Annotated in this window: 45 protein-coding genes and 1 tRNA gene; 20 read left to right on the top strand and 26 right to left on the bottom strand. The window is 66.7% G+C overall.

Annotated elements, in window-relative coordinates:
* The 7 genes from M529_RS39715 to M529_RS39690 all read right to left on the bottom strand — a co-directional run.
* Positions 1-1,212, bottom strand: a 1,212-nt coding sequence (locus M529_RS39715; RefSeq protein WP_021318836.1) for a flotillin family protein, incomplete at its 3' end; no start/stop codon positions are given.
* A 10-nt stretch (positions 1,213-1,222) separates the two neighbouring features.
* Positions 1,223-1,822: an OB-fold-containig protein gene (locus M529_RS39710; protein ID WP_021318835.1), complete on the bottom strand. Its 600-nt coding sequence runs from the start codon at positions 1,820-1,822 to the stop codon at positions 1,223-1,225.
* Between the two features lie 79 nt (positions 1,823-1,901).
* Positions 1,902-2,543 carry a hypothetical protein gene (locus M529_RS39705; RefSeq protein WP_021318834.1) on the bottom strand — a complete coding sequence of 214 codons (642 nt, stop codon included), beginning with the start codon at positions 2,541-2,543 and terminating at the stop codon, positions 1,902-1,904.
* Between the two features lie 74 nt (positions 2,544-2,617).
* Positions 2,618-2,773 (bottom strand): hypothetical protein, encoded by a 156-nt coding sequence (locus M529_RS50005; protein ID WP_021318833.1) that lies wholly within the window; start codon positions 2,771-2,773, stop codon positions 2,618-2,620.
* Between the two features lie 18 nt (positions 2,774-2,791).
* Entirely contained in the window at positions 2,792-3,502 is a 711-nt protein-coding gene (locus tag M529_RS39700; protein WP_021318832.1) for a hypothetical protein, read from the bottom strand.
* A gap of 4 nt (positions 3,503-3,506) precedes the next feature.
* Positions 3,507-4,718 (bottom strand): toxic anion resistance protein, encoded by a 1,212-nt coding sequence (locus tag M529_RS39695; RefSeq protein WP_021318831.1) that lies wholly within the window; start codon positions 4,716-4,718, stop codon positions 3,507-3,509.
* A 121-nt stretch (positions 4,719-4,839) separates the two neighbouring features.
* Positions 4,840-5,526, bottom strand: a complete 687-nt coding sequence (locus tag M529_RS39690) for a DUF4197 domain-containing protein (RefSeq protein ID WP_021318830.1) — start codon at positions 5,524-5,526, stop codon at positions 4,840-4,842.
* Between the two features lie 290 nt (positions 5,527-5,816).
* Between M529_RS39690 and typA the strand changes: the two genes are divergently transcribed.
* From typA to M529_RS39655, 7 genes are all read left to right on the top strand, one after another.
* Positions 5,817-7,637, top strand: coding sequence for a translational GTPase TypA (gene typA / locus M529_RS39685; protein WP_021318829.1), 1,821 nt, complete (start codon positions 5,817-5,819; stop codon positions 7,635-7,637).
* 261 nt (positions 7,638-7,898) lie between these two features.
* Positions 7,899-8,390 (top strand): helix-turn-helix domain-containing protein, encoded by a 492-nt coding sequence (locus tag M529_RS39680; RefSeq protein WP_031295141.1) that lies wholly within the window; start codon positions 7,899-7,901, stop codon positions 8,388-8,390.
* A gap of 66 nt (positions 8,391-8,456) precedes the next feature.
* A complete protein-coding gene (locus M529_RS39675) occupies positions 8,457-8,804 on the top strand; it encodes a hypothetical protein (protein ID WP_021318827.1) in 348 nt (115 codons plus the stop codon).
* 64 nt (positions 8,805-8,868) lie between these two features.
* Positions 8,869-9,288, top strand: a complete 420-nt coding sequence (locus M529_RS39670) for a hypothetical protein (protein WP_021318826.1) — start codon at positions 8,869-8,871, stop codon at positions 9,286-9,288.
* Complete coding sequence (locus tag M529_RS39665; RefSeq protein WP_021318825.1) at positions 9,266-9,727, top strand: hypothetical protein; 462 nt, start codon at positions 9,266-9,268, stop codon at positions 9,725-9,727. Before M529_RS39670 ends, M529_RS39665 begins: the two co-directional genes overlap by 23 nt.
* A gap of 97 nt (positions 9,728-9,824) precedes the next feature.
* The gene (locus M529_RS39660) at positions 9,825-11,141 is read left to right on the top strand and encodes a NupC/NupG family nucleoside CNT transporter (protein WP_021318824.1); all 1,317 of its coding nucleotides are present in this window, start codon (positions 9,825-9,827) and stop codon (positions 11,139-11,141) included.
* 59 nt (positions 11,142-11,200) lie between these two features.
* Positions 11,201-12,256 (top strand): DUF1176 domain-containing protein, encoded by a 1,056-nt coding sequence (locus M529_RS39655; protein WP_031295140.1) that lies wholly within the window; start codon positions 11,201-11,203, stop codon positions 12,254-12,256.
* An 18-nt stretch (positions 12,257-12,274) separates the two neighbouring features.
* Here the strand turns inward: M529_RS39655 and egtD are convergent, their stop codons facing one another.
* The 6 genes from egtD to gluQRS form a co-directional block, all read right to left on the bottom strand.
* Positions 12,275-13,246 carry an L-histidine N(alpha)-methyltransferase gene (gene egtD, locus M529_RS39650; RefSeq protein WP_021318822.1) on the bottom strand — a complete coding sequence of 324 codons (972 nt, stop codon included), beginning with the start codon at positions 13,244-13,246 and terminating at the stop codon, positions 12,275-12,277.
* Between the two features lies 1 nt (position 13,247).
* Positions 13,248-14,516 (bottom strand): ergothioneine biosynthesis protein EgtB, encoded by a 1,269-nt coding sequence (egtB, locus tag M529_RS39645; protein ID WP_021318821.1) that lies wholly within the window; start codon positions 14,514-14,516, stop codon positions 13,248-13,250.
* A gap of 73 nt (positions 14,517-14,589) precedes the next feature.
* Positions 14,590-15,453 (bottom strand): GGDEF domain-containing protein, encoded by an 864-nt coding sequence (locus tag M529_RS39640; RefSeq protein WP_021318820.1) that lies wholly within the window; start codon positions 15,451-15,453, stop codon positions 14,590-14,592.
* Between the two features lie 131 nt (positions 15,454-15,584).
* Positions 15,585-16,154, bottom strand: coding sequence for a cob(I)yrinic acid a,c-diamide adenosyltransferase (locus tag M529_RS39635; RefSeq protein ID WP_021318819.1), 570 nt, complete (start codon positions 16,152-16,154; stop codon positions 15,585-15,587).
* Between the two features lie 6 nt (positions 16,155-16,160).
* Complete coding sequence (locus M529_RS39630; RefSeq protein WP_021318818.1) at positions 16,161-16,394, bottom strand: twin transmembrane helix small protein; 234 nt, start codon at positions 16,392-16,394, stop codon at positions 16,161-16,163.
* A 9-nt stretch (positions 16,395-16,403) separates the two neighbouring features.
* Positions 16,404-17,306 (bottom strand): tRNA glutamyl-Q(34) synthetase GluQRS, encoded by a 903-nt coding sequence (gene gluQRS / locus M529_RS39625; protein WP_031295139.1) that lies wholly within the window; start codon positions 17,304-17,306, stop codon positions 16,404-16,406.
* Between the two features lie 93 nt (positions 17,307-17,399).
* On the opposite strand from gluQRS, the gene M529_RS39620 reads away from it, so the two are divergent.
* Positions 17,400-17,966: an HNH endonuclease gene (locus M529_RS39620; RefSeq protein WP_021318816.1), complete on the top strand. Its 567-nt coding sequence runs from the start codon at positions 17,400-17,402 to the stop codon at positions 17,964-17,966.
* Complete coding sequence (locus M529_RS39615; RefSeq protein WP_021318815.1) at positions 17,963-18,253, top strand: hypothetical protein; 291 nt, start codon at positions 17,963-17,965, stop codon at positions 18,251-18,253. The genes M529_RS39620 and M529_RS39615 overlap by 4 nt, the downstream gene beginning before the upstream one ends.
* A 2-nt stretch (positions 18,254-18,255) precedes the next feature.
* Here M529_RS39615 and M529_RS39610 read toward each other — a convergent pair whose 3' ends face one another.
* The gene (locus M529_RS39610; protein ID WP_021318814.1) at positions 18,256-18,987 is read right to left on the bottom strand and encodes a Crp/Fnr family transcriptional regulator; all 732 of its coding nucleotides are present in this window, start codon (positions 18,985-18,987) and stop codon (positions 18,256-18,258) included.
* 210 nt (positions 18,988-19,197) lie between these two features.
* On the opposite strand from M529_RS39610, the gene murA reads away from it, so the two are divergent.
* Together murA and M529_RS39600 are read left to right on the top strand one after the other, a co-directional pair.
* Complete coding sequence (gene murA / locus M529_RS39605) at positions 19,198-20,481, top strand: UDP-N-acetylglucosamine 1-carboxyvinyltransferase (RefSeq protein WP_021318813.1); 1,284 nt, start codon at positions 19,198-19,200, stop codon at positions 20,479-20,481.
* Positions 20,474-21,991 carry a PAS domain-containing protein gene (locus M529_RS39600; RefSeq protein ID WP_021318812.1) on the top strand — a complete coding sequence of 506 codons (1,518 nt, stop codon included), beginning with the start codon at positions 20,474-20,476 and terminating at the stop codon, positions 21,989-21,991. Before murA ends, M529_RS39600 begins: the two co-directional genes overlap by 8 nt.
* Here the strand turns inward: M529_RS39600 and M529_RS39595 are convergent.
* From M529_RS39595 to M529_RS39585, 3 genes are all read right to left on the bottom strand, one after another.
* A complete protein-coding gene (locus tag M529_RS39595) occupies positions 21,936-22,364 on the bottom strand; it encodes a response regulator (protein ID WP_021318811.1) in 429 nt (142 codons plus the stop codon). The two genes, M529_RS39600 and M529_RS39595, sit on opposite strands and share 56 nt — an antisense overlap.
* Positions 22,365-22,441: 77 nt before the next feature.
* Positions 22,442-22,660: a hypothetical protein gene (locus M529_RS39590; protein ID WP_021318810.1), complete on the bottom strand. Its 219-nt coding sequence runs from the start codon at positions 22,658-22,660 to the stop codon at positions 22,442-22,444.
* A 1-nt stretch (position 22,661) separates the two neighbouring features.
* Positions 22,662-23,279: a DNA-3-methyladenine glycosylase family protein gene (locus M529_RS39585; RefSeq protein ID WP_021318809.1), complete on the bottom strand. Its 618-nt coding sequence runs from the start codon at positions 23,277-23,279 to the stop codon at positions 22,662-22,664.
* Positions 23,280-23,352: 73 nt separating this feature from the next.
* On the opposite strand from M529_RS39585, the gene M529_RS39580 reads away from it, so the two are divergent.
* Complete coding sequence (locus tag M529_RS39580) at positions 23,353-23,670, top strand: 2Fe-2S iron-sulfur cluster-binding protein (RefSeq protein ID WP_021318808.1); 318 nt, start codon at positions 23,353-23,355, stop codon at positions 23,668-23,670.
* A gap of 15 nt (positions 23,671-23,685) precedes the next feature.
* Here the strand turns inward: M529_RS39580 and M529_RS39575 are convergent, their stop codons facing one another.
* A complete protein-coding gene (locus M529_RS39575; RefSeq protein ID WP_021318807.1) occupies positions 23,686-24,417 on the bottom strand; it encodes a hypothetical protein in 732 nt (243 codons plus the stop codon).
* A 34-nt stretch (positions 24,418-24,451) separates the two neighbouring features.
* A complete protein-coding gene (locus M529_RS39570; RefSeq protein ID WP_021318806.1) occupies positions 24,452-25,195 on the bottom strand; it encodes a TrmH family RNA methyltransferase in 744 nt (247 codons plus the stop codon).
* Between the two features lie 100 nt (positions 25,196-25,295).
* Between M529_RS39570 and M529_RS39565 the strand changes: the two genes are divergently transcribed.
* A tRNA-Tyr gene (locus M529_RS39565) sits at positions 25,296-25,382 on the top strand.
* 88 nt (positions 25,383-25,470) lie between these two features.
* Here the strand turns inward: M529_RS39565 and M529_RS39560 are convergent.
* Positions 25,471-26,358, bottom strand: a complete 888-nt coding sequence (locus M529_RS39560) for an alginate lyase family protein (protein ID WP_161626365.1) — start codon at positions 26,356-26,358, stop codon at positions 25,471-25,473.
* Between M529_RS39560 and M529_RS49780 the strand changes: the two genes are divergently transcribed.
* On the top strand, positions 26,348-26,602 hold the full coding sequence (locus M529_RS49780; RefSeq protein ID WP_161626364.1) for a hypothetical protein: 255 nt from the start codon (positions 26,348-26,350) through the stop codon (positions 26,600-26,602). The genes M529_RS39560 and M529_RS49780 overlap by 11 nt on opposite strands.
* Here M529_RS49780 and M529_RS39555 read toward each other — a convergent pair.
* Positions 26,589-27,611: an SMP-30/gluconolactonase/LRE family protein gene (locus M529_RS39555; RefSeq protein ID WP_021318803.1), complete on the bottom strand. Its 1,023-nt coding sequence runs from the start codon at positions 27,609-27,611 to the stop codon at positions 26,589-26,591. The genes M529_RS49780 and M529_RS39555 overlap by 14 nt on opposite strands.
* The gene (locus tag M529_RS39550) at positions 27,608-28,717 is read right to left on the bottom strand and encodes a Gfo/Idh/MocA family protein (protein ID WP_021318802.1); all 1,110 of its coding nucleotides are present in this window, start codon (positions 28,715-28,717) and stop codon (positions 27,608-27,610) included. The genes M529_RS39555 and M529_RS39550 overlap by 4 nt, the downstream gene beginning before the upstream one ends.
* 152 nt (positions 28,718-28,869) lie before the next feature.
* Here M529_RS39550 and bglX point away from each other — a divergent pair, with 152 nt between their 5' ends.
* Entirely contained in the window at positions 28,870-31,140 is a 2,271-nt protein-coding gene (gene bglX, locus M529_RS39545) for a beta-glucosidase BglX (RefSeq protein ID WP_021318801.1), read from the top strand.
* An 88-nt stretch (positions 31,141-31,228) separates the two neighbouring features.
* On the opposite strand, the gene infC is transcribed toward bglX, so the two are convergent.
* Both infC and thrS read right to left on the bottom strand, forming a co-directional pair.
* Entirely contained in the window at positions 31,229-31,762 is a 534-nt protein-coding gene (gene infC / locus M529_RS39540) for a translation initiation factor IF-3 (protein WP_021318800.1), read from the bottom strand.
* Positions 31,763-31,889: 127 nt separating this feature from the next.
* On the bottom strand, positions 31,890-33,881 hold the full coding sequence (thrS, locus tag M529_RS39535; protein WP_021318799.1) for a threonine--tRNA ligase: 1,992 nt from the start codon (positions 33,879-33,881) through the stop codon (positions 31,890-31,892).
* A gap of 162 nt (positions 33,882-34,043) precedes the next feature.
* Here thrS and M529_RS39530 point away from each other — a divergent pair, with 162 nt between their 5' ends.
* Positions 34,044-34,382 carry a YciI family protein gene (locus tag M529_RS39530; RefSeq protein ID WP_021318798.1) on the top strand — a complete coding sequence of 113 codons (339 nt, stop codon included), beginning with the start codon at positions 34,044-34,046 and terminating at the stop codon, positions 34,380-34,382.
* Positions 34,383-34,642: 260 nt separating this feature from the next.
* On the opposite strand, the gene M529_RS39525 is transcribed toward M529_RS39530, so the two are convergent.
* Positions 34,643-35,785, bottom strand: coding sequence for an aldose epimerase family protein (locus tag M529_RS39525; protein ID WP_152522625.1), 1,143 nt, complete (start codon positions 35,783-35,785; stop codon positions 34,643-34,645).
* Between the two features lie 129 nt (positions 35,786-35,914).
* Here M529_RS39525 and M529_RS39520 point away from each other — a divergent pair, with 129 nt between their 5' ends.
* The gene (locus M529_RS39520; RefSeq protein WP_031295137.1) at positions 35,915-37,219 is read left to right on the top strand and encodes a sugar MFS transporter; all 1,305 of its coding nucleotides are present in this window, start codon (positions 35,915-35,917) and stop codon (positions 37,217-37,219) included.
* A 96-nt stretch (positions 37,220-37,315) separates the two neighbouring features.
* Here the strand turns inward: M529_RS39520 and M529_RS39515 are convergent, their stop codons facing one another.
* On the bottom strand, positions 37,316-38,083 hold the full coding sequence (locus M529_RS39515) for a FadR/GntR family transcriptional regulator (RefSeq protein WP_021318795.1): 768 nt from the start codon (positions 38,081-38,083) through the stop codon (positions 37,316-37,318).
* A gap of 237 nt (positions 38,084-38,320) precedes the next feature.
* Here M529_RS39515 and araD1 point away from each other — a divergent pair, with 237 nt between their 5' ends.
* Genes araD1 through M529_RS39500 form a run of 3 tightly spaced genes read left to right on the top strand, consistent with a single transcriptional unit; the run spans position 38,321 to position 41,830 of the window.
* Complete coding sequence (gene araD1 / locus M529_RS39510; protein WP_021318794.1) at positions 38,321-39,313, top strand: AraD1 family protein; 993 nt, start codon at positions 38,321-38,323, stop codon at positions 39,311-39,313.
* 4 nt (positions 39,314-39,317) lie between these two features.
* Positions 39,318-40,244 carry a Gfo/Idh/MocA family protein gene (locus M529_RS39505; RefSeq protein WP_021318793.1) on the top strand — a complete coding sequence of 309 codons (927 nt, stop codon included), beginning with the start codon at positions 39,318-39,320 and terminating at the stop codon, positions 40,242-40,244.
* A gap of 20 nt (positions 40,245-40,264) precedes the next feature.
* Positions 40,265-41,830, top strand: a complete 1,566-nt coding sequence (locus M529_RS39500) for an alpha-N-arabinofuranosidase (protein ID WP_021318792.1) — start codon at positions 40,265-40,267, stop codon at positions 41,828-41,830.
* Positions 41,831-41,856: the final 26 nt, after the last annotated feature.

The raw sequence follows: 41,856 nt of genomic DNA, 5'->3' as shown, positions 1-41,856 counted from the left end.
GGCCCGGTCGGCCGCTGCCTGCTTTTCCGCGTCCGCCTGCACCCGCACGGATATCGCCGCGCGCTCCGCCTCGCGCGCCGCGTCGATCAGCTCGATGCGCTTGGTGCGCTCCGCCACCTCGGTCGCGCGCGACGTCGTGACCTGCTCCTCCGCCGCCACGGCCTTGGCGCGCGCCGCGTCCGCCTCGGCCTTGGCCTGGCTTTCCTCGCGGCTCTTGTTCTGCACCGCGATCTGCTGCTCCTGCCGGGCGAGCTCCAGTGCCTGTTCCTGCGCGATCTTCGCCTGCCGCACGGCGCGGTCGGCTTCGATCTGCTGGCTGTCGACCAGCTTCTTGGCCTCGATCTTGGCCTGCTCGGCCTCCTGCTGGCGCAGCGACTGCTCGCGCGCGACCTCCGCCGCCTGTTCGGCGCGGCGCATCTCCACCTCGCGCTCCTGCTCCAGCCGGGCGAACTCGGTATCGCGCGCGATCAGCAGAGACTGGCGCTGCGCCTCCAGATTCTTGGTCTCGATCTGGACGCGGGTATCCTGTTCGATGTCGTTGCGCGCCTTCTTGCGCAGCTCGATCTGCTCGGTCAGCTTGGTGAGACCCTCGGCGTCGAAGGCGTTGTTGGCGTTGAAATGCTCGATCGAGGTCTGGTCGAGGCCGGTCAGCGACACGCTTTCCAGCTCCAGTCCGTTCATGGCAAGGTCGACCGACGACACCTGCTGCACCTTCTGCACGAACTCGCTGCGCTGCTCGTGCAGCTGGTTCATCGTCATGCCGGCCGCGACCGAGCGGAGCGCGTCGACGAACTTGCCCTCGACCAGCTCCTTCAGCGCTTCCGGGTGCATGGTCCGCATGCCCAGCGTCTGCGCCGCGGTCGCGATCGACTGCGCGTCGGGCTTCACGCGGACGTAGAATTCCGCCTTCACGTCGATCCGCAGCCGGTCGAGCGTGATGAGCGCGTCGCTGTTCTTGCGCTCCACCGCGAGGCGCACGGTGTTCATGTTGACCGGCATGGTTTCATGGAAGATCGGCAGCACCAGCGCGCCGCCATTCATCACCACCTTCTCCCCGCCGAAGCCGGTTCGCACGAAGCCGATCTCCTTCGAGGCGCGCTTGTAGAGGCGGGCGATGATGACGCCCAACACCACCAGCAGGAGCAGCCCGCCGCCGGAAAGCACGGCATAGGGCAGGATGGAAAAGCTCTGCTGCACCGCAGGCAGGTTCATGACTTCGCTCCTAGAGGCTGGGGAGATAGTGGTCACCGCGGGCGATGGCGCGGAAGATGAGATCCTCGCGGCGGACGAGCAGGACGGTCTCGCCCTCCTCGAAGCTGGCGGTGGGCGCGTCCGGCTCGACCATCACATAATGGGCCTGACCGTGATGGTCCTCGACCCGCGCGCGGGCGGGAGATCCCTGGCGGGCGCGGCCGGTGACGATGCGGGCGAAGCTGCCGACCAGCGCGTCGAGCGACACGGCGCTCGTTTCGTCGCGCGGCAGCAGCGGCGCGAGGAGGCGCGCGGCAAGGCCGGTTGCGGGCAGGGCGGCGGCGGCGGCCAAGGGGACGGCGACCAGGGGGCGCAGCAATCCGCCGGCCAGGTCGAGTGCGGCCTGCTGCCCGACCAGGCCGATGATCCCGAACAGGGCGAGGAACAGCGTCAGCAGCATCAGCAGCGGCAGGTGGCCGAAGCCCAGCCAGCCCAGCAGGTCGCCGTCCATGTCGATGTCGAGATCGGCGTCGCCGCCCAGGCCCGCAGCCTGCACCAGGCCGATCAGCAGCATCAGCAGGATGGCCGACAGAAAGACGATATTTTCAGGCGCGAGAAGAAACGCCAGCACCCCGTATCCCCTGATTCGGGGCCATGCTATCCGACCAGGGGATGCAGGGACAGGATAAAGCGACCTGTCCCGCCGCGGTTCACCGCGTTGCGACGTCGCGGCTGAGATAGACCTGTGCGACGCGGCCGTCGGTCATCGTGCAGGTAAAGCGGCGGGTGGTGCCGGTCGCGGCGCGATAGCTGTCGCGCGTTTCGACTTCGCCGTCGATATTGTAGCTGCCACCGGCCACGGGTTTTGCCGCGTCCATCCGGCGGACCTCGGCATAGCCGCCGTCGGCCTGCGCTTCCTCGCGCGCGGCCCGGGCGCAGCTGTCGGCCATCGCGTCCTCCTGCGCGGGCGCTCCCGTCACGTCGGAGAAATCCTCATCGTTGCGGACGGAACGGTTGGAGGGGCCCCGGTCCGACCGCATGTCGGCGCCATAGTCGGTACCGTCCGCCGGCGGTGGCGCGTCGGCGCGGTCGTCGTTGTCGGCAGGAGCGGGGCCTGCGGCGCGATCGGCCTTCCTGTCCTTGGAGATGGAAGTCGCGACGATCGCTGCCGCGCCGAGCAGGGCGGCGATCCCGATCGCGTCACCCACGCCGAAGCCGTCACCGTCCCGATAATGGCCATGATGCCAGCCCCGGTCGTAGCGCGGCCGCGCCTGCGCCGGCGTCACGCTTCCCGCCGCCAGCGCCAGTCCCACCAGCGATCCCGTCAGCCACCGCGCCTTGCCCATGGACATATACCTCCTGCGATAGAGCGTTTCCTATGCCCGACCGGCTGTCCGGGGGCTGAACGATCGGAGAGTCCTTTGCCCTAGTCCCGCCGCCGCCACTTCCGTAGCAGTGACAGCCCCAGGAAGCCGCCCCCCAGCACTGCCGCGATGGCGCCGCCCGCCGATGCCAGCGCCCAGGCGCCGGCCGCGAGCAGGCCGGTCAGGAAATCGACGATGATGAGGGTGAGATGGATCATGGCGAAGGGAAGACGGGATCATTGCCCAAGTTCCTTCGCCTCCTGATATTTGAGCTCGAGGAAGCGATTCTGGGTCGCGAGCTTGTCCAAGTCGCCGCTTGCCAGAGTCTCGCTCATCCGCGCGATCTCGGCGTCGATCACCGCGAGTCCCTCGACCAGCTGCTTTTCGGGCACGCGGCCATTGCGCTCCTCGCGCCGCAACGGGGCGGGGATGGACTGGTAGCCGGTGACCAGCTCGGGCAGATGATCGGACAGCAGGCGGCGGATCTCCTGCGCGGCGGGCTCCTGTTCGCCCAGCCGCTCGAGCTGCGGGGCCAGCGTCTCCAGCTTCACCCCGATGCTGTCGACCAGCGTCACCGCGGGCGCAGGCAGCGCCCTGCGCTGGTTCTCCAGCCAGATTTCGGTCTGGAGCGGCAGGGCGGGCAGCGCGGTCTGGGCCAGCGCCTCCGTCCGCACGCGCCGCTCGGCCGGGATCAGCGCGACCAGCAGCAGCGCCGCGATGATCAGCCCCAGCACGATCATCACCCCGCTGGTGCCCAGCGGCATGACGAAGCCCGCCACCGCGCTGCCGATCAGGATCGCCAGCACCGCCGCCACGGCATATTTCACCTTGCGCATCAGCCCGGCATTGCGCCGCTGGCGCGCGCGCGCCGACAGGCTCTGCCCGCGCTCGCTGTGCCGGCGCAGCACCGCCTCGGCATCGGCCAGGATGCGGTCGGACCGGCTCATCGCCTCACCCCTCGATGCTGCTCAGCAGCGGGTTTTCGGTACGGGCCTGCGCGGCGGCCTGCGCCTGTCCCTCGGCACGGGCGATATAGCCCTTCGACTTCTCCACCTCGTTCGACAGCGTGTTCACCGTCGACTTCATGTTCTCCAGCGCCTTGAGTTTGAACGTATCGATGCTGTCCATCGTGTCGTAGATGTTCTGGAAGGCCCGCTGCAGCGTTTCGATCGGAATGGTGCTGGACGCCGCCTGCTCGTGGATCTGCGCGGTCTGGCTCTTCAGCAGTTCGCCGGTCCGGTCGATCATGTTGGCGGTGGTGGTGTTGAGCGCGGTGATCTGCTCCAGCACCAACCGCTGCCCCACAAGCGCTTGCGCCACCGTCACCGCTGTGCGCAGCGCGGCGACCGTTGTGGTGCTGGCGCGGTCCACGCCTTTCACCAGTTCGACATTGTTCTTCTTGACGAGGTCGAGCGCCAGATAGCCCTGCACCGTCACAGCCATCTGCGTCAGCAGATCCTGCGTCCGCTGGCGGATATAGAAGAGCGCGCTTTCCCGCAGCGCCTTGGCTTTGGTGGGATCGGTCGAATCCAGTTCGAGCGCCTTGGCCTCCAGCCGCGCGTCCAGCGTCTTGGAGATGTGGATCATCTGTTCCAGCCGGCCCATGGTCTGCCACATGTTCTGGCGTTCCACGTCGATCGCGGCATTGTCCTTGATCAGCACGTCCTTGCCGCTGGCGAGGCTGCCCAGGATCGAGTTGATGTGGCTCTGCGCGCTTTTATAGCTGTCGAAATAGTCGCGCATCTTGTTGCCGAACGGGATGATGCCGAACAGTTTCTTGGGCGCCAGCAGGCTGCCGCGCTTGCCTGGGTCGAGATCCTCGACCGTGCGGCGGAGTTCGGCGAGGTCGGCACCCACCTTGTTGTCGCTGTCCATCGCCCGGACCGGCCGGTCGAGGAAGCGGTTGCTGTGCCCCGCTGCCTCGGCGATCTCCTTGCGGCCCATATTGGTCAGCTGATCGACGCGCGCGCCGAATTCGGGCGAATTGGCGTCCTGCGCGACCAGGTCGGCGACGAAGGCGTCCACCTTCTCGTCCAGCTTCGACTTCTTTTCCTCGTCGATGGGGACCAGCCCTGCCGCCTTTTCCGGCGCGACGGCGGGCACCGGCTCGGGCGGCGTCAGGTTCAGCGTGTCGGCGGTCGCGGTGGGCGCGGTGGTGGCCATATCGTCTCCTTGAGTGCGTGAGCGCTCGGGGTGTCATATGGAGATAAGTCACCTCGGCGGCAAGCCCCGCCGATATTGCCCCGCACCGCGCCCCATTGCAATCGCCCCGCGGAGCGGCTTCCTACAGCCCCAGCAGCCCGATCAGAACGGGATCGCGCGTGCTGCGCGGGTCGGCGCGGATGGCCGCTTCCTCGCGGCCGATCGCCCGGAATATCGCGGTGCCAATCTGATCGGTGACATTGTCGGCCATCGCGGTCAGGCCGGAGCCGGACGAGGCGGAGAGCGCGGCGGACATGATCTCGAACAGGTCGGACCGCAGGGCACGCGTCATGCCGGGCAACAATGCCTCCACAACCGCGCCGCGCGCGTCGCGCGCCAGGAGGTCGGTCGCGGCGGTCGGCCCGCCCCGCAGGACGCCGACCGCATCGGCGATCGACATGGATCGCACCCTGTCCATGACGATCGGCGCGGCCCCGTCCGCCAGATCGACCGCCACATCGTTCAGTGCCATGGCGATACGATTGCGCACCGCGTTCGTGCGCAGGATCGCGCCCAGGATCGCCCCGCTTCCCGAGCCGCCGAGGTCGGGCACGGCGATGCGGGTGATCTGGTCGTCATAAAATCCGCCCGGCTCGGTCAGGCGCGCGAAGGCCCGTTGTGTCGACAGTTCCAGCAGCCGGCGCACGCCATCTTCCAGCCCGTATCGGCCCATGGTCGTGGCGCAACCGGCAAGCGCCATGAAAGGGAGGATAGCGCCCGCCGCCAGCAGGCTTCGGCGCGGTACGGAGATCGGAGTGTCTGACATCATATCGCATCGCCTCCTTCGATGGTGGGCAGAGGCGCTATGCCGGGAGCCCCATGTCGCTCAAATGAACGGCCTGACGGGCGCAATGCCCACCGGGCGGATTTGATCCCTGAGCGAATGTCCCCGGCGCCGCATGGGCGTGGTGGCCGGTCTTCACTCGCCGGTTCCGGTAGCGGACCGCCCGCGCGCAGCGCGCCACCCTTGCCGCAGCGCGTCATTTCCTGTAGGGGCGCGCGCAAACCTCCTGGACAGGCGCGGTGCCGGCCGGGAAACCCCGATCCCAAAGGCATAGTATGTCCCTGCGTAATATCGCGATCATCGCGCACGTCGATCATGGCAAGACCACCCTGGTGGACCAGCTCTTCCGCCAGTCCGGCACCTTCCGCGACAACCAGCGCGTCGAGGAGCGCGCGATGGATTCCAACGACCTCGAAAAGGAGCGCGGCATCACCATCCTGGCGAAGCCGACCTCGATCGAGTGGAACGGCACGCGCATCAACATCGTCGACACGCCCGGCCACGCCGACTTCGGCGGCGAGGTGGAGCGCATCCTGTCGATGGTCGACGGCGTCATCCTGCTGGTCGACAGCTCCGAAGGCGCGATGCCGCAGACGAAGTTCGTCACCGGCAAGGCGCTGGCCCTGGGCCTGAAGCCGATCGTCGTCGTCAACAAGGTGGACCGTCCCGACCAGCGCATCCAGGAAGTGCTGGACGAGGTGTTCGACCTGTTCGTCACGCTCGAGGCGAACGACGAACAGCTCGACTTCCCCGTGCTCTACGCCTCGGGCCGCAACGGTTATGCCAGCGAGGACCCGGATCGCCGCGAAGGCACGCTGGAGCCGCTGTTCCAGAAGATCGTCGATCACGTCCCGCCGCCGTCGCTGGACCAGGACGCGCCCTTCACATTCCTGGTGACCCTGCTCGACCGCGACAATTTCATGGGCCGCGTGCTGACCGGTCGCGTCAATTCCGGCGTGGTGAAGGTCAACCAGCCGATCCATGCGCTCGACAATGACGGCAACGTCATCGAGACGGGGCGCGCATCGAAGCTGATGTCCTTCCGCGGCCTGGAGCGCGTGCCGGTGGAAGAGGCGCGCGCGGGCGACATCATCTCGCTCGCGGGCCTGGCGGTCGCTACCGTTGCCAACACCATTGCCGACCCGTCGGTCAGCGTGCCGCTGAAGGCGCAGCCGATCGATCCGCCGACGCTGTCGATGCGGTTCGCGGTCAATGATTCGCCGATGGCCGGCCGCGAAGGCAGCAAGGTCACGTCGCGCATGATCCGCGACCGCCTGATGCGCGAGGCCGAATCCAACGTCGCGATCAAGGTCACCGAGAGCGCGGACAAGGACAGCTTCGAGGTTGCCGGCCGCGGCGAACTCCAGCTCGGCGTGCTGATCGAGACGATGCGCCGCGAGGGCTTCGAGCTCGGCATCTCGCGCCCCCGCGTACTGTTCGGCGAGGACGAGAATGGCGACCGCACCGAGCCCTATGAGACGGTCGTGATCGACGTGGACGATGAATTTTCCGGCACGGTGGTCGACAAGATGAACGTCCGCAAGGCGGAGATGACCGACATGCGCCCGTCGGGCGGCGGCAAGACCCGCATCACCTTCTCGGCGCCCTCGCGCGGCCTGATCGGCTATCATGGCGAATTCCTGTCCGACACGCGCGGCACCGGCATCATGAATCGCCTGTTCGAGAAATACGGCCCCTATAAGGGCCGGATCGAGGGCCGGAAGAACGGCGTCCTCATCTCCAACGGCGCGGGCGAGGCAGTCGCCTACGCCCTCGGCCCGCTGGAGGAGCGCGGCATCCTGTTCGTCGGCGTGGGCGAGGCGCTGTACGAGGGCATGATCATCGGCGAGAACGCCAAGCCCGAGGATCTGGAAGTCAATCCGATGAAGTCGAAGGCGCTGACCAACTTCCGCGCCAGCGGCAAGGACGACAGCATCCGCCTGACCCCGCCCAAGCGCATGACGCTGGAGCAGGCGATCGCCTATATCGACGAGGACGAGATGGTCGAGGTCACGCCCAAGAATATCCGCCTGCGCAAGACCCACCTCGACCCCAATGAGCGCAAGCGCGCCAAGCGGGTGAGCGAGGCGGCCTGACGACAGATCGGCGGGGGCCGGGCGCCTCCGTCGTTCCGACAGCGCGAATCACCGTGCAGGAAGGGGGCGGGAGCGCTCCGTCCGGGCCTTGCCGCGTGCGTAATAGCTATCCCTCATTGCGCCGATCGACAGAATAGTGCCAATTTAGGCCGCTCGCCAACCGAATCGCAACCAGCGGCTGGCAAAGCCATGGGTGCGTGGCTGGGTATTTCGGGCCGGTCGTTCGTTGATCGGGACGGGTCACGCAGGAGGACTGATGGAGTGGCGCAAACCCTTCCAGCTTTGAGCGAGGGGGAAAAGCAGTGCCTGCGCCTGGTGGCGCAGGGCTTCAATTCCAAGGAGATCGCGCGCCAGCTCCATATTTCGGAGCATACCGTCGACCAGCGCGTTCGCACCAGCCTGCGCAAGTTCGGCGTGCCCACCCGCAAGGAAGCGGCCCGCCTGTTCGCCACCGCCGACCAGGCGAAGCCCCAAAGTGGCACATATCAGCCCTTGATATATCAGCCGAACGGGCTTGCCACCGATCCCGATCCCGCGTCATCCCTTGTGCAGCCGGACGGTTGGAACAGGCAGACGGAGCGAGGGTCGCTCCTGCGCCGGGTTCTCGCCTTCGGCCCGCCGCTAGGGGGATCGACCAATGAACTAAGTGTCGACGGCCGCATATTGGCGATGATCCGCGCAGCGGTGCTGACCGGTGTCGGAGTCGTCACATTGCTGCTGCTGATTGCCGGAGCCTTCAAGGCGCTGGCCTGATCCTCCCGAAATCGCCACGCTGACAACGCACCGTCCGGACAGGGGCGCGTGCGAAGGAGATGACTTGTGCTCAACCTCGATCCCGTGAAGACCCAGGCTGTCGCCGATCAGACCCGGCACGCCTTTGCCGCGCTCGACAATGCCCTGGTCGATACCGCGCAGCTCACCAGCGCCTTCCTGGCCGCCGCGGAGGGTTCGGGCCTGACCGCGAGCGAGAGCCAGCGCATCATCCAGCGCATCCATGAAAGCGCAGGCAAGATCATCGAGGGCCGCAGCGACATGGTCCGCGCCACCGCGCTGCTGACCCGCTGCCTGGAACATAGCCGCATCGACGTCACAGCCGTGGGTTGCCCCCTCGGTATGGACGCTCCCGCCGGGGACGACTCCCCCCGTCACCTGGCCCTGGTCGCCTGACCAGCTGGAGCCGCCCGCATCCGAATGGACGCATGAACCCTCTCTCTCTCATTCGGAAAATCGGATGCTGGCGGCTCCCTTTTGGGTCCTGACCCTCTTCACCTGCGGGTTCGCTGCGCTGCTCGGCGGCAAGGACGGGCGATGGTTCGCCCTGATCTTTCTGCTGAGCGTCCTGCTGACGATGCCGGCGCAACTGCTCGGGTCCTGGCACGGCACGCAGTTCTGGCTGGCGATCGTCGACACCCTGCTGTTCGGCGCCCTGGTGTGGCTGATGCTGCGCAGCAACAGCTATTGGCCGATCTGGGCAGCCGCGAGCCAGTTCCTGACAGTGCTCACCCATGCCGTTACCCTGCTTCTCCAGTCCTTCTCCGACCGCATCTATGAAGCGCTGAGCACGGTCTGGGTGATCCCGCTGCTGCTCTTCACCATCATCGGCATCGAACTTGATCGGAAATCGCGCCATGACCGCGCTTATCCCGCCTGATCGTCCGCTGCCCAACCAGGAGGCGATCGACCTGGTGGTCGCGTTGCAGCGCTGCCTCAGCACTTTCCATGCCCGCGCCGACGAACCTGCCCTGCTGTACGGCGCGGACGAGCCGCCCGAGATGCTCACGCGCTACATCAAGGCGCGGCGGCTGCGCGGGACGATCTTCGGCCAGAACCTCTTTTCCGATCCGCCGTGGGACATATTGCTGCTCCTGTTCCAGGCGGAGCTGCAGGGACGGCAGATGACGCTCGACCAGCTGAGCGAGACGTTGCGGATATCGATGAACACGCTGCTCGGCCATGTCGGGGCGATGGAACGCCGCGGCCTTCTGATGGAACATGCCGGATCGCCCGCCGGTGGACGCCGCCGCATGCGCCCCTCCTCGTTCGCGATGGACGCCATGGCCGCCTGGCTTTCGCTCGCCTTCGGCGGCTGACGGGCAGGCCTTCACCAGCATGCCCGGTCAAGCCCACTGGCCTCCCGGCGGTGGGCCGCTATAGTCCTGCCGAATTCCACTGCCGCAAGGGCATTAAATGCATCTTCTCATCGGCATCGCCGGCATCCTGCTGATCCTCGGCATCGCCTTCTCGCTTTCTTCCAACCGACGCGCCATTCGCCCCCGCGTGGTCGGCGCCGCTTTCCTGCTGCAGGCGGGGATCGCGCTGCTGGTGCTCTATGTTCCCGCCGGGCGGCAGGTGATCGCCGGCATGTCGAGGGGCGTGGCGAACCTGCTGGGTTATGCGCAGGCGGGCACCGATTTCATCTTCGGTCCGCTGGCGCGGCCGGATGTCGGCGGCGCGAGCTTCGCCATCGCAGCGCTGCCCGTCATCATCTTCTTCGCCAGCCTGGTGTCGATCCTCTACTATCTTGGCCTGATGCAGCTGATCGTCCGCTGGGTCGGCGGGGCGATCGAGAAGGTGACGGGGGTATCCAAGGTCGAGAGCCTCTGCGCCGCAGCCAACATCTTCGTCGGGCAGAGCGAGAGCCCGCTGGTCATCCGGCCCTATCTAGCCGGGCTCACCCCGCCGCAGCTCTTCGCGGTGATGACGAGCGGCATGGCGGGCGTCGCCGGCACCATCCTTGCCGCCTATGCCTCCATGGGCATCAAGATCGACTATCTGCTGGCGGCGAGCTTCATGGCCGCGCCCGGCGGGCTGCTGATGGCCAAGATCATGATGCCCGACGAGCCGGAGCGCGAGCCCGAATTGCCGCTGGAGGACGAGATCCACCTGCCCGAGGCGCGGCACAGCGGCGCCGGCCTGGCGGCGCTCAATGCCGAGACGGTGCCCGGCGAGCCCTTGCCCGTCGCCACCCATGACGAAGAGAAGCCCGCCAACCTCATCATGGCCGCGGCGCAGGGCGCGCAGACGGGCGTCAAGCTGGCGGTTGCCGTTGGCGCGATGGTGCTGGCCTTCGTGGCGCTGGTGGCGTTGGCGAACGGGATATTGGGTGGGATCGGCGCGTGGTTCGGCTATCCCGACCTCAGCTTCCAGATGCTGCTCGGCTATGTCTTCTCGCCGGTCATGTACCTGCTCAATATCCCCTGGCAGGAGGCACAGGTGGCGGGCGGGCTGTTCGGCACGAAGGTCGTGCTGAACGAGTTCGTCGCCTATATCAACCTGGGCCAGGTGCAGGGCACGCTGTCGCCCGCCACCATCGCCATCGTCACCTTCGCGCTGTGCGGCTTCGCCAATTTCAGCTCGATCGCGATCCAGATGGCGGTGACCGGCAACCTTGCCCCCAATCAGCGGCCGATGATCGCGCGCCTTGGCCTCAAGGCGCTGGTGGCGGGCAGCCTCGCCAATCTGATGAGCGCAGCGCTGGCGGGCCTGATGCTCAGCCTGCAGTAAAGCAGGCAGGCTGCACGCGGACTCTATCGTTCCGCCTCCGGATCGGCTATGGTTAACGCATGGGGGCGAGACATTTTTGGACGGGGGCGGCGCTATGCGCCTTAACCTCCTTTTTCGGACCGGCTGCGGCGCAAGCGCCCAAGCCCGGCGTGCTGGAAACCTACAAGGACTGGACGGTCGGCTGCGACAACCGCAACCACTGCGAGGCCGTCGCGCTCCAGCCCGAAACGGGCGAATGGCCGGAAACGCCCGCGACCGTCGTCATCAGCCGCGACGCAGGTCCTGACGCCGGCACGGAAGTGAGCATCAGCCGCGACGCCAAGGGGCGGTCCGAACTCGGCTTCTTCATCGATGGGCATAAGGTGGCGGGCGTCACCGCCACCAATGGCGAGGCGGTGCTGCGCGGGCCGCAGGCGTCGGCGCTGGCGATCGCCATGGCGCATGGCGCGGTGATGGAGATCCGCAGTGGTGCCAAGGTGCTGGCGCGCCCGTCCCTGTCCGGTTCGGCGGCGGCGCTGCGCTACATCGACGCGCGACAAGGCAGGGCGGGCACGTCCACCGCGCTGATCGCCACCGGCCCGCTGGGACCGGTGGCCGTTCGTGCTGCGCCGGCCACCCCGGCCATCCGCCGCGCGCCATTGCCGGAAGGACCAGCGCCGAGCGCGCTGTGGCGCGACGAGCTCACCGCTCTCGGCAAGTTCACCGGCTGCGCCGAAGAGATGCGCGACGCGTCGGAGCCGCCGGAACTGCATCGGTTGTCGAAGACCGAAACCCTGATCCTCGTGCCGTGCGGATCGGGGGCTTACAACGCGACCTCGATCCCCGTGATCGCCACCGGGCCGATCGGACGGCGGGCGTTCCGTTATGCCGCCTTCGACTATCAGCCTGGCTGGGGAGAGGACAAGGCGCGGCCCGACCTGGTCAATGCCGGCTGGACGCCCGCCACGCTGCGGCTCGACAGCTTCGCCAAGGGCCGGGGCATCGGCGACTGCGGCACCAGCGCCGCCTATGTCTGGGACGGAACCCGATTCCGCCTGATCGAGCAGGCGGCGATGGGCGAATGTCGCGGCGCCTGGCACTGGATCACCACCTGGACAGCCGTGGCGGTGGAGTGAACTGAGGGCCGACGGCGGTCAGTCCGCCTCGGCCAGCAGCAGCGAGAACATCCCTTCCTCATCGGTCCATTCGCGCACCGGTTCCCAGCCGCCCGCGCGCAACAGCAGGCGGGCGTCGCGTGAGCCATATTTGTGGCTGCTCTCGCTGTGGATCGTCTCGCCTTCCTCCATGTGGAAGCATTCACCCGCGAGGTGGAAATCCAGGGGCCGCGTCGCTTCCAGATGCATTTCGATCCGGGCCTTGTCGTCGTTCCATAGGGCGCGATGGCGGAAGGCGTCGACGGGGATGTCGCCCCCAAGTTCCCGATTGATCCGGGTCAGGAGGTTGAGGTTGAACGCCGCTGTCACGCCCGCATCGTCGTCATAGGCGGCGATCAGCAGGTCGCGGTCCTTGATCCGGTCCATGCCGATCAGCAGCATCGCTTCGTCGCCCAGCATCGCGCGCATCGACCGCAGCAGATCGACCGCCATGGAGGGTTCCAGGTTGCCGATGGTCGATCCGGGGAAGAAGCCCAGCCGCGCCATGCCCTCGATCGCGCCGGGCAGCGGCAGCGGCCGGTTGAAATCGCCGGTTACCGGTAGCACGGGCAGGCTGGGAAGAGCGCTGGCCAGAGCCGCAGTGCTTTCGCGAAGGAAGGCGCCGTTGATGTCGATCGGCACATAGGCGCCCGCCTCGATCGCGCGCAGCAGCGGCGGCGTTTTGCGCGCGCTCCCAGCGCCGAACTCCACCACCGCGCGACCCGGCCCGGCCAGCGCGGCGACATCCTCGCCATGACGGTTGAGCAGGGCGATCTCGATCCGGGTCGGATAATATTCGGGCAGATGGGTGATCGCCTCGAATAGTTCCGACCCGCGCTGGTCATAGAGCCAGACCGGCGGCGTCGCCTTCACCGGGCGCGAAAGGCCTTCGATGATGTCGCGGCGGAAGGCGGGGTCGGCAACATGAGCCGTTTCGGCGGCCTGCGGGGACTCGCGATCGATCAGCAGCATGTCACAGGTCCTTCGCCAGCCGCAGCCCGGTGAACTGCCAGCGTTGATGGGGATGGAAGAAGTTGCGGTAGCTCGCCCGCACATGACCGCGCGGCGTGGCGCAACTGCCGCCCTTCAGCACGAACTGACCGGACATGAACTTGCCATTATATTCGCCCACGGCGCCCTCCGCCGGGCGGAAGCCGGGATGGGGACGGTAGGCGCTGCCGGTCCATTCCCACACGTCGCCGAACATCTGCGTCAGGGCGGGGGTGCCCTCTGCGGCGCGGGGGCGGGGACAATAGGCACCGTCGAGCTGCGTGCCGCCGACAGGCGAGACATTCTGCGCTGCGCTTTCCCATTCCGCCTCGGTCGGCAGTCGCCCGCCAGCCCAGCGGGCGTAGGCATCCGCTTCGTAGAAGCTGATATGAGTGACCGGTGCGGCGGGATTGACCGGACGCCGCCCGTCCAGGGCGAAGCGGGTCCATCCCCGCTCCGTCCGCTTCCAGTAGAGCGGAGCCTCCACATCGTGCGCCCGTACCCAGGCCCAGCCTTCGTCCAGCCACAGGGCCGGCGTGCGATAGCCGCCATCCTCGATGAAGCCGGCCCATTCGCCATTGGTGACGGCACGGTGGGCGAGCGCATGGGGGTGCAGCACAGTCCGATGCCGTGGCCCCTCGCAATCGAAGGCGAAACCGCTGCGGCCGTCGTCGCCGATCTCGACCAGTCCTTCGCGTCCCTCGATCCAGTGGAGCGTTTCCGGCACCGGGGCGGGCAGTGCGCTGGGCGCGTCGAACAAGGCGGGTTCGAGGGGGTTGAGCGACAGCAGGTGCTGGATGTCAGTCAGCAGCAGCTCCTGATGTTGTTGCTCATGATGTAGCCCCAAGGTCACGAGCATGCGCGCCTCATCCGGCAGGGCTCCCATCGCCGCCATCAGGGCTTCGTCGACATGCCGGCGATAGGCGCACACCTCCGCCAGCGTCGGGCGCGTCAGCATACCGCGCAGCGGGCGTGCATGGCGCGGCCCCTCAGCCTCGTAATAGCTGTTGAAAAGATAGGCGAAGTGCGGGTCGAACGGGCGATAGCCCGGAACGTGATCGCGCAGCACGAAGGTTTCGAAGAACCAGCTTACATGCGCGAGGTGCCATTTGGCCGGGGAGGCGTCCGGCATGGACTGCACGGTGGCGTCCGCGTCGGACAGGGGAGCGGCGAGGGCGTCGGTAAGGGCACGGACCTCGCGGAAACGCTCCGCCAGATCATCCTCCCGCCCATGAGTCCAGCTGCGCGGCAAGGCCTCCCCTTCCGATAGGTTTGCTCCGCTCTCATATAATAAGCGCGCGGAGGATAGGAAGGTTCCCTGCCTCCTAGGGGCAGCGCTCCTCCAGCAGCGCTCGTCCGGCCCTGCGCACCTGGTCGCGGCCCGCCTGCTTGGCTTCGTACAGGGCGTCGTCGGCGCGTTCCAGCGCCCGCTCCAGCGGATCGAAGGCCCAGCGCGCCACCCCGGCGGAAAAGCTGATCGCACGGCCGTTCACTTCGCCCAGCGGATCGATCCGCATCCGCTCCGCGATGCGGGCCAGCGACCAGCAGGCCTCGTCCTCCATGCAGTCTTGGAAGAAGAGGGCGAACTCCTCCCCTCCCCAGCGCGCGACAATGTCGGCGCGCCGAACCTGGCTCGCGAGCCTGCCCGCGAAGGCGCGCAGCAGGCGGTCCCCTTCGTCATGACCGAGCTGGTCGTTGACCTGTTTGAAATAGTCGATGTCGATGATCGCGACCGATCCCTTTCGCCCATCAGCCGGCAGCGCTTCGAGCTGCGCCAGGAAGCCGCGCCGGTTGGCGATCCCGGTCAGCGAATCCTCATGCGCGGCGGTCTGGAGATTCTCGATTCGCTCGCGCGTTGCATCGGCGGTTCGCTGCACGCCGGCATAGAGGGTGCGGATCACGTCCCCGACCTCGGGCAGCACGGGCGTCTCCGCATCCTTGCTGTTCAGCGCGTCGGCGAGCCGGTGGATCGGGTCGAGCAGCGCGCCGATGCCGATCAGCGCAAGGGCCGTGCCGGCGACCGTCGCCGCGACCAGTAATGCGAGCTCCGCCAGTGCGATCCGCCCCGTCGCCGCGCCCCAGCCGATATAGCCGAGCAGCGGCAGATGGGTGGCGACGAAGCACAGGGCGAACAGGCGCATCCGCAAGGATCGCGGGAAGAGAAAGGAGGTGGCGAGATAGAAGCGCATGCCCGGCGAACCTGTCGTTGGAGAAGTGGCAGGGTCAAAGGGTGGGGTAAAGGCATGCTGAAGAAACAGGGTTAAAACCGGACGGTCGGATCAGCCGTGCCCGTCCTGAGTCGAACCGAGTCCCGGCGCGCTCAGCGCGAAGCGCCGGGCACCCATTTGACGTCGCGCACGCCATTGCCGTTCAACCGCCGGGCGAGCACGAACAGCAGGTCCGACAGGCGGTTGAGATAGGCGAGCGCTTGCGGGTTCAGCGCGACCTCCGCCGCGGCGGAGGTCGCGCTGCGTTCCGCCCGGCGCACCACCGCGCGTGCGAGGTGGACCGCGGCAGCGGCCGAGCCGCCCCCTGGCAGGACGAAGCTGTCGAGCGGGGCCAGTTCCGCGTTCATGGCATCGATCTGCGCCTCCAGCCGGGCGACCTGACTTGCAACGATGCGCAACGCCCAGGGCTCGTCCGCCTCCTCGGGCAGCGGCGTCGCCAGATCAGCGCCCAGGTCGAACAGGTCGTTCTGGATCATAGTCAGCCATCCGGCCTCGACTGCGTCGCCGATCGCCACGATGGCGAGGCCGATCGCGCTGTTCGCTTCATCCACGTCGCCTACCGCCTGCATGCGCGGCGCATGCTTGGGCAGGCGCGACCCGTCGACCAGGCCGGTTGTGCCGCCGTCGCCGGTGCGGGTGTAGATCCTGTTGAGCTTGACCACGGCGGTCTAGCCGTTGCCCTTCATCAGCAGTAACAGGGCGACGATGATGATCGCCACCGCCTGGAACAGCACGCGGTTCATCATCGCCTTGTTCTGTTTCAGGCTAGACTGGCTGGGACCGCCCTCGGGCGAGTTCAGTTCCTCCTTCGTCGTCTTGAGGAAGATGACGATGCCGCGGATCAGCGCGAACAGGGTGGCGCCCATGGCCAGGATCAGGGCGATGACAAGCACGACGTTCATGCCCGGAGTCTAGGCGCTCGCCAGCGAAATTCCAACCGGAAAGCGCCCTTGGCGCAGTTCGTCGGCCAGCCGCGCGGGGTCGACGCCCTCCGCCCGCAGATCGGCAAGGGCGATGGATCCGTCCCGCTTCGCCAGACGCCGGCCGTCCGGCCCGACCAGCAGCGGATGATGGACATAGGCGGGCGAGGACAGGTCAAGCAGCGCCTGCAGCAGCCGATGGACATGCGTGGCCGCGAACAGGTCGCTGCCGCGCAGCACATGAGTGACGCCCATGGCCGCGTCGTCCAGCGTGCAGGACAGGTGATAGCTCGCCGGCGCGTCCTTGCGCGCCAGCACTACGTCGCCAGCGGCAAGGGGATCGGCGGTGACGGGGACTGGTGGGGCTGGGCTGTAGGGAAACGGCAGGGCCACCCATTTCAGCGGGCCCGTCCGTGCTACCGCCCGCGCCATATCGAGCCGCCAGGCATGAGGCTCGCCCGCCGCAATGCGCCGCTGCCGCGTCGCCTGGTCCAGCATCCGGCACGTGCCGGGATAGACTGCGCCTTCCGGCCCGTGCGGCGCGGTCGCGCTGGCGGCGATGTCGGCGCGGGTGCAGAAGCAGGGATAAAGCAGGCCCATTCGGCGCAGCCGATCGAGCGCGGCCTGGTAGTGCGCCAGCCGCTGCGACTGAAACATGATCTCTCCGTCCCAATCCACGCCCAGCCAGCGGAGATCCTCCAAAATCCCCGTGACATGCGCGGGCCGGCTGCGTGTCCCGTCGATATCCTCGATCCGAAGCCTGAACGCGCCGCCCGCCGCGCGCGCCATCTCCTGCGCCATCAGCGCCGACCAGCCATGGCCGACATGCAGCCGCCCGGTGGGGCTCGGGGCGAAGCGCGTCACCATATGCTGTGGGCTAAGCGGCTGAGTCATACTGACTCTTGACTAGGACAAGCGGTTGGTGCTGTCATGCTGGCGTCACGTTTCTGGTCAATCAGGGCGGCGGCAAGGGGGTAGAAGGTTTTTATGTACCATCCCGACCTCATACGGCATCCGGAAAACTGTCCGGCGCTGGTCCTGAACGCGGACTATACGCCGCTGAGCTACTATCCCCTCAGCCTCTGGCCCTGGCAGACCGCCATCAAGGCGGTCTTTTTGGATCGGGTGGACATCGTCGCCTCCTATGAGCGGCAGGTGCACAGCCCGAGCCTGCACATGCAGATCCCCTCGGTCATCGCGCTCAAGCAATATGTGAAGCCTTCGGAGCATCCCGCCTTTACCCGCTTCAACCTGTTCTTGCGCGACCGGTTTTCCTGCCAATATTGCGGCACGACCACGGACCTGACGTTCGACCATGTCGTGCCGCGCCGTGCCGGCGGCCGCACCACCTGGGAAAATGTCGCAACCGCCTGTTCTCCCTGCAATCTCAAGAAGGGCGGTCGCACCCCGCGCGAGGCGGGGATGCAGCTGCATGTCCAGCCGATCCGCCCGACCAGCTGGCAGCTGCAGGAGCATGGCCGCGGTTTTCCGCCCAACTATCTGCACGAAAGCTGGCACGACTGGCTCTACTGGGACGTCGAGCTGCTGGCATGACGGCGGCGGCGGGCAGGACGGGCCTTGTCCTCGCATCGCTCGCCCTGCTGGTGGCTTTGATCTTGCCCGCCGCGGCGCAGGAGGACCGCTCCGGCCTCACCCGCGCCCGCTTCGTGCGCAACTGCCTGATGTGCCACAACCGCGCCGCGCCGGAAGGCGTGTCCGCCGAGATCATCGCCGGCCTCCATCCCGAGCCCGGTCTGACGCCTGCTGCGGCGATGCCGGGGGTCATGTGCTGGCGGCGGTGCGAGCGCTGCTTCCCGCCCGATCCGGTCCGCCGCAAATAGGTTCAGGCGGCCGGCAGCCAGTCCAGGTCCATGTCCTTATGCCGGTTGGTATAGTGGCCGATTTCTTCCAGCCGCTTGATGTCGAGCAGCGAGATGCGCCCGTTGGCGCGGCTGATCAGCCCCTCCAGCTCCATCTGCCGGACCATGCGGTTCACATGGACGGACGTCAGCCCGATCGCGTCGCCGATCTCCTCCTGCGTCAGCTTCAGGTCGAAGCTGTCGGTGATGCTGTCATCGGTCAGCCGCACGCGGTTGAAGATGTCGAGCAGGAAGGCAGCCACCCGCGCCTTGGCGGAGGTGCGGCCGAGCGAGGCGAGCCTGTCAGTCATCGCGACGCGTTCTGCATTGGACAGCAGGAACAGCAGCGCCGCGACCCGGGGAAATTCCTCCAGCAGGCGCCGCAGAGCGTGCTTGTCGAACGGGCAGACGACCGCATCGTCCAGTGCCACGAGCGATTCCGGTGCCTTGCTGTAGACGGTGCTGGCCGATCCGATGAAGTCGCCAGGGAAATAGACGCGCAGGATCTGGCGGCTGCCGTCGGGCAGGATGACGAAGCTCATCACCCGGCCGTGGCGCAGCACGAACAGCTCGGTCACTGTTTCATTCACGCGCTGGATCATCGCGCCGCGCTTCACGCGTCGGGGATTTTCTTCCAGTCTTGCCAGCGCCTTCTTTTCCACGTCCGACAGGGGCACATGCTTTGCCAACCTGTCCGCGAAGCAGCTTCCAGCCACCTATAAAATACCTTCTTGCTCTATTGTTACGATGGCAAAACGCCCTTCGCGTCTTTTGGCTGCATTTTCGTGCCGTGCACTAAACTCGATCAATGTTCGGCCGGGCGTCGAAATATTGTCACGGCACGTCGATGTGATGGGTGCGGGGCGAGACGTCATGACCCGCCCCCCGCCTTGCGCGGCCCGCGTTTGGCGCTATGAACCCAGCTGATGGACCGCATTCACATTCGCGGCGGCAACGCCCTCAACGGCCGCCTTCCCATTTCCGGCGCAAAGAATGCGGCCCTGACGCTGCTGCCCTGCGCGCTGCTGACCGACGAGCCGGTCACCCTGCGCAACCTGCCGCGCCTGGCGGATGTGGACAGCTTCGGCCATCTGCTCAACCAGCTCGGCGCTTCGACCATGGTCGAAGGCGCGCGACCCGAGGATTTCGGGCGCGTCATGACGCTACGCGCCGGCCGGGTCACCTCGACCGAGGCGCCCTACGACATCGTGCGCAAGATGCGGGCGTCGATCCTGGTGCTGGGTCCGCTGCTGGCGCGCGAGGGTGAAGCGCGCGTGTCGCTGCCGGGCGGCTGCGCCATCGGCAACCGGCCGATCGACCTGCATCTGAAGGCGCTGGAGGCGTTTGGCGCGCATATCGAGCTGGCGGCCGGCTATGTCCGCGCCAGCGCGCCCGACGGCGGCCTGCCGGGGGGCATCTACACCTTTCCGGTGGTGTCGGTCGGCGCGACCGAAAATGCCATCATGGCCGCCGTGCTGGCGAAAGGCACCTGCACGCTGGAAAACGCCGCGCGCGAACCGGAGATCGTCGACCTCTGCAACCTCCTTCTCGCCATGGGCGCGGATATCGAGGGGGTGGGAACCGACAAGCTGGTCATCCGCGGTCGCGACCGGCTGCACGGCGCCACCTATGGCGTGATGCCCGACCGGATCGAGGCGGGCAGCTATGCCTGTGCCGCAGCGATCACCGGCGGGTCGCTGGACCTGGTCGGCGCCGATCCGGACGATATGCACGCCATTCTCGCGGCGCTGCGCGAGGCTGGCGTGCAGGTGGAGACGATAAGGGACGGCATCCGCGTCTCTTCCGACGGGAAGCTCAAGCCGCTGACGCTTTCCACCGCGCCCTTCCCGGCCTTCCCTACCGACATGCAGGCGCAGTTCATGGCGATGCTGACGCTGGCGGACGGCGCATCCGTCCTGACCGAAACGATCTTCGAAAACCGCTATATGCATGTGCCGGAACTGGCGCGCATGGGTGCGGACATCGGCGTCAACGGCCGCACCGCGGTGGTACGCGGGGTCGACCGGCTGGTCGGCGCGCCCGTGATGGCGACCGACCTGCGCGCATCCATGAGCCTGATCCTCGCCGGCCTCGCGGCGGAGGGCGAGACCCAGGTCAACCGCGTCTATCATCTCGACCGCGGCTATGAGCGGCTGGAGGAAAAGCTGTCGGCGGTCGGCGCCGATATCGAGCGGGTGGGCGATGGCTGAAGACGCCGGCCTCGAGACGGACCGCGCGGCCCTGATCGCGCTGTACGATCTCGACGCCGGGGGCTTCCGCACCCTCGATGCCATCGCTGATTTTGCCGCCGCGCTGTGCGGAACGTCGATCGCGATTGTCAGCATCGTGGAGGACCAGCGGCAGCGCTTCGTCGCCCGCACCGGCATCGACGTGGAGGAGACGTCACGCGACGTCTCCTTGTGCGCGCAGGCGATGATGGAGCAGGGCATCTTCGTCGTTCCCGACGCCGCGCAGGACCCGCGTTTCCGCGACAATCCGCTCGTGACCGGTTCCCCCCACATCCGCTTTTACGCCAGCGCGCCGCTGATCGACGCGCGGGACATGCCCCTGGGGACGGTCGGGGTGATCGACACGCGGCCCCGCCCCGATCTCACGCCGTTGCAGCGGCAAGGGCTCTTGCTGCTGGCTCGCCAGGTGATGCTGGAACTGGAAGGCCGCCGTCGCGACCGCGAGGCGCTGGCGAGGCAGCGCCGCGACGCGGAGGCGGTGGCGGAGAGCGACCGCCTCTTCCGCACGCTCGCCGACGCCATGCCACAGATGGTCTGGTCCACGTTGCCCGACGGTTATCACGACTATTACAATGCACGCTGGTACGAATTCACCGGTGTCCCTCCGGGGACGACAGACGGCGAGGGGTGGAGCGACATGTTCCATCCGGAGGATGTGCCCAAGGCATGGGCCCGGTGGAGCCGCTCGCTCGAGACCGGTGACCCCTATGAGATCGAATATCGGCTGCGCCATCGCAGCGGTGATTATCGCTGGACATTGGGTCGCGCGCTGCCGATCCGGGATGCGTCGGGCAGGGTGGTCCGCTGGATCGGCACTTGCACCGATATCCACGAACAGCGGCTGATGATGGAAGAGCGCGAGCTGATCGCGCACGAGCTGTCCCACCGCATCAAGAACATCTTTTCGGTCATTGCCGGGCTGATCGGCCTGTCGGCACGCGCGCATCCCGAGATACAGGATGTGGCCGACGACCTGCGCGACCGTATCCTCGCGCTCGGGCGCGCCCATGATTTCGTGCGTATCCACAAGGCGGAGGTCGCGACCGGCCGGGGCGCGCTGCGCGGCATATTGGACCAGATATTTCTGCCCTATCGGAAGGGGGAGGAGCCGCGCATCCTGGTATCGGGCGATGATCCCGCGATCGATGACCGATCCGCTACGCCGCTGGCGCTTCTGTTCCACGAACTCGCGACGAACGCCGCCAAATATGGCGCCCTTTCCAGCCCCACCGGCCGGGTGCGGCTGCATGTCGCGGGCGATGGCAGCGACATCCGCATGGACTGGCAAGAGGAGGGCGGACCGCCGGTCACCCCCGCCACGGCGGAAGGGTTCGGCAGCAGGCTGATGGCGCTGAGCGTCGAACGTCAGCTGGGCGGCAGGATGGCGCGCGAATGGCGCCCCGACGGCCTGTGCATCAGCCTCTGGATCCCATCTCGCTCAATGAGCCGTGTGCCTCCGCAAAGGGCGTGAAGCCGGCAACCGCGTCTACCGGCGCCTCACCGGTCGCGAAGCGTAGCGCGGCGGTGATGCAGGGGGCCCGGAACGGCTTGGTGACGACGCCGAGCGCCGCAGCCTTCGCCTCCCCGATCTGCGCGGGGTTGGCCGTGACATAGATCACCCGGATGCCGTAGCGGCTGGCCAGTTCCTTGCCGATGGCGGTACCGGTGGGACCGTCGCGCAGGTTGAGGTCTACCAGGGCGATGTCGCATTCGCCGGCAACCGCCAGGGCCGCCTCGCGATCGGCGGCGATCGCGCGCACGGTCAGCCCGGCGTCCTCGACGATCTGCTCGATTTCAAGTGCGACGAAAATCTCGTCCTCGACGATGAGAACCTTCTTGCCCATTCCAACGCCCGTATTTCCCGGAAGCCTAAATGCGGAGGGCTGCGACTGGTTCCCGGCGGATCGAAAGAATCATCGCGTCAATCCGGGACGTTGGTCCACAGCGTGTCGAATGCCGATCCCTTCATCAGCAGGACGGACGCGGGATAGCCGGCATCACCCGCCTTGCGCGCGCTGTCGGTCGCATTATCGACCGCCTGCGCCTGGGTAGGGAAGGGGCCGTAATAGCGGTTGTCGAGGTTGATCTTCCAGGCGCCCTCGTGTTCCAGGACGATGTAGCGGGCATGGGGCAGGGGCATGTCAGAGTACCTCGGTGTTGTAATGGTGCCAGGCCATGATCGCTGCAGCGCCGCGATGCGGACGCCAGCGCTCGGCCAGTTCGCGGGTCAGTTTCTCGCTCGGCCGCTCGGGCAGGCCAAGTATACGCCCGACCTCGATCTGGACGGCGAGGTCGCCCGCCGGCCAGACATCGGGCCGACCCTCGGCGAAGAGCAGGTAGATTTCCGCCGACCATCGCCCGATCCCCTTGATGCGCACGAGCTGCGCTATTGCTTCCTCGTCGTCCCGGGGCAGGGCGTGGAGATCCAGCGCGCCGCTGGCCACCAGTTCGGCCAGGCTGCGGGCATAGCCCTGCTTCTGGCGGGAAAGGCCGCAGGCGCGCAGCGCGTCGAAATCGCGCGCCAGCAGCGCCTCGGGCGCGCAGCCCTCGCCCAACTCCGCCTCCAGCCTGCGCCAGACGGCCGCTGCTGCCGCGACGCTGACCTGCTGCCCTACGATGGTGCGCAGCAGCGTTTCATAGCCTGGCGCACGCACGCGGGGCAGGGGGTAGCCGACCCGTCCCACCGCCGCGGCGAAAGCGGGTTCGACCGCCGCGATCGCGTCTATGCCGTCTCGCAACTGTTCCGCCGTCGTCACCATGCCGCTGCCGTTTGTCCTTGATTTCCCAGATACCCTTTCTAAGAGCGGCGGGAATTGATCTGGGGATGGATAGATGGCGAAACTGATCGTGGTCAACCGTGCGGGCGAGGAACAGGCTGTCGAGGGCGACAACGGCCTCAGCGTGATGGAGATCATCCGCGATAACGGCTTTGACGAGTTGCTGGCGCTGTGCGGGGGCTGCTGTTCCTGCGCGACCTGCCACGTCTATGTCGATCCGGCCTTCGCCGGCGCGCTCTCTCCGATGAGCGAGGACGAGAACGACCTGCTGGACAGCTCCGACCAGCGCAACGAGACCAGCCGCCTGTCGTGCCAGCTGGTGTTCAGCGATGCGCTGGATGGCCTGCGCGTGACGATCGCGCCGGAGGACTGATCCGCCGCTCCGGGCTCACGGCCGCAGCCGCAAGGTCGCGGCCGGGGCGTCCTCGGTCATGGGCGTGACCTTCCAGACGATCCTTTTGCCCTGCGGCGTGTCCTGTGCGCCGTCTTCCTGGTTCTGGCTGACGATCTCCGCATCGGTGGTCAGCGTGAAGGTGCCGTCGAGCGCCTTCGCCGCGTCGTCGCCCACGCCGCCGCCCATCGCCGGCCCCTGGCTTCGGTCGAAGCCGTTGGCAAAGCCCGGCGCCTTCACCCGTACCCGGTCCTCGCCCCGCAGCTCCACCGCAACGAAGGGCAGCACGATCTGCGCGTCGATGTTGAACGGGAACAGGAAGGCGTGGTCCAGCCGCCCGGCAATGGCATAGTCAATGGCGAAGGTGCGGTTGCCCAGATAGCGCGCGGAGCGAAAGCCCTTCTCCTTGGCCAATGCGGCAGCGATCATCTCCATCCGCGGCGTATCGTCCTGGCCGTTCTTGTCGCGGAAGCCCTCCGTGGGGGTGTCGCCACCTTCCTGCCACAGCAGGACGTTCTGATAGGCGCTTTCCTCATTTTGCAGCTGTGCGGGCGGGTCGCCCGTCTCCTCCCCTGCCTGCGATGCGATGATCTCACCCTTGTAGGCGAAGCGGAAGCTGCGGTCGGCGCGGATGTCGAGCGACGCGTCGAACTTGCCCGGTGTCACCAGGCAGGCAGAAAGCAGGAAAGGCGCCACCAGCGCGGCGGCGGCACGCAGCAGACCGACCATAGACATCCCCCGTCCGGCGCCTGCGCCGCCGTTGCTATCTGGCGGCGGCAGCGGCGTAGAGCGCGATCGCCGCAGCGTTGGAGACGTTCAGGCTCTCCATCCGCGGGCTGATCGGCAGTTTAGCGATAATGTCGCAATGCGCCATGCTGTTGTGGCGCAGCCCTTCGCCCTCGGCCCCCAGCACCAGCGCAACGCGCGATTCGCCGATCGCTTCGCCCAGCACCGTGTCCGCCTCGCCGTCGAGGCCGATGCGCCAGTAGCCCGCCTCAGCAATCTCGTCGAGCGCGCGGGCCAGGTTCACCACCCGCACCCAGGGGACGATCTCCAGAGCGCCCGATGCCGCACGCGCCAGCACGCCCGATTCGGGCGGCGCATGCCGATCCTGCGTTACGATGCCCAGCGCGTCGAAGGCGGCGGCTGAACGCAATATGGCGCCGACATTGTGCGGGTCGGTGACCTGGTCGAGCACCAGCACGGGCCGCCTGTCATCCTGCCCGTCCTCCAGCACGTCGCCCAGCCAGACGTCGTCCAGCGGCTCCACCTCCGCCACGATCCCCTGGTGGGGCGCATCGGCCGGGACCATCCGGCCGAGATCGGCTACGTCCGCATAGACGATGGGCAGCACCGGCGGCAGATCGAGCGCGCCGAGCGCTTCGCGCGTGCCCCAGATCTTGCGCACCGTTCGGTCGGGATTGGCGAGCGCGGCGGTGACCGCATGGCGGCCGTAGAAGCGGGGGAAATTGCCCTTGGGCTTGGAGGAACGATGACCTTTTTTCATCCCCCGCTCTTTTCACATCGGACCATTGACAGGCAAGCCTCCTTTCGCCATTGAGCGCCCTCCAGCCGGACGGGCGATCGCCTTTGCCGGTCAGGCGACTGGACAGGTGGCCGAGTGGTTAAAGGCAGCAGACTGTAAATCTGCCCGGGTTTCCCGTACGCTGGTTCGAATCCAGCCCTGTCCACCACTGCCCTTCGCTATTTCCGTCATGCAGTCCAAAATGAACTGGACGGCCGTGGTACGCCCATCCCCCACCTCCCATGGTCGGACACGGGTCAGGATATGGCCGGGCACCTGCCGGAAAGCGCCTTCGCCAGCGACTGCGAATTTCCCGCTATGTAGCGCGAACTGGACGGCTGCTCGCGCGACGCTCGGCCGTTGACCGAATCCCAGACGTTGAGCCAGGGTTGTTTTCCGATCGGGCTCTGAGCCACATTGGCCTGGGACTGGATGCTGTTCGGATCGGTTTGCAGGGTTCGGACGAGGTTGATCAGGCTGGTCAGCTTAGCCTGCTGCGCCCGGTTCCCTCCGCATTGCGTCCGGATGAGCTGGTAAAGGGCGAGCGGCTGGGCAGCAAACGCGTGATACGAAGCGGCACGGCGACCCCTTTTCATTTCCAGCGGCAGGAATCCCTTGTCCTGAATCTGGTTCAGGGCAAGCTGGAACATGCTGTCGGCGTCGGCGACGAGAGCGCGATCCCGGGTCGCATATCCGATCGATCCTACTGTCAGGACTGCCCAGTCAAACATGTTGTTGCGGTTCGTCACCCGGGTATGAAAGTCGCGGACGCTCAGGGCGAGCCGCTTCAGCCATTCCCGGACGATCCGATCGTCGGCGCTTGAGGCGAGCGGACCAAGCTTGATCCTCGCGAGGCCGAGGCTGGCGGCGGTCCAGTGCTGCACAAAATGGGATTGGTAGTCGCGCTGCCTGATCCCGGCCCCAAAACCGGTCAGGGCATTGCGCTTCGCCCACCCCAGCATCAACGCGTCGGCGCAAGCCTTCGCCGCTTTCGATCCCTGCATCACAAAGGCGTCCGAATTTCGGGCGATGGCATTCTGGAAATCGAAGATGGGCTTCAGCCCCGCGCGGTTCTTCTCGAAGAGCGCCCCATCGCGCTCTACGGTCCCCTTCTTGTAGAAGGCATTGGCCTGGATGACCGTCACTGGCGGCGCGGCGGTGGGGCAGCCTGGATTGGCGGCCTGCGCGAAGGACGGGACGGCGAAGAGGCACGCCGCCATGGCCGGCATGCCGATCGCGCAATTCCTGATCCGTACCTTCCAGTCCGTCATCCGCCGTCTCCTTAGCAGGTTCGAAACTCGCTTCGCGGAACGAACGGCGCAGAACGGCGATCGTTCCTTCCATCGGTTTTCCGTCCCGGGTCGCGGATGTGCCCTCAACCGCCTCTGAGCGCGACCCGGCACAGCATGTCGGACGAGGTCAGGAACAGCGTCTTGCCGCCATTGCCGATGCAGCAATTGGCGATCGGCTTGCCGGTGGCGACGATGCCAAGCAGCGTGCCCTCCGGGGAGCAGACATGGATGCCGCCGGGACCGGCTGCAAAGACATGCCCCATCGCATCGGTCTTGATGCCGTCGGGCTGGCCCGGCAGGTGCTGGTCGCGCTGCGCCGCCATGTCGCGGAAGACGCGCATGTCGGTGGGCATGCCCTTCGCACCCAGCGCATAGGCCAGCACATGCGGCTGTTTGAGGTCGCTCAGCGCCAGGTAGAGCGTGCGCCCGTCCGGTGAGAGAGCGATGCCGTTGGGGCGGGAGTGGCTGCGGTCGATCACGCTTACCGTGCTGTCTGGCGCGAGGCGGAAGACGCCGTTGAAGTCGAGTTCCCGCAGAGGCGAAGTGTCCCCCGCCGTCAGGCCATAGGGCGGGTCGGTGAAATAGATCGCGCCGTCCGCCGCCAGCACCAGGTCGTTGGGGCTGTTGAAGCGCTTGCCCTCGAACCGGTCGGCCAGGATGGTTCGTTTCTTGGTGCGCAAGTCGATCTGCACGATCGCCCGCGTCCCGCTGTCCGCGATCACCAGCCGTCCCGATGAATCGAGCCGCATCCCGTTCGCACCCGCCTCGCGGACGCCCTCCGGCACTGGCCCCTGCAGCCCCGATGGCTGGAGGAAAGGCCGCGCGCCGCCCTTTTCGTCCCAGCGGTGAACGATGTTGGCGCGCGGATCGGAGAACAGCAGATAGCCGCCCTCCTGCGGCACCCATACCGGCCCCTCCGCCCAGCCATAGCCGCGCGAGAGCACCTCCACTTGCGCCGCCGGATCGAGGATGCGATCGAGCGCCGGATCGATCCGCGTGACCCCCGCCGGGATGGCGACCGGCTGCGCGAAGGCGCGAGAGCCCGCCAGCGCCATTGCGCCCACGCCGATCAGCACCTCCCGCCGTGCGGCATGCGCACCGCTCATGCCTGCACCTTGACGGCGCGGCCCTCTCGCGCGGAACGATAGATCGCCTCGATCACGCGCATGTCGGCCAGGCCTTCCTCGCCGGGCACGATCACGTCCGTGCCGTTCAGGATCGCCTCGGACAGATGATCGAGCTGCCCGGCCCATTGGGTCTTGGCCGCCGGGGGCAAGGTGCGCTGGGTCACCTGCCCGTCCTTGCGGATGCGCATGCTGTGCCCTTCATAGGGGGTTGCCGGCTCCATATCGATGTAGCCCTGCGTGCCGATCACGCGATAGCTGTTGTGCGCGGAGCTGTAGCTCGACACGCAGGTCGCCGCGACGCCGGAGGGGAAGCGCAGCAGGAAGTTGATGCGGTCCTCCACCGTGGCGAAGCGCGGATCGGACTTGTCGGTCGATTCGCTCGCGACCACCTCCACCGGCTCCTCCCCGGTCAGGTAGCGCGTGGCGTTGAGGCTGTAGATGCCGATGTCCATCAGCGACCCGCCGCCCGACAGCGGCCTGTCCAGCCGCCACTGGTTCGGCCGCGCGTAGAAGCCGTGCTCGGCGGTGATGATCTGCGTCGGCCCGACATGGCCGCCCCGCGCCAGCTCGATGGCGAGGCGGTTATACTGCTCGAAGCGGGAACGATAGCCGATCATCAGCTTCTTGCCCGCCTTCCGGCAGGCGGCGATCATCGTCTCGCATTCCGCGACCGATATCGCCATCGGCTTCTCGCACATCACATGCTTGCCCGCCTGCGCCGCGCGGACCGTATATTCGGCATGCATGCTGTTGGGCAGGATGATGTAGACCGCGTCGATGTCCGGATTGTCGCGAATGCGGTCGAAATTGCCGTAATTGTACCAGTGCGTCTTGGGCACGCCATATTGCGCGCCATATTGTTCCAGCTTGGCGGGCGTGCCGCTGACCAGCGCGACGATGCGCGAATGTTCGCAGCCCACGAAATTGGGCATGATCTGCCGCGTCGCATAGGAACCGAGGCCGACGATCGCATAACCGATCTTGCGTCCCGGCGTCGCTGCCAGCGCGGGCATGCTGGCCGCCGCCAGGCCCATGCCGATTCCGCCCACCACGTCGCGCCGGGTGATTGCGCCCAGTTCCGTCATCCTCTTCTCCTTTGCCGAGCCTGTGTCTCAAGGGGATGATAACTCATACAAAGACGTTCGCCCACTCCCCTGGGTCGTCTCCGCAACATTATCCATGACGGGGCGTTTCCCGGATAACTCTCGTTCATGCTATCCCTGCTACCCATCGCCCGATGACCTTCGACCGCCGCGCCGTTCTGACCGCAGCCTTTGCCGGCTTTCTTTCCCTCCCTCTCCCCCGCCGCGCTTTTGCAGCGGACGAGGTGACGCGCGTCGATCAACTGATCGGCCGTATGACGCTGGAGGAGAAGGCGGGGCAGATGACTTGCCTTGCCGACAGCTTCCGCCCCTTCAACCCGCCCAATCCGCAGGTGGGCATCCAGGACGAGAAGCGCCTGGCGGAGGAAATCCGAAAGGGCCGGGTCGGTTGCCTGTTCAACGGCATCGGCGTCGCCGGCGCGCGCCGCGCGCAGGAGATTGCGGTCAAGGACAGTCGCCTCGGCATTCCGCTGCTGTTTGCGGGCGACGTGATCCACGGCCTCAAGACGATCTTCCCCGTGCCACTTGCCGAAGCGGCGAGTTTCGACCCCCGACTCGCCGAGCGCACCGCGCGGGTGCAGGCGCTGGAGGCGACGGCGGCGGGCCTCCACCTCACCTTCGCGCCGATGGTGGATGTGGCGCGCGATCAGCGCTGGGGGCGCGTGGTGGAGGGCGCAGGCGAGGACGTCACCTTGGGCAGCCTGTTTGCCGCCGCGCGCGTGCGCGGCTTCCAGGGACGTGATTTGCGCCGCGACGATAGCCTGCTCGCCTGTCCCAAGCATTTCGCCGCCTATGGCGCGGTTGCCGCCGGGCTGGAATATGGCAGCGTCGACATTTCCGACGAGACGCTGCGTGAAACACATCTGCCTCCCTTCGGCGCAGCCTTCGCCGCCGGCGCGCTCACCACCATGGCGGCCTTCAGCGAGATCAACGGCGTTCCCGCCACTGCCGACCGCGACCTCCTGACCAACCTGCTGCGCGGCGAGATGCAGTTCCGCGGCTTCGTCTTTTCGGACTATACCGCCGACGAAGAACTGATCGCCCATGGCTATGCCCAGGACGAGCGGGACGCTGCGCGTCTGGCGGTGCTGGCCGGCGTCGACATGTCGATGCAGAGCGGTCTCTACATCAAATATATCCCCGATCTGGTGAAGAGTGGCGCGGTGCCGATGGGGACTCTCGATGTCGCGGTGCGTCGCATCCTCTATGTGAAGACGGCGCTGGGCCTGTTCGACAATCCCTGGCGCTCTCTGGACGAGGAAGCGGAGAAGAGCCGTATCGCCACCCCCGCGCACCGGGCGCTGGCGCGCGAGGCGGCGACGCGGTCGGTCGTCCTGCTCCAGAATGACGGCGTACTGCCGATCGACCCTGGCAAACGGCAGAAGATCGCCCTGATCGGCCCCTTTGGCGAGGACCGCGCCAATCTCTATGGGCCCTGGGCCTTCTATGGCGACCCGGACAAGGGCATCGATATCGCGACCGGCCTGCGCGCCGCGCTGCCCGATCCGGCCCTGTTGACGGTGGAAAAGGGGTGCGACATCGCGCGGCCGATCGACGGCGGCATCGCTCGGGCGGTCGCAGCCGCGAAGGAGGCGGATATCGTGCTGCTGGCCATCGGCGAGTCGCAGGATATGTCAGGCGAGGCCCAATCGCGCACCGTGATCGAGATTCCCGCGGCGCAGCAGGCGCTGGCCGACGCCGTCGCGGCGGCCGGCAAGCCGGTCGTCGTCTTGCTGCGCCATGGCCGCGCGCTGGCACTGCACGAGGGCGTCGCGAACGCCAGCGCGATCCTCGCCACATGGTTCCTGGGGAGCGAGGCGGGGCACGCCATCGCCGACATCCTCTTCGGCACAGCCGATCCCTCCGCCAAGCTGCCCGTCAGCTTCCCTTGGGAAAGCGGGCAGGAGCCCTTCTTCTACGACCGCAAGTCGACCGGGCGGCCCACGGTCGGCAATGGCGCGACGGAATATCGCGCCCGCTATGCCACCACCGACAACAGTGCGCGATTCCCCTTTGGCCATGGCCTGTCCTACACCGACTTCGCGCTGGACCAGCTGAAGCTGTCCGACACCGCGCTGCGCTGGGACTCGGCGATCGAGGTGACAGTGCGCCTTACCAACAAGGGCAAGCGCAAGGGCAGCGAAGTGGTGCAGCTCTATATCAGGGACAGGGTCGCGAGCCGCACCCGCCCGATCCGCGAGCTCAAGCGCATCGAGCGAATCACGTTGGCGCCGGGCGAGAGCAGGACCGTCCGCTTTTCCCTGTCGCGCACCGACCTGCAGTTCGTCGGCGCTGGCAACCAGCGGATCGTGGAACCTGGCGTGTTCGACCTGTGGGTAGGACAGGCATCGGAAGGCGGCCTGAAGGCGCAGTTCACCCTGTATGCCGAGGCCGGCAAGGGGTAGGCAAGATTCGGCCGGAATCATTCCTGCACGATACAGAAAGGGCGGCACCTTGCGGCGCCGCCCTTTCTGTATCGTGCAGGCTTCGTGCTTATTTCGGCGCGAGCACCATCAGCATCTGGCGGCCTTCCATGCGGGGATAGGCCTCCACCTTGGCGATCTCGCCGACATTTTCCGCCACGCGCTGGAGCAACTGCATGCCGAGCTGCTGGTGCGAAAGCTCGCGACCACGGAAACGCAGGGTGATCTTCACCTTGTCGCCCTCGCCGATGAAGTCGTGGACCTTCTTCATCTTCGTGTCGTAATCGTGATCGTCGATGTTCGGACGCATCTTGATCTCCTTGATCTCCTGCGTCCTCTGGGTCTTGCGGGCAAGATTCGCTTTCTTCTGGGCCTCGTACTTGTACTTGCCGATGTCCAGGAACTTGCAGACCGGCGGATCGGCGTTGGGCGACACCTCGACCAGGTCGAGCCCGATCTCGGCGGCCTGCTCGATCGCCTCCTGCGTAAACATCACGCCCAGATTTTCGCCTTCGTCGTCGATCACGCGCACCTTGGGCACGGTGATGAACTCGTTATACCGGGGGCCGGACTTCGGCGGCGGCGCCAGCGGGCGGCGCATCATCGGGGGACGTATAGCAGTATCTCCTGTGGTCGTTGGAACATCGGCTCTTCGCGGCCTTTAGCGCAAAGCCGAAAGGGGCGGCAACCCCGCTAGTGCGGAATCGCCAACCCCGTGCGGCATTTCTGCCTCACCGCATATCGGGTGGCAGCGCCTCTTTTGCAAGACGGGCGATGACGTCCTCGACCGAAAGAACGCTCTGCCCCTCCTTGCCCAGCTCGCGCAGCGCCACCGTGCCCTCGTCCGCCTCGCGCCGGCCGACGACCAGCAGATTGGGCACCTTGGCCAGGCTGTGCTCGCGCACCTTGTAGTTGATCTTCTCATTGCGCACGTCCGCTTCGGCGCGGATGCCCGCCGTGCGCAGCTTTTCGACCACCTGCTGCGCATAGCCGTCGGCGTCCGACACGATGGTCGCGACCACCGCCTGCACTGGCGCCAGCCAGAGCGGGAACCGGCCGGCATAATGCTCGATCAGAATGCCGATGAAGCGTTCGTAGCTGCCCAGGATCGCGCGGTGCAGCATCACCGGCCGGTGCCGATCCCCATCCTCGCCGACATAGGACGCGTCGAGCCGTTCGGGCAGGACCGTGTCTGTCTGGATCGTGCCCACCTGCCAGGTGCGGCCGATCGCGTCGGTCAGGTGGAATTCCAGCTTGGGCGCATAGAAGGCGCCTTCACCAGGCAGCTCTTCCCAGCCCCATTCGGGCGTGGCGCGGCCGGTCGCCGCCACCGCGTCGCGCAGCGACTGTTCCGACCAGTCCCACATTTCATCGGAGCCGAAGCGCTTGTCCGGGCGAAGGGCGAGCTTGATCGCATAATCCGCGAAGCCCAGATCCTTGTAGACCACGTCGAGCAGGTCGCAGAACTGCGCGACCTCGCTCACCAGCTGGTCCTCGCGGCAGAAGATGTGCGCATCGTCCTGCGTGAACTGGCGCACGCGCATCAGCCCATGCAGCGCGCCGTGCGGCTCGTTGCGATGGCAGCAGCCCATTTCCGCGAGGCGAAGCGGCAAGTCGCGATAGCTCTTGATCCCCTGGCGGAAGATCAGGACGTGGGCCGGGCAGTTCATGGGCTTGAGCGCCATCCACTGCGCGTCGTTCGACACGACCGGGCCTTCGTCCTCCGTGTTCGGCACCTCGTCCGGGATGACGAACATGTTCTCGCGATACTTGCCCCAGTGGCCGGATTGCTCCCACTGCCGCGCGTCCATGATCTGCGGCGTCTTCACTTCCTGGTAGCCCGCCGCATCCAGTCGGCGGCGCAGATAGGCCTCCAGCGCGCGCCAGATGATGTAGCCCTTGGGGTGCCAGAAGACTGACCCGTGCGCTTCCTGCTGGAGGTGAAACAGGTCCATCTCCGCGCCCAGCTTACGGTGGTCGCGCTTCGCCGCTTCCTCAAGCATGGTAAGGTGCGCTTCGAGCTGCTTCCGGTTGAGCCAGCCAGTGCCGTAGATGCGGCTGAGCATCGCGTTATTCTGGTCGCCGCGCCAATAGGCGCCCGACACGCGGGTCAGCTTGAACGCCTGCGGGTCGAGCTTGCCGGTGGAGGCGAGGTGCGGACCCCGGCACATGTCGAGCCAGTCGCCACCCGAGCGATAGACGGTCAGTTCCTCGTCGCCGGGCAGCTCCGCCGCCCATTGCGCCTTGAAGCTCTCGCCCTCGGCCCGCCAGCGGGCGATCAGGTCCTCGCGGCTCCACACCTCGCGCACCAGCGGCTTGTCGGCGCGGATGATCTCCCGCATCTTTTCCTCGATGGCGGGCAGGTCCTCCTCGGTGAAAGGGCCGCGCTCCGGGGCGGGGGCGAAGTCGTAGTAGAAGCCGTCCTCGGTCGCGGGACCGAAGGTGATCTGCGTGCCCGGGAACAGCGCCTGCACCGCCTCCGCCAGAACATGGGCGAAATCGTGGCGCGCCAGTTCCAGCGCGTCGGCTTCGTCCTTCGCCGTGACCAGCGCCAGGCGCGCATCCTGTTCCAGCGGCCGGCCGATGTCGCGCAGCTCGCCGTCGACCCGTGCCGCGATCGCCGCCTTGGCGAGGCCCGGGCCGATCGCCGCCGCGATCTCTGCCGGAGTGGTGCCGGGCGCGACTTCACGCACGGAACCGTCGGGCAGGGTGATCTTGATCATGGCGGACACGGGAGTTTCCTTAGAAAAAGGGGTGATTCAGGCGGACGCTATGCCGCGCCTTCCCCTTAAATGGGGCTTCTGTCCTGTCAATAGAAGGCAAGGCGTGCGAGGGTGCGATCCGGGCGGCTTGCTGCCGTCAGCTTGGCGGTGCATCGTTGCAGTATGACGAAATATCTCATTTCCTTCCCCAGCGAAGCCATGGTTCTGACGGAAGAGGAATTCCCCCTCGTCGTCGCCGCGGCCCATGCGGTCATCGATGAAGCCAAGGCGGCCGGCGTCTATGTGTTCGGGGGAGGAATTGAAGAGCGGGTCGATCCCGTTCTGGTCGCCGGCGACGGATCGGTATCCACCCAGATCTATCCCGGCAGCCACCTGAAGGGCGGTTTTACGGTGCTGGAACTGCCGACGCGGGCCGATGCCGTCGAATGGGCGAGAAAGATCGCTGTCGCTTGCCGCTGCGCGCAGGAGCTGCGCGAATTCATGTACGATCCCGCCAGCTAGGCGGCGCACACATCCTGGGGCTTCGGATGGCGATAAGGGCGGCTTACGGACGCACCCTCCGTTCGCCCTGAGCTTGTCGAAGCCTGTCCTGAGCGCCTGCCCTGGCAGGCAGTCGAAGGGGGCCTCCCTTCTTCTTCAGGCACAGCGCCTTGAAGAAAAGTGCAGGGCTTCGACAGGCTCAGCCCGAACGGGTGGCTTGCGATCGGCAGCGGACCGTTCAAATGAGTCCGTGCCCCTGACCGGCCTGCGCCGGAGCTGTTTCAGGGCTTGACCGTCAGGCGATAGACCATCGCATGATGATAGGGCTTGCCGGGATCGACCCTGGCGGAGCCGAAGGCGGGCTGGTTGGGGGTGTCAGGGAATTTCTGCGGTTCCAGCGCGATGCCGTCGCCCATGCGGTAGAGATGACCGCCCTTGCCGACCAGCGTGCCATCGAGGAAATTGCCCGTATAGAACTGTACGCCCGGTTCGGTGCTGAGCACCTCCAGCACGCGGCCCGAGGCAGGATCCTCCAGCCGCGCCGCCAGCGCTGGAGTGCGCGTCGCGCCCTTGTCCAGCGCGAAATTATGGTCGTAGCCGCGGCCCGCGACGATCTGCGGATCGCGGCCGTCGCGGATGCCGTCGGCGACCCGGCGTGGCGACTGGAAGTCGAAGACGCCGCCCGTCACCGGCTTCAGCTCGCCGGTGGGGATCAGGTTGGCGTCGACCGGGGTATAGGCCTTGGCCGGGATCGTGAGCAGGTGGTCGAGCGCCCCGCCGGGCGAGCCTTCGCCCGCCAGGTTGAAGATGGCGTGGTTGGTCATGTTGACGATGGTCGGCTTGTCGGTCTTCGCGTCGAAAACAATGCCCAGATTGCCCTGCTCGTCGAGCGTGTAGGTAACGGTGACATCGAGCTTGCCGGGATAGCCCGAATCGCCATCGGGGCTGACGTGCGAAAGGACCAGCATCGCGGTCGGTCCGCTCTTCAGCGAGACGACCTTCCACGCCTGCTTGTCGAAGCCCTTGCCGCCGCCGTGCAGCGAATTGACCTTGTCGTTGAGCGGCAGCTGGTAGCTCTTGCCGTCGAGCGTGAACTTGCCGCCCGCGATGCGGTTCGCGTAGCGGCCGACGGTCACGCCGTAATAGTTGGGATGGTCGACATAGCCGGCAAGATCGTCATAGCCCAGCAGCACGTCGGCGACCTTGCCCTGCTTGTCGGGGCCGGAAAGCGACTGGAGCGTCGCGCCATAGGTCAGGATCTTGGCCGAGACCCCATGGCCGTTGCTGAGGGTGATCGTCTCGATCGCGGTTCCGTCCGCCAGCTGGCCGGCCGGCGCGCGGCTGGCTTCGGCGGCAAGGGCGGGCGCGCTCGCCGCGAACAGGGCTATGCCGCAGGCCAGGATTGCCTTGGTCGAAATGTTCATGATCGCCTTTCGCATCGACTTCCTCCCGGAACGGACGCCATTGACGCGCTCCGCGCAGCCATATACTCCGACAAAATAACAAGGTGCAAGCCCCGGCCGCACCGCCCGGACTTCTTTGGAGAAGGATGAATGGCAGGACCCGTTTCCTCGACCGCAGTGCCCGTCGCACCGTCCACGCCCGGCACACGTTATGGCCCCGCATTGGCGCTGTTGGCCAGCCTTTTCTTCATGTGGGGCTTCATCACGGTCATCAACAACACGTTGCTGCCGCATCTGCGCAGCGTGTTCGACCTGAGCTATACCCAGACGACGCTGATCGAATCGGTCTGGTTCATCGCCTATTTCGTGGCGTCGATACCCTCGGCCAAGCTGATCGAGCGGCTCGGCTACCAGAAATCGATGGTGATCGGCCTGCTGATCATGGCGGCGGGTGCGCTGGGCATGACGCTGGCGGCTTCGATTCCCTCCTATGGCGTGACCCTGGTCATGCTGTTCGTGATCGCGAGCGGCATCACGCTGCTGCAGGTCGCCGCCAACCCCTATGTCGCGGTCGTCGGCAAGCCGGAAACCGCCTCGTCGCGCCTCAACCTCGTGCAGGCGATGAACTCGGCGGGCACGATGCTGGCGCCGATGTTCGGCGCCTATCTGATCCTCGGCCGGTCGAAGGGCGGTACGGCGCAGGGCGACGTCGTGCTGACCCAGGCGGAGCGTTTGGCCGACGCGCAGTCGGTTGTGCTGCCCTATGTGCTGGTGGCCGGCGTGCTGGTGGTGCTGGCGGTCGTGATCGCGCGTTTCCCTCTGCCTGCCATGGGCGCGGCGACGCAGCGGCACAACAAGGAAGAGCGGAAGAAGCATTCGCTCTGGAACCACCGCAATCTGGTGTTCGGCATCCCCGCCATCTTCATCTACCTGATCGCGGAGATCGGCGTCGCCAACCTGTTCGTCAATTTCGTCAGCCAGCCCGACATCGCCAACCTGACGCACGAACAGGCAGGCAATTACCTGACCTTCCTGTGGGGCGGGATGATGGTCGGGCGCTTTGCCGGCTCTGCCATCATGCAGAAGTTCGATGCAGGCCATGTCCTCGCAGCCTTCTCGATCGGCGCGTTCCTGGTGATGCTGGTGACAGTGTTTACCACCGGGCCGATCGCCATGTGGTCGCTGATCCTGGTCGGCCTGTTCCACTCGATCATGTTCCCGACGATCTTCACCCTGGGCATCAAGGGCCTTGGTCCGTTGACGGAGGAGGGATCGGGCCTGCTGATCATGGCGATCGCGGGCGGCGCGCTGGTCGTGGTGCAGGGCTGGCTCGCCGACATGTACGGGCTGCAGACCAGCTTCCTGCTGACCGCGGCCTGTGAGCTTTACGTGCTGTTCTACGCGCTCTGGGGCTGCAAGGTCACCAACGCCCTGCCGGACCAGCACGCGCAATAGACCATCATAGCCCCAAGGGTCGCATCCTCGGGGGAGGGAAGGCCGGAGCGTTCGCCGCTCCGGCCTTTTTCGTGGAGGCTCCCGCCCCCGGGCGCCTCAGGGCTGCATGGCGCTCGCCGTGTCCTCGAGCGCCAGCTCCACCAGCACGCCCATAGCGTCCGCCGCCGCCTGCGGATCGCCGGCGGCGATCGCCTCATAAACGCGCGCATGATCGGGAATGGGGTTGCGCGGCAGGGCGCGCGAGCGCTGCTTGAACTGCGTGGTCCAGTTGACCGCCGCGCCGATGCTGGCGGTCAGCACCAGGATCGCGTCGTTGCGGGTGGCGTTTAGTATCGCGCTGTGGAAATCGCGATCCGCCGCTCGCCCGATGTCGGTCGCCAGCGTGTGCCGCCGCATCGCCATCAGCGCTTCCTTCATGATGCGCAGATCCTCGCGGTCGCGCCGCTGCGCCGCCAGCCGTGCGGCGGCCGGCTCGACGATGGCGCGCAGCTCGAACAGGTCGCGCACGAACTGCAGATCGGGCTCTCCGGCAAAGGCCCAGGCGAGCACGTCAGGATCGAGCAGGTTCCAGCGGTTGCGTGGCATCACGCGCGTTCCCGCCTTGGGCCGGCTTTCCACCAGCCCCTTGGCGGTCAGCACCTGCACCGCCTCGCGATAGGCGCTGCGGGACACCTCCAATTCCTCGGCGAAGGCCACCTCGCCCGAAAGCGTGTCGCCCGGCGCATATTGGCCGGAGAGGATCGCCATGCCCAGCTTGTGCGCGATCGCGCCATGCAGGCGCCGCCCGGGACCCCGTGTTTGCTTCGGGACGGGCCGGCCATCATCCGCCTCGCTGTCGTTCGACAGCGGCTTGTCCTTTGCCATCCACTCTCCTCCCCACGCCCGCTCTAGCCGATATGATCGTCTTAAAATACAAACATTGCCAACACCATTTTCCTGTAATATGTCGGAGTAATAGCCGGATTCAAAGGACAAAACACCTCTCCGCTAGTGGAGCTGGGAGGGAAGTCCGCAGGATGGCGGTCCTCCGCGCATACATGCGAGGGTCGTTTGGACGGGATGGAAGACGCCTCCCCCGGAGGCGCGCGGGAGGAGAATTTCATGACATTTCGCCTGTTGCAGCATCGCGCCGGAAACGGTGTCCGGTCGGTCATCGCCGCCGATGGGGATGGGGCCCATTTCGTTCCGGGCTTCGAAAGCGTGCGTGCATTGGCGCTCCATGCCATCGCGACGAAGAGCACGCTGGCTGATGCGGTTGCGGCGGCGGGCAAGGGTGACGCGATGGACATCGTCGCGGCGTTCGAGGCAGGCGAACTGATCGCGCCGATCGACCATGAGGACGCCGCCCATGTGCTCATGACCGGCACCGGCCTCACGCACCTGGGATCGGCCGAAGGGCGCGACAAGATGCACCGCGCGGCGGCCTCCGGCGAGAACCTCACCGATTCGATGCGAATCTTCCTGGAAGGCTTGGAAGGCGGCAAACCCGCGCCGGGCCAAGTAGGCCAGCAGCCCGAATGGTTCTACAAGGGCGACGGCTCGCAGCTGGTGGGGCCGTCCGATCCGCTGACCATGCCCGCCTTCGCCAAGGATGGCGGCGAGGAGCCGGAGCTGGCCGGCATCTACATCATAGGCCCGGACGGCACGCCCTTCCGTCTTGGCCTGGCGCTTGCCAACGAATTTTCCGATCATGTGACCGAACGGCACAATTATCTGTGGCTGGCGCACAGCAAGCTGCGCCAGGCCGCGCTCGGCCCCGAACTGCTGGTCGGTCCCCCTCCCGCCCATGTGGAGGGCACCAGCCGCATCCTGCGCGATGGCGCCACGATCTGGGAAAAGCCCTTCCTGTCGGGTGAGGCCAACATGTCGCACAGCCTGTCGAACCTGGAGCATCATCACTTCAAATATGCGCTGTTCCGGCGCCCGGGCGACATTCACGTCCATTTCTTCGGCACCGCGACGTTATCGTTCAGCGACGGCGTGCAGACGCGGGAAGGCGACGTGTTCGAGATTGCGGCCGCCCCGTTCGCGCTGCCGGTCCGCAACCCGCTGGCGCGCGCCGCCGACGCCCCGGTCACGGTGCAGGCGCTCTAGGCCGATGGACCCCATCCGCATCGCCATCATCGGCTTCGGCAAGATCGCGCGCGACCAGCATGTGCCGGCCATTCGCGGCAATGGCGCGTTCAGCCTTGCCGCCACCGTCAGCCCCCATGATTCGGGGCTGGAGGGCGTACCCCATCACACGAGCCTCGATGCCCTGCTGGCCGAAGGGCCGGCGGTCGATGCCGTGGCGCTCTGCACCCCGCCGCAGGTCCGCTACGACCTGGCGGCGCAGGCGCTGGCCCGCGGCGTGCACGTCTTCCTGGAAAAGCCGCCCGGCGCCACCCTGGCGGAGGTAAGTGCGCTGCATGCGCGGGCGGACAAGGTCGGGGCGACGCTGTTCGCAGCCTGGCACTCGCGCTTCGCCTCCGGCGTCGCGCCCGCGCGCGCCTGGCTCGCCGAGCGCCGGATCGAGAAGGTGTCGATCGTCTGGCGGGAGGATGTGCGCGTGTGGCACCCCGGCCAGGCGTGGATCTGGCAGCCCGGCGGCCTTGGCGTGTTCGATCCGGGCATCAATGCCCTGTCGATCGCCACCCATATCCTGCCGCGGCCGTTCTTCCTCACGAACGCCACGCTGGTCCTGCCGGAAAACCGGGCCGCGCCGATCGCCGCGGACCTCCACTTCCGCGACACGGGTGGGGCGCCGATCCACATGGATCTCGACTGGCGGCAGACCGGCCCGCAAAGCTGGGACATTACGGTGGAGACCGACGCCGGCACGCTCAAGCTGAGCAAGGGCGGCGCGGTGCTCCAGCTGCCCGGCGGCACCGAACATGGTGAGGATGTCGAATATGCCGGCCTCTACAGCCGCTTCGCCACGCTGATCCGCGGTGGCCGCAGCGACGTGGACACCGATCCGCTGCGGCTGGTCGCCGATGCCTTCCTGCGCGGCTGGCGCGAGACCACCGACGCCTTCCACGACTGAACCAGAAAGAGGGGATTGCCATGATGAAAGCCCTGCGGAGCACCGCCGCCGCGCTGCTGCTGTCGGCTACCATGCTGACCGGAGCCGCCGTCGCCCAGACCGACGGCAAGCCGACCACCGCCACCATCCATGCGGACAAGCCCGGCCCCGTCTATGACAAGCGGATCTTCACCCAGTTTGCCGAGCATCTGGGCCACGGCATCTATGGCGGCCTGTGGGTCGGGAACGACAAGTCTATCCCCAATACCAACGGTTTCCGCAACGATGTGGTCGCCGCGCTTCGCAACCTGTCGGTGCCGGTGATCCGCTGGCCCGGCGGCTGCTTTGCCGACGAATATCACTGGCGCGAAGGGATTGGCCCCCGGAACAAGCGTCCGGTCAAGGTCAACACCAACTGGGGCGGCGTGACCGAGCCCAATGCGGTGGGCACGCACGAATTTTACGAGCTGCTTCGCCAGGTCGGCGCGGAGGCCTATATCTCCGGCAATGTCGGCAACGGCACGCCGCAGGAAATGGCCGAATGGGTCGAATATATCACGGCGCCCGCCGGCAGCCTGGCTGAAGAGCGTGGCCGCAACGGCCACAAGGAGCCGTGGGCGCTGCCGTCCTTTGGCATCGGCAACGAATTGTGGGGCTGTGGCGGCAATATGCGCGCCGAATATGCCGCGGATGTCACCAAGCGCTACGCGACCTTCATCAAGGTGCCGGCCGGCACCAAGACCGTGAAGATCGCGGCGGGCGCCAATGGCGGCGACTATAACTGGACTGAGGTGTTGATGCGGGAGGCAAGCAAGCAGCTTGATGCCCTGTCGCTCCATTACTACACCATTCCCCAGGGCGGGTGGCCCCCCAAGGCCGACCCGGTCAATTTCGACGAAACCGCATGGGCGGACACATTGGCCGCGACCTGGCGGATGGACGAGCTCATCACCGGGCACAGCAAGGTGATGGACAAATATGATCCGGAAAAGCGGGTCTTCCTGGCCGTCGATGAATGGGGCACCTGGTACGCGCCCGATCCCGGCACCAATCCCGGTTTCCTGCGCCAGCAGAACACGCTGCGCGACGCGCTGGTCGCGTCGATCAACCTGGACATCTTCGCCAAGCATGCCGACCGCGTGCGCATGAGCGCGATCGCGCAGATGGTGAACGTGCTCCAGGCGATGATCCTGACCGACGGCAAGAAGATGATCCTGACGCCGACCTACCATGTGTTCGAGATGTACAAGCCCTGGCAGGACGCCACCGTGCTGCCGATCGACATCGCGTCGCCCTGGTACAGCAAGGACAAGTTCGTGATGCCCGCCGTCAGCGGATCGGCGGTGCGCGGCAAGGACGGCAAGGTGCATGTCGGCCTGTCCAACCTGGATCCGAACCAGACCAACACGGTCACCGTGAAGCTGGACGGCCTCAGTGCTGGCGGCGTCTCCGGCCGCATTCTGACGGCGCCCGCGATCAATTCGCACAACACGTTCGACGCGCCGGAAACGGTCAAGCCCGCCCCGTTCACAGGCGCGCAGATCAGCGGCGGCACGCTGAGCGTGACGCTGCCACCCAAGTCCGTGGTGGTGCTCGACCTGCAATAGGCTCGATGGGCGCGGGCCGCCGGGTG

Source organism: Sphingobium ummariense RL-3, from assembly GCF_000447205.1.
Lineage (GTDB): Bacteria > Pseudomonadota > Alphaproteobacteria > Sphingomonadales > Sphingomonadaceae > Sphingobium > Sphingobium ummariense.
The sequence above is the reverse complement of the archived record's forward strand: the minus strand, read 5'-3'. Positions and strand labels throughout refer to the sequence as shown.

Coding starts and splice junctions, on each gene's coding strand:
- M529_RS39690 (WP_021318830.1), bottom strand. CDS start 5,526: ATGATGTCAGACACTCCGATCTCCGTACCGCGCCGAAGCCTGCTGGCG.
- M529_RS39695 (WP_021318831.1), bottom strand. CDS start 4,718: ATGGCCACCACCGCGCCCACCGCGACCGCCGACACGCTGAACCTGACG.
- M529_RS39525 (WP_152522625.1), bottom strand. CDS start 35,785: ATGAACATTTCGACCAAGGCAATCCTGGCCTGCGGCATAGCCCTGTTC.
- M529_RS39620 (WP_021318816.1), top strand. CDS start 17,400: ATGTACCATCCCGACCTCATACGGCATCCGGAAAACTGTCCGGCGCTG.
- M529_RS39595 (WP_021318811.1), bottom strand. CDS start 22,364: ATGGGCAAGAAGGTTCTCATCGTCGAGGACGAGATTTTCGTCGCACTT.
- M529_RS39555 (WP_021318803.1), bottom strand. CDS start 27,611: ATGAGCGGTGCGCATGCCGCACGGCGGGAGGTGCTGATCGGCGTGGGC.
- M529_RS39655 (WP_031295140.1), top strand. CDS start 11,201: ATGGGGGCGAGACATTTTTGGACGGGGGCGGCGCTATGCGCCTTAACC.
- M529_RS39640 (WP_021318820.1), bottom strand. CDS start 15,453: ATGCGCTTCTATCTCGCCACCTCCTTTCTCTTCCCGCGATCCTTGCGG.
- M529_RS39515 (WP_021318795.1), bottom strand. CDS start 38,083: ATGGCAAAGGACAAGCCGCTGTCGAACGACAGCGAGGCGGATGATGGC.
- M529_RS39585 (WP_021318809.1), bottom strand. CDS start 23,279: ATGGTGACGACGGCGGAACAGTTGCGAGACGGCATAGACGCGATCGCG.
- M529_RS39530 (WP_021318798.1), top strand. CDS start 34,044: ATGACGAAATATCTCATTTCCTTCCCCAGCGAAGCCATGGTTCTGACG.
- M529_RS39600 (WP_021318812.1), top strand. CDS start 20,474: ATGGCTGAAGACGCCGGCCTCGAGACGGACCGCGCGGCCCTGATCGCG.
- bglX (WP_021318801.1), top strand. CDS start 28,870: ATGACCTTCGACCGCCGCGCCGTTCTGACCGCAGCCTTTGCCGGCTTT.
- M529_RS39700 (WP_021318832.1), bottom strand. CDS start 3,502: ATGAGCCGGTCCGACCGCATCCTGGCCGATGCCGAGGCGGTGCTGCGC.
- M529_RS39505 (WP_021318793.1), top strand. CDS start 39,318: ATGGACCCCATCCGCATCGCCATCATCGGCTTCGGCAAGATCGCGCGC.
- M529_RS39705 (WP_021318834.1), bottom strand. CDS start 2,543: ATGTCCATGGGCAAGGCGCGGTGGCTGACGGGATCGCTGGTGGGACTG.
- typA (WP_021318829.1), top strand. CDS start 5,817: ATGTCCCTGCGTAATATCGCGATCATCGCGCACGTCGATCATGGCAAG.
- M529_RS49780 (WP_161626364.1), top strand. CDS start 26,348: ATGACCGTCACTGGCGGCGCGGCGGTGGGGCAGCCTGGATTGGCGGCC.
- gluQRS (WP_031295139.1), bottom strand. CDS start 17,306: ATGACTCAGCCGCTTAGCCCACAGCATATGGTGACGCGCTTCGCCCCG.
- M529_RS39615 (WP_021318815.1), top strand. CDS start 17,963: ATGACGGCGGCGGCGGGCAGGACGGGCCTTGTCCTCGCATCGCTCGCC.
- M529_RS39500 (WP_021318792.1), top strand. CDS start 40,265: ATGATGAAAGCCCTGCGGAGCACCGCCGCCGCGCTGCTGCTGTCGGCT.
- M529_RS39670 (WP_021318826.1), top strand. CDS start 8,869: ATGCTGGCGGCTCCCTTTTGGGTCCTGACCCTCTTCACCTGCGGGTTC.
- M529_RS39580 (WP_021318808.1), top strand. CDS start 23,353: ATGGCGAAACTGATCGTGGTCAACCGTGCGGGCGAGGAACAGGCTGTC.
- M529_RS50005 (WP_021318833.1), bottom strand. CDS start 2,773: ATGATCCATCTCACCCTCATCATCGTCGATTTCCTGACCGGCCTGCTC.
- M529_RS39590 (WP_021318810.1), bottom strand. CDS start 22,660: ATGCCCCTGCCCCATGCCCGCTACATCGTCCTGGAACACGAGGGCGCC.
- egtD (WP_021318822.1), bottom strand. CDS start 13,246: ATGCTGCTGATCGATCGCGAGTCCCCGCAGGCCGCCGAAACGGCTCAT.
- M529_RS39520 (WP_031295137.1), top strand. CDS start 35,915: ATGGCAGGACCCGTTTCCTCGACCGCAGTGCCCGTCGCACCGTCCACG.
- murA (WP_021318813.1), top strand. CDS start 19,198: ATGGACCGCATTCACATTCGCGGCGGCAACGCCCTCAACGGCCGCCTT.
- M529_RS39550 (WP_021318802.1), bottom strand. CDS start 28,717: ATGACGGAACTGGGCGCAATCACCCGGCGCGACGTGGTGGGCGGAATC.
- M529_RS39660 (WP_021318824.1), top strand. CDS start 9,825: ATGCATCTTCTCATCGGCATCGCCGGCATCCTGCTGATCCTCGGCATC.
- M529_RS39570 (WP_021318806.1), bottom strand. CDS start 25,195: ATGAAAAAAGGTCATCGTTCCTCCAAGCCCAAGGGCAATTTCCCCCGC.
- M529_RS39630 (WP_021318818.1), bottom strand. CDS start 16,394: ATGAACGTCGTGCTTGTCATCGCCCTGATCCTGGCCATGGGCGCCACC.
- M529_RS39575 (WP_021318807.1), bottom strand. CDS start 24,417: ATGGTCGGTCTGCTGCGTGCCGCCGCCGCGCTGGTGGCGCCTTTCCTG.
- infC (WP_021318800.1), bottom strand. CDS start 31,762: ATGATGCGCCGCCCGCTGGCGCCGCCGCCGAAGTCCGGCCCCCGGTAT.
- M529_RS39665 (WP_021318825.1), top strand. CDS start 9,266: ATGACCGCGCTTATCCCGCCTGATCGTCCGCTGCCCAACCAGGAGGCG.
- araD1 (WP_021318794.1), top strand. CDS start 38,321: ATGACATTTCGCCTGTTGCAGCATCGCGCCGGAAACGGTGTCCGGTCG.
- thrS (WP_021318799.1), bottom strand. CDS start 33,881: ATGATCAAGATCACCCTGCCCGACGGTTCCGTGCGTGAAGTCGCGCCC.